Raw genomic sequence first — 57671 nt, forward strand, 5'->3', positions numbered from 1 at the left:
ATAAATCTGATTAATCGTAAAAGACCTGGAAACACCAATAGGTAAGGCGATTAATTTAACACTTGCCTCTTTGGTGCTAATATCATCAGGAATTTTTGTGGCAGAAACATATAATATTCCTGATTATATGCGGTTTGAGTTGAATGTCACTGATACTGCGATCGTCATCATCTTCGCAGTGGAATATTCACTCCGTCTGTGGAGTGCAGAAAACAAAATTAAGTATATTTTTAGTTTTTATTCGATTATTGACTTAATGGCGATTTTGCCATTTTTTCTAGGAATGGTGGATATTAGCTTTATTCGCCTACTGCGATGGTTTCGGATTTTACGATTAATCAGATTTATCGATCGGAAATTTTTATTCGCCAGTATCAGCACTGAAGATGGGATGATTTTTGCGCGAATATTATTTACATTATTTGCAATTGTTTTTATTTATTCTGGCTTAATTTATCAAGTCGAGCATCCGGTTAATCCTCAAAATTACGGTACATTTTTGGATGCATTTTATTTCTCTGTTGTCACAATGACAACTGTCGGATTTGGCGATGTTATTCCCATTTCTGAATTAGGGCGTTTGCTAACAGTATTGATGATTTTTACAGGAATTGCGCTAATTCCTTGGCAAGTGGGAGATTTAATTAAGCGAGTAGTGAAAACTGCTAATCAGGTAGAAACAGTTTGTTCAGATTGTGGTTTAGCTTTCCATGATGTAGATGCTGGGTTTTGTAAAAGGTGCGGGACTAAGTTACCTAGTCGTAGAGTTGATTGACAGAGTAAGTGGTGGCGGCTACGGAATTTAGAGAGCGTTTCTTTGCTAATCCCGAAACCGTTGGTGCAGAGTTAGGGTTGAGTTGCGATGAAGCACAAAAGTTAGCTCAACTTGATTACCCTTAGGTGTTGAGAATAATAGACATCTGGTAGAAATTAAATATGCGTTACCCAGAACCCTTGTAGAGACGTAGCACTGCTACGTCAAAACAATTCTTTTTCACCAGATGTCTAATATATAGGACTTAGGTAAGTGTCACAAAAAATAAAAGCTTTTAGTTTGTAGTCAGGGCTTCAGCCCTGATTTTGAGGACTAAAGTCCTCACTACAAACTCCAAATAATATGCAGGGCTATTTCATTCTCATCTAGCCCGCCTCAGAATGAATTCTGAGTCTAATAGCGAAAGTCGTCTAAAGACGACTGAAAAAAGGTTATAGTCCGTTTTAACGGACTTTAGCTATGAGCCAGGAACTTCAGTTCCGGGTGGTTTATGTCTAGAATGAAATACCCCTGAGTTGTCCTCACTGTTCAGCTATTATTTATTTGTGATTTTTCACGGTTTCCCCCTTCCCGCGTCGGGAAGCTTGCTCTGGGGGTTAATCGTTAGCTTTCCCACATGACCTGAATTGTCAGATATTTATTTTAGTATGGGTCAAAGGGCGATACATGACACATATATAATTGGTTTAACTTTGATTTAAAGCAAAGAAATATGAGTAATTTTAACCATTCTCAGCATCGAAAAGACTATATCATCCTATTAACAATTTGGCTGATAGCATTAGCTATAGATAGAACTTGGTTTTTCTTAGATGAATCGATTCCATCCTACGATCAAAGCGCACATTTAACGACAGCATTACACCACTATAGAATTTTTCAAAACTTCAATATCTTCTCAGGAAATTGGTGGTTATCTCTGTGGCAATTAACTCCAAGTTATCGCGCTCCTTTTGTATATATTTGCACTGTACCATTTTTGATATTGTTTGGACGTGGATCAGACCAAGCAAGTTGGGTAAATTTATTGTATACTGCGATGATTATACTTTCAGTGTATCATTTAGGTAATTTTTTATTTAAAAATCGAAAAACTAGCATAACTGCCAGCATGTTTTGCCTGTTATTTCCTGTTTTGGGAATTATGCGGACAGATTATTTATTAGATTATGGTTTGACAGCAATTGTTACAGTAACTTTCACAATTTTGACGATTTGGAAAGATAGTTATATTGGGTTTGTATCATGGGTGTTAACTATCATATTGGGCGGAGGAATAGGTTTAATCTTGTTGGCTAAACCTACAGGTTTTATTTTTATTTTAGTTCCTAGCATTTGGACATTAATTAGTTTTATTAGAAAACGTAAATTGATCAAGCTAATTCAAACTTGCTCATCTTTGACGATAGCTTGGTTAATTTGTGGTTCTTGGTATCGCTTAAATTGGTTAACGATTATTACATCGGCATTAAATGCTAACCAAGTCGGAAAAGGGGAGGGTGATCCTTCTCCCACAAGTATTGCTGGATGGTTATACTATCCACAGATCATCCCAGAAAGCGTCGGTTTACCAATATTATCTGTGAGTATTGGTATTTTGTTGGTTTATCTAATTAAATCTCGATTTACTATTGATTTAATTCCAGGGAATCTCCATAAATCGGCTCGAATTTGGTTATTAGTTACCTTAGTAAGTAGCTATATAATTTGTTCTTTAGGCACAAATAAAGACGTTAGATTTATTCTGCCATGCTTTCCTATAATTAGTTTAATTTTGGCGGATTTCTTTAACTTAATTGAGAATAGATATTTTGATAAACTGAGATTAGCCACTCTACTATTAAGTAGCGTAATTATACTCAATAATTTGTTTCCATTACCCCTAATTCAAGCATGGGGTGGTAAACATTTACCTAATAATGATGGTAAGAAATATCCTCTGGATAAACTCATAAATAAAATCATCGAAACCAATCCATATTTAAGGTCAACTTTAGGTGTAATTCCCGTTTCTACACCTCAGATAAATGAGTTTACTTTAGATTATTTTGGCACATTAGCAGATTTTCGGGTATATGGCAGAAAATTAACAACGAACTTATCTCAGGTAGAGCAAGATTTACAAAATTTTTCTTGGTATGTCACCAGAGATAATGAACCAGAGGAACCAGGAGAAAGGGGAGAGACTAAACGAAAATTAAAATCTTTAGTTGAATCTTCTACTGATTTGAAATTACAAGGCGATTGGATATTGCCTAATGGAGATAAAATCCGATTATATCATCGCAAAAATCCTTATGTAGTTGTTGAAAAGTTAAGTAATAGTCAGTCTGTAATAAGGCTAGAAAAAGTTGCAATTTCTCAGCAAGCAATTTTAGATAAAAATAACCCTGTGACCTATGAAATAACAGGCTCATGGGATGATTTGCAAAACGGTTTATTACTATTAAAATGGCAAAATAGCCAATCATCTTGGTATCATGATCATGCCATTGGCTTGGGTAATTTATACTGTGGGATCAAATGTCATCCTGAAGGAACTTTCCGGGTGAAAGAAGCCTTAGCCACATTTATTCCCAAAACACTACCGCTAGGAAAATATCAACTATCAGCGCTCTATTTAGATAGAATAAACAACAAAATCACATCTTTAAATATCCCCGATATTACTGTCAATGTGACAGATGTAGGAACAGTAGAAAAATTGCCACCTTTAGACTTGGTTACCCGAACTTCACAACTAGCACAAGAATTACAACAGGGCAAATTAAATAATATCTTTGTACAAATAGATAATTTTAATCAATATGATCCTACTCAAGATTATTTAAAACAAATTGATTCTGCGGCTAATTATCGTCTGCAAAGAGAGCCAAATAACTTAAATTGGCGTTACACTCTAGTTTTATCACAACTTTTACAGCGCCAAGTCCCAGAATTAATCCAAAATTTAATAGAATTAACTAAATATGATGCTCAAAATCCTTATACATGGCTTTATTTAGCTTTTGTTTATCTATATAACTTTCAACCTGCACAAGCTGAACCAAAATTAGCGATCGCAGAACAGTTAAAACCAGATATGCCCGAATTAAAAACTTTAAAATCTGTCATAAATATTATGAAACTTTTGCCACTACAATGGTTTGCCACCAAGGAATAGGAGTAACCTCAGTTGGTGAAATACTCCCATTGATCTAGCTAAAATTGCAAGTCTGGTTTGGATTTGGGAGGTTGACACAGCCAAGTAAGCGATCGCCAGACAAGTATTGGAACCATATCTGTCGTCAGGAACATTGCTTATAGGTGTCAACTAAGGTGAAAGTTATGTCCCGCAAGGAACTGAAGTTCCTTGCTGATAGCGAAAGTCATCTAAAAGATGACTAAATAATCGGAAAAATCTTTAGTCTACTTCAGTAGACTTTAGCTATTAGCCTTGAACTTTAGTTCAAGGCGGGTGACGTAGTTCAAGGCGGGTGACGAAGCCAACAGATAGGCATTTCCAGCTTCAGTTGACACTAATGAGCATTGTTCCCTACCCCGTGGTCTATTTACCTGAAATATGATATTGTCCTTAGATTTTCAACCTAATATAAATAATTTTAGTTGCTGATTGTTAACATTTAAATAAATATTAACAATAAAATAAAAAAGTTAAAATAATGTCAACGAATTTGATAGAAAAAAATATTAAACCTGTGCAAAAGTAGAGATAATTTTGAGAAGACGAAAACAATAAAAACCATTTACTTGGATAAGGTTTGATGCCGAGAAACTGCTCTGACTTCAGGGGAGGATTCATAAATGAAGACTCCAGGTCATAAACCTGAAGAGGAATCGGTTGCGAGCAGATGATGAGTGAAATAGAGAAAAAGTTAAGCGCGAGGACATAGATTTAGTATGGCTAATAGCAGTGGAATCACCGCAGCACGACGTTTGAGTGAAAAGTTACCTTCACCGCTCAAGCGTTTGGCAGATTTGGCTTATAACTACTGGTGGAGTTGGAGTGGCGATCGCATCTCCCTATTCCAAACAATTGATCCCCAAGAATGGGAACGTTGTGGGCATAATCCAGTAGCGATTTTAGAGTCTGCAAGTTATGAGCGTTTGACACAATTAGCAGAAGACCCATTTTACTTAAAGCAGATATCGGGTCTAGCACGTGAGTTTGACCAATACATCAACCAGCAAGATACTTGGGTGAGTCGAGTTGCACCGCAAGTATCCAAAGAACGCCCCATTGCCTACTTTTGCGCCGAATTTGGGATCCATGAATCCCTACCCGTCTACTCCGGTGGCTTGGGCATTCTCGCCGGGGATCACCTGAAATCATCATCAGATTTGGGTGTACCGATGGTTGGTGTTGGCTTGTTGTATCGCCAAGGTTATTTTCGGCAACGCTTGAACCGTCAAGGTTGGCAAGAAGATTATTATATTGACAACGCCTTCCAGCAGATGCCCCTGGAGTTAATTAAAAATGAGCAAGGGGAACCGATAATTATCGAGTTACAAGTTCGCCAGAGGTTTGTGAAAGTGCAAATCTGGCGAGTGCAAGTTGGGCGAGTAACATTATATTTATTAGATAGCGATCGCAACGATAATGATCCCATTGACCGATGGCTAACGGGACATCTATACGGCGGTAACTTGGAAACCCGCATCGCCCAAGAAGTCGTTTTGGGAATTGGCGGTGTTCGCGCCCTACACGCTTTGGGAATTGAACCTTCTGTCTATCACCTCAACGAAGGACACGCGGCATTTTGCACCTTAGAAATTGCGCGGTTAGAAATTGAGCGGACTGGTAAATCGTTCTACGACATTGAAGCCAAGGTGCGAAACAGTTGTGTATTTACCACCCATACCCCCGTTCCCGCCGGTCATGATGTCTTCTCTCCCGATTTAATAGATTCTTTCTTTGCCAGCTATTGGCCGCAATTGCGACTGTCCCGCGAACAATTTTTAGCACTGGGTGCAAGGCGACTAGGCGATCCTTGGGAACCCTTTGGCATGACCGTTTTAGCATTACGGATGTCTCGTGCTTGTAATGGCGTGAGTGAATTACACGGTGAAGTTTCCCGTAAAATGTGGACAGTTCTTTATCCGCAGCGATCGGAAGACAAAGTACCAATTGGTTACATTACCAATGGCGTTCATGCACCCACTTGGACTGCACCTTTGTTGGCTGACTTATATAACCAATATTTGGGAGAAGATTGGAAAAGTCGCGCCGTTGATCCTAAGATGTGGGCTAAAGTTGACGAGATTCCCGATAAAGAATTGTGGTCACGGCATCTCATCCTCAAAGAAAGATTGATTGCCTTCACCCGTTCTAAGGTGAAGAAAGCGCGAGAGTTGCGCGGCGAAAATTATGAACTGATTCAAGCAACACAAAACTTACTCGATCCCAATGTATTGACCATTGGATTTGCTCGACGCTTTAGCCCTTACAAGCGTGGGGATCTGATTTTGCGCGATGCTGAACGCGCACTAAATATTTTTGGCCATGCTCAACGTCCAGTACAAATTATCTTTGCAGGTAAAGCCCACCCAGCCGATGAAGAAGGTAAGCGGATTATCCAACGCTTAATGGAGTGGTGCCACAATTCCGGGATTATCAACCGAGTCGCTTTTATTGAAGATTATGACATTTACACCGGTCAAAAATTAGTGCAAGGTGTGGATGTTTGGTTGAATAATCCCCGTCGTCCCTTGGAAGCCTCTGGTACAAGTGGGCAAAAAGTCTGCTTTAACGGCGGTCTTAATTGCAGCGTCTTGGATGGCTGGTGGTGCGAAGGCTACCAAGCAGGGCCAGATGGCAAAGGAATTAACGGTTGGGCAATTGGTGAAGATGCTCATACCAGCGATCAAGAATTGCAAGATCGGATTGATTCGCGATCGCTTTATCAGCTATTAGAAGAAGAAATTGTTCCTCTATACTATGACCAAGATCCTCAAGGTATTCCCCACCGTTGGGTGCAGATGATGAAAACTTCCATTCAGACAAATGCGCCGTTATTCAACACTGACAGAATGATTGCCGACTACGTTTCACAAGTCTATGTCCCTGAGATTTCTAAGAGCGTACAACCGATTTTAGCTAAAGTTCTGCTTTGACATACCCACACCTTTAAGCATTTCTTTCTTCTCTCAGTGTCCTCTGCGCCTCTGTGGTTCGTCAAAAAAATTGACTTTGACAAAGCATTTTAGCCTTAACCCAAGCGTATTGACTTATAGCGGTTCTCAATTGCATGGAATACAGACCTAACCCCGGCCCCTTCCCTTCTAGCGTTAGGGAGTAAGATTCAAAGCCTCTCTCCTTTTAGGAGAGAGGTCAAAACTGTACTGCACCCAAGGGAGAACCGCTATATTATCCAATTACCTCAGCAGTCTTCTTCTTATCCAACTTGAGAATCAACACTCCCAAAGGTGGCAAACACAAATCCAGCGAATAGGGACGACTGTGCAAAGACCAATCATCCGTCCACTTACCGCCTAAGTTGCCCATATTACTGCCACCATACTTACGCGCATCACTATTAAACAACTCGGTATAAAATCCCTTTTGGGGTACACCAATACGGTAATGAGAATGGGGTTGTGGTGTAAAATTGCAAACGACGATCGCAAAATCATCAGAATCGCGATCGCGACGGATAAAGGAAACTACACTATGGCGATTATCGCTACAGTCAATCCACTCAAACCCAGGTTCAGCAAAATCCTGGGTGTACAAAACTGGCTCAGAACGATACAGATGGTTCAAATCCTGGAAAAACGTTTTTAACTGTTGGTGGGGTTCATGCTGTAATAAATGCCACTCCAAATCTGCCCAAGCATTCCACTCACTCCATTGCCCAAACTCCATGCTCATAAACATGGTTTTCTTACCTGGGTGAGCAAACATATAGCTAAACAAACAACGCACATTAGCTAACTTCTGCCATGTATCCCCCGGCATTTTGCCAATCATATTGCTCTTACCATGCACCACTTCATCGTGGGACAGAGCCAGCATGAAGTTCTCGCTGTGGTTGTACCACATACTAAAGGTGATGTTGTTTTGGTGGAACTGACGGAACCAAGGATCCATACTGAAGTAATCCAGCATATCGTGCATCCAGCCCATATTCCACTTCAGATTAAAACCCAGTCCGCCTGTGTAGGTAGGCCAAGATACCATTGGCCAAGAAGTAGATTCTTCAGCAATTGAGAGAATACCGGGGAAATAGCTAAAGATAATATGATTTACCTGACGCAGAAAATCTGCTGCTTCTAGGTTTTCTCTGCCGCCGTACTTGTTGGGTAGCCATTCTCCTGGCTTGCGGCAATAGTCGTTATAGAGCATCGAGGCAACAGCATCGACACGAATCCCGTCAATGTGGTACTTATCAAACCAGAAGAGGGCATTTGCTGCCAGGAAATTACTAACTTCATGGCGACCGTAGTTGAACACCAAAGTACCCCATTCTTTGTGTTCACCTTTGCGGGGGTCAGCGTGTTCGTATAGGTGGCTGCCATCAAAGAAAGCTAAACCATGTCCATCTTTGGGAAAGTGACCAGGAACCCAATCTACAATTACCCCTATATCATTTTGGTGACATTTGTCAACAAAATACATGAAATCTTCGGGGCTGCCAAAACGAGATGTAGGGGCATAGTACCCAGTTACTTGATAACCCCAAGAACCATCAAAGGGATGTTCCGCAATGGGCAGCATTTCTAGATGAGTGTATCCTAGTTCTTTAACATAGGGAATGAGTCGGTCAGCTAGTTCCCGGTAGGTCAGGAAGCGTGCGCCCGGTTTCAGTTCAGAAACCACAACTACAGCTTCCGTTTCACCATTGGGGAGTTTAGCTGGTTGGGCACTCGAAGCGTGTAACCAAGAGCCTAAATGCACTTCATAGACTGAGACAGGCTCTTTGAGGGGGTCAGTGCGACGCCGCTTTGCCATCCAGTCTTCATCACTCCAGCTGTAAGCATTTAAATCAGTGACAATAGATGCCGTTTTCGGGCGGGGTTCCTGCTGGAAACCGTAGGGATCAGATTTTTCGTAGATATGTCCTTCAAAATTTTTGATTTCATATTTGTAATGCTCCCCCACACCAATTTCCGGAATAAACAATTCCCAAACTCCGGTGGGCCCTTTACGCATCTGGTGTTTACGCCCATCCCAGAGATTGAAATCTCCCAATAATGAAACATTACGAGCGTTGGGTGCCCAAACAGCAAAATAAACGCCTTTAACCCCGTCTATTTCCGTGGAGTGCGCTCCCAGTTTTTCATATATCCGGTGATGATTGCCTTCACTAAATAAATGTAAGTCAAAGTCTGTCAAGTGGGGAGAACGGAAAGCGTAAGGGTCATAAGTGACACGCTCATGTTCCCCCTCTTTAATCTTTAACTGGTAGTTTGCCAGTTCTGTGGTTTCAATGGTGCATTCAAAAAAGTGGGGGTGATGCACTGTTTGCATTGGGTATTCCTTCCGTTGTTCAGGAAGAACAACCCATGCTGCACTTGCATTTGGTAGATAGGCTCGCACAGCCCAGACAGTTTTACCATCTTTTTCTATGGGATGAGAACCTAATATTTCAAAGGGATCGTTATGCTGATTCCAAACGATGCTGTTAACCTGTTCAGGGGCGATCGTGGTCATGGACATGAAGCTACCTAAGTAAAATAACGTGATTGACTAAATCTACTTTTTTAATATCTATATATATTCTTTACATTTATTTGCAATTTTGTCGCCACCGTCATCCTACATCAGAATGGGACATTGGGCACTTGTACTGCCCTTAAGAGCGGGACGCACTCGCGTTCGACTACGTTCACCAAGCGCGAACGCGAGTGCGTCTCCAAGAGTTGTCGAACGTGAGTGCCTGGGTTACCCGTAGCTCTGCCATTGGCGCAGCCTAAGAAGAGAAGGGTCGAAGTATTGAGCATTCCACAGAGGACAAATGACAAATGACAAATAACAAATAACTAAGTTTATCAAAAATTTAAAAATGGGAAAAACTGAAGTAACGTTTTACGCAAGCGAAGCAAGAAAATCTGTTCGCGAATTTTGGGGTCTAGTTTTGGTGGCGGGGCTTCTTGCAGCTGGGCTTGCAATTGGGCGTATTCGGCAGCTGTGAGAAATTTTCCATCAATAGGCGATCGCGCTTCTATGATCATCTTTGTCCGTAATATTTCTTCTGGTGTATCCTCCGGTGGCGGTAATGCTATTACCTCTGATTCCCAGTCGCTACTTAATATAAATAAAGTTGCACTAATCACAACTAACATAAGTAATTTTATCGCATTTTTCGCTTTAACTCTCCCCATATGCTGAACTCCGTTCACAACGCCGGATGAAAATCTGTTTTCTCGTGTTCCATAGCCCATACCCAAATTTTCCCAATAAAAATCTGGCAATATCAACGGACATCACCAGGTCTCTCCTGATACGGAATAGACTACAGGGAATGCTCAAGAGCAATTGCCAGCGATCGTGATAAATTGTTTTGCCCTCTCAAAAGTTAGTAGTCTAAGGAATTCCAAATCCAAAACGAGGGAAGAACCTTGTCCACAAAATGGCTTAGATTCACATAACTCAATTACCTTGGGCTGGGAACAAGGTTCGACAAGCGGGAATTTCCGGCGGACACTTGGTTGAGGACGTAGCCCTCTTTACCAGTGTCCTCTATTTCATGCCCTACTTAGCTGATATTTGAGCAAACTCTAGGCTCTGATACACCTACACTAGAATGTAGGTTTTTACCTGAACCTGATTAATTCAAGCTATGTTCTAGTTAAGGAACGCTGTAACTAAGCAGTTCTGGGCGTGATTTCAACTAAAGTTTAAGATGAGTTTAAGATGCCTTATCTAGGAGTAACAGTGGGAGTCGCTGCGGGAGTAGTAGCAGGAGTAGACCCAGCAGGAGGTGCATCAGTTGGTTCACCTGTAGCAGCTGGAGTACTAGTACCAGTACCACCACCACCACCACCTTCACAGGCTCCGAGAATTGCAGCCAGACTTAACATTAGAGCAAAACCAAAGATTTTTGTTTTCATAACTCCTCTTTCACCAATTATGGCTAGAACAATTTTTCGCCTGTTCAATACGATACCCTATTTATTGCTTTTTTTTAAATTCTGCGAGATTACATCCTTAAAAAAACAATTTTTTGGGGTATTCTTTTTAGGATTACCTATCATACAGTCATCTGATTAGTTTCTCTTAACTCAGGAGGAAAACGGAAACTACCAAATTCTCTACTAAACTCAGCCATCATAGCAAAAAATTTTATTTTTTTCAAAGAGTATTGCACCTTGCTACCCGACGTTGCCATACTTTAGGTGCGATGCCTAAAGAGTAAGCTGTCCAGTTGCTAATCGCTGATTGCAAACATTGCAATATCTAGGGGATGCAAACATTGGTACAGCTACCTATCAAAACAGTTAAAAGGGTGTAGTGTGTTATGTGTCCTTTTTGCACAGAAGGTAATTTTAACCTCAGCAAAAACAGACAATCAAGACAATCAATCTAAAGTACAGTATTTCCCATCTAAAAAAAACTTATGGTAGTTGCTCGTAAATCTACTGTTTCTACAAGGGATAATTGGTTCCGGCGAGATTCTATCTTTTCTTTAGGGAGGCGACCCTCTGCGCGTATGCAGTCAGCAGCACGGAGCGCTTTGACCCCACCTACCCAAGCTGCACCACTATCCTCTCAAAGACAACAGCATTCCTCGAAAAATCTAGCGGTTTCTTCCAGGAATGAAGCAATTATGCCCAAATCAGTGAAAGAGTTGGGTAGACAACAAGTGCCAAATCTCAATGAGCAGTTGAATGTGAACCCCAAGAGTGCAAGGGTAGGTTTTCTTCGCCTTCCCACAATGGCTAATTCTGGAGCGACACCTTTGTGGTTGCTGCGCTTATACACTTTTCATCGTTATTCGACAGTTTTGGCGTTCTCGTTAGTAGCATCAACACTTGCTGTTTACGGCTGGACGGTATATTCTCAAGAACTTTGGGGTCAGTCATATAGCAGACTGCAAAAGCTCCAACGTCATGAGCGCCTGCTAACAACAACCAACGCGACGTTGAAAAATAAAATGGCTGATGAAGCAGAACAATCAACAGCAGGGTTGGTATCGCCAACTCCTGAAGGGATGATTTTCTTGCTTCCAGCATCTCAAAGTCCTAAGCCAGGATCATCTAATACAACCCCAAATTCGGAAACACAACAGCAAACACTCTTCCCACTGGGATACTAATCGGATCATAATTTGTAATTCGTAATACCTCGGCTCCCTTAAGAGCGGGACGCACTCGCGTTCGACTGCGCTACTTCGGCTGCGCGGTTCCTGAGCGTCTCGTAGAGAAGACGCCTTCGCGCAGCGTCTCGTTAGAGAAGGACACAGGGAGAGCGTCTGGGGTCTCCCCAAGTGGAGCATCTGGCGTGTGGGGTAAAATGAGTGTGAATGAGCTTTCTGACTTAAGTTGACACCAATGACGTCTGTGTGCGCTAGTGAAGATTGTGGTTCAAATAGACATCTCCCTTGGGCTGACGCTTACGGAACGCCTAATTTTCCTGTTCCCTGTTCCTGGATTTCTCACCACATCTCATTAATTAAATAAGTAAAGAGTAATAAGTAATGAGTAATAAGTAATGAGTAAAGAATCTTACTTATTACTTATTACTTATTACTTCACCCGCGAGGGGAGCAGGGGAGCTTGTGAGAAATGCGGGTGTTCCCTGTTCCCTTTTAAAAAAGACAAATGACAAAGGACGAACCCAATGGAGAAGTCACCAAGCAGAAGAAAATTTAGAAAGTTTCGCAATCGAGCATTCACAAGACAACAAAAGGGTTATAAACGAGGGTTGTTGGGAAAATTAGCCTCTAATATCCAAGACCAAAGATCCAAAACCAAGTCTCGACTGTTCATCGTCTGGGGCGTATTAATGGCATCAGGGTTGGGATTGGGTGTCAATTTGTATAACTTGCAAATTGTCAAGGGGCCAAAGCTAACAGAGCAGGCACGAAGCCAGCAAATGGTGAATTTGCGACCTTTTATGCCACGTCGCCCGGTGGTAGATCGCAATAGCAATTTTTTGGCAATTGATCGTCCTGTATATACTTTGTACGCTCATCCTAAGCTGTTTGATAAGTCTAATGAAGAGATGGCAGGGCAACTTGCCCCAATATTGGCAAAAGATACTGCTGAATTGGTAAAAACTTTTCAAAGCAAAAGAAGCGGAATTATAATTGCTCCAGCCCTACCGGAAGAAATGATCGATCGCGTCATCTCTTTGCGCTTAAATGGCTTGGAGTGGATTCAAAAATACTCCCGATTTTATCCGGCAGATGATTTGATTGCTGATGTGGTGGGTTATGTGAATCTTGACCGCCGTGGTCAAGCAGGTGTGGAATACTCTCAAGAGAAGTTGCTAGAACGTCCTGTGCAAGCTGTGCGGCTCAGTCGGTCGGGTAATGGGGCCCTAATGCCTGATCATGCCCCTGAAGGTTTTTTGCATTTTGATGATTTGCGACTGCAACTGACTATCGATAGCCGTCTGCAACGAATTGCTCGCACTGCGCTCAAACAACAGATGGAGAAGTTTGACGCTAAACGTGGGGCGGTAATTGTGATGGATGCGTTGGATGGTTCCTTACTCGCCCTGGTTTCTGAGCCTACTTATAACCCTAATGAATACTCCAAAGCTAATATTTCACTGTTCAAAAACTGGACGGTGGCAGATCTTTATGAACCGGGATCGACTTTTAAGCCTTTAAATGTGGCGATCGCTCTGGAAAATGGCGTAATTAAACCAGATGATGTATTTAATGACTCCGGTTCTATTGGAGTAGCTAATTACACCATCAAAAATGCGATGAAAAATGCTAATGGGCGAATCAGCATCGCTCAGATTTTGCAATATTCCAGCAACATTGGCATGGTGCAAATGATCCAGCGCTTAAAGCCTTCAATTTACTACAACTGGCTAGAACGTTTGGGGCTAGGACAAAAAGTTGATACAGATTTACCTTTTGAAGTCGGTGGCCGGCTCAAAAGTCAAGAAGAATTTATCGCTTCGCCAATTGAAGCAGCTACTACTTCCTTTGGGCAAGGCTTTTCTATGACACCGTTACAGCTTGTGCAAATGCACGGAGCTTTAGCCAATGGCGGTAAGTTGGTAACACCCCATGTAGTTCGAGGGCTGATTGATAGCAAAGGGCAAACTCATGATTCACCCACTCACACCATCCCCCGCCAAATTTTCTCAGCCGCAACAACCCAAAAGGTTGTGGAAATGATGGAAACTGTTGTTACTGAAGGGAGCGGGAAGGCGGCACAAATTCCGGGATATCGCATTGCTGGTAAAACTGGTACAGCCCAAAAAGCTAGTCCTAATGGTGGTTACATTAAAGGTGCTAGAATGACCAGCTTCGTGGCTATTTTGCCCGTGGAATCTCCTCGCTATGTAGTGTTTGCACTGGTGGATGAGCCAAAAGGAGAAAGTGCCTATGGTTCTACCGTCGCCGCGCCAATTGTGAAGTCGGTAATCGAAGCGCTGATTCCTCTTGAGGAGATTCCGCCAAGTAAGGCGATCGAGCAGCAGAAGGAAGCGCCGTAGGGAAGGGGGAGATATATGGATAAGTAGGTCGGCGCAATTAAAGCTAACTGGCTAAGGCTGTCATTTGTCATTTGTCATTGGTCATTGGTCATTGGTCATTTGTAATTGGTCATTTGTCATTGGTCATTGGTCATTGGTCATTTGTCATTGGTCATTGGTCATTTGTAAGGGTTTTAAGCTTATTTACGTTTCGTAACATACTTAGTTTTTTTGCACCAACGTACTTATAAACCAATACGGTTTATTTAAGTATTTCCTCCTTCTCTTTCTTTCTCTCTTCTCTCTGTGTTCTCTGCGCCTCTGTGGTTCGTAAAAAAAGAGTTTCAGCCCTTTTGTGAACCGTATTGACTTATAGACACAAATCTTTTCATACTAACGCGCAATAACCCAGAACTAAAGTTTTTATTAATACTTCTTACATAGCTGCCTTCTCCCCTCAGCGCTGGAGCCTTTTTTGTAAAAAAAAAGGTGGACAAAGATGCCCGCCCCACAAGAAGTAGTTGGATATTTTTTATTTGAAAGTCATTTTGTAATAAAAACTACTATTGCTTACCGGAAATTACGAGGATTTAGACGAACACCGTTAGGCTGAGACTGACGACGAATTGCAACACCACTCCGCAATTTGTTTCCAGTACCACCATCTTTTGCATCGAGGAAAGGTTTCAGATTAATCCCACCTCTAGATGAACTAACCCGATTATTGCCACTGCCTAGAAGTGTCCGTCCTAAATTATATAATTCGTTGGCTCCACTACTACGATCGCCATAAGTGTTAACGGCGATGGTCTGTTGTCCACTGTCAGCAGTAGTCAAGTTCTGAAAAACACTATTGCGGATCACATAGGGGTCTTTCCCACGCGGAACTGTCAGCACAATTCTACAGGTTGGATTAGCTTCAGTTGTGACGCAGACTATATTCTCGTTATTTTCTACAGCTGTCTGGAGTTCTTGTAAGCCATCTGGACGATAAAGTTCTAAACGACTGGCGATCGCACCACAACGCCTTTGGGCATCCCAACCACCGCCCAAAGCCGCAGGCGCCGCCCAAGGAAAGAATTGTCCTGGTTGACTTTGTGGCTGATACATCACAGTGTACTGATTATTGTAAGTCTGACAGGTAAATCGAGTTGTACCGTCAACTGAGGGTGAAGGTGGTATACCTGTTGATGTGTCTATTGGAACTGGTGCTGATGTACCACGTGATGGGATTGTTGGTACTATTACACCATCGCCAGTGGAATCAGATTGCGCCATTGCTGCAAAATTGCTTAGACACAAAGATAAACCAACACCGGCTAAAGATATCAATCGCAGCAGTTTTGGTGACATAAATCATCCTCCAGTAGAAATCCATCGGAAATTGATAGTTCAAGTGACGAATAATTCTGGTTTTTGATTCATCAAAAATGCTATTTTTTTCCTCTGTTGCTTTTTTCTGGCGCTGTTTCTCAAACAAAGCTCACTGCCTTTGGCCTGTTTCATCCTCTGCCTTTTAAGGTCAGGGCTTTCACACTCCCATTAAGTTTTTTGTAAAAAATCATTCAGAAATTTAAAGTTTTTTTTATTACCTAACTAAAAATTCGGGTATTTACTTAGGAAAGCATCTGTGATACTTTCATCTTGATCATCATAAATTAAGATATCGCACGCTAAATTTCATCAGAGCCTCTCTATGGCTTGATTTGATCATGAATACCCATGCTGCATACTTGCAATCCTAAATATTAATTTTAAGATAGTATAAACTATGTAGGGTGAACTAAGTGGTAACTTGTCCTCGATCTATTTACACTATTTTTCTTTTGAACAACGCATCACAGTAGGAACTCTGTCAGGTGAGTGGAGGTATGCAATTATCCGATTTTTCTCTGTATTTTGACGTATTTATTCACTGGGAATGCTACACAATCTTACCAGTGAGAGTATAAAACCAAACACTTTCATTGTCAAGAAAAGAGATGCTGCCTAATATTTTCCACCTGATTGCTCACTTTTACCTTTGACTTGTTTGATATGACTTATATTAAGAACACTTTTGTCGAATTTGTCACCACCCTAGAAGGGTTTGATCAGTTACCAGATGCGGCGATCGCTAATCTATCAGAACAGCTGCAAGCCTGGCGCTATCGCCTCGGTCAGAAAATCATCGGTAAAGAAAGTCTCCCAGAAAAGATCACGATCATTTATGAGGGACAAGTGCGCCTGTTGGGATACGACCCTCAGACGCAAATGCCAATCACCCTGAAATTACTGCAACCTGGGGAAATTATCGGCGAAATTGGTTTATTGCGCGATGTCGCCTGTGAAACAGCGATCGCCTCTACTGAAGTAGTATGTTTAAGCTTGAATGCATCGGCATATTTTAGTTTTCTGGCTTTATACCCAGCTTTTGCCGAAGCTCGCAAGAACCGCAGTTATTTGATGGAAGTTTTTGATGTTGTCAGTTCCTATTGGCAAAAACAAGCGATCGCTACTTTAAATATCAGAGAACTGGCCCAAAATGCCTTACCACAGGCAAAAATACATTACCTCCCTCAAGGAAGAACTTCATTCAACCAACTAGATAGCCAAAGAGTCTGGTTTGTGAGTGGCGGCGGTACAGTCACGAATTTCTCACCTGGCGATCGCCTAGAATCAGACGATGATAGAGACAAGATTGAGGTCATAAGTCAAAACCCCACACGGTTAATTGGGATACATCCGTCAGATTTGATCTTGGAAAATGGTGATCAGATAGAACTTGTGGTAACTGATACTAAATCAGATAGTGCAGAGGAACTAGATATCCCCTATGCATCAGACGAAGTAGTTCCACAAGCAGCCCCCGATACCTCAAAGAGTTCGGGAAAAAAGAAATACCCGTTTTTTGGTGGTAAGGGAGAACTAAATACAGCCTTCGCCTGTTTCCAAATGATCGCGAAACACTTAGGAATTCCCTTTCGTCGAGAGGTGGTTCGCCGCATCTTAACTGAGCAAGTCAAACGTCAGGGCACTATATCGTTTCAAGTTAGTGCTTATCTGGCAGAGTCAATTGGACTTAAGGCGCAGTTGATAGAGCTACCAATCGCTTCAGTGACGCGCATTCCGACACCGGCGCTGATTCGTTATGGTGATAATTTTGCCGTTTTATATGAAGTAGATGCAAATACCGTGGTTGTGGGTGTCCCATCCCAAGGACTTGTGCGCTGCAAACCGGCTGAATTGGTTGAAAAATTAGATGTTGACCCAACCGACTTTCCGCCCAAAGTTAGGGTATTACTCCTGAATGCTACCAATCAAACGCCGCAAGAACGTTTTAGTTTACGGTGGTTTATACCCTATTTGTCGCGCCACCGTCGAGTCCTGATCGAGGTCTTTATCGCTTCCTTTTTCGTACAGTTAGCAGCCTTGGCAAATCCGCTAGTTGTTCAGCTAATTATCGACAAAGTTATCACTCAAAATAGTATTGGCACACTACATATTTTGGGGATTTTGTTATTAGTAGTCGGACTATTTGAAGCAGTGTTGACTACTTTACGAACCTACTTATTTGTCGATACCACTAACCGGATCGATATGGGTTTAGGGTCGCAAATTATTGACCACTTGTTACGTTTACCACTGCGCTACTTTGAACGCCGACCGGTGGGTGAACTTTCCACTCGGATCAACGAATTAGAAAATATTCGCCAATTCTTGACTGGTACTGCCTTAACAGTCGGGTTAGATGCTCTATTCTCGCTGGTCTATATCGGTGTGATGCTGATTTACAGTTGGCAACTCACCTTAGTCGGCTTAAGCACAATTCCAGTATTTGTGATTATCACCTTAGTTGCTTCTCCGACCATTAGTAGACAGTTACGTGCCAAAGCCGAACGCAACGCCGAAACTCAATCTTATCTAGTGGAGGTGATGTCAGGAATTCAAACCGTCAAAGCGCAAAATATCGAACTGCGATCGCGCTTTTCCTGGCAAGAGCGTTACGCTCGTTTTGTCGCTGCTGGTTTTAAAACAGTTGTCACTTCCACCCTCGCCAATTCTACCAGTAACTTTCTCAACAAACTCAGCAGCTTACTAGTTTTATGGGTGGGAGCTTATCTCGTACTCCAAGGAGAATTAACTTTAGGCGAATTAATTGCCTTTAGAATTATATCGGGTTACGTCACCAGCCCAATATTGCGCTTGGCTCAACTCTGGCAAAGCTTCCAAGAAACTGCCTTGTCTCTAGAGCGTTTGAGCGATATTGTCGATACACCACAAGAAGGAGAAACAGACCGCTACAATATACCCTTACCTACAATCAAGGGAGCAGTGAAATATGAAAATGTTTCCTTCCGTTTTGGGACGAGTGGCCCTCTGCAACTTTCTAATGTCAACCTGGAATTTGAGCCAGGGAAATTTGTCGGCATTGTCGGACAAAGTGGGTCTGGTAAAAGTACGATGATGAAATTACTGCTCAGACTTTACGAAACTGAGTCTGGCAGAATTTTGATTGATGGTTATGATATTGCCAAAGTAGAACTTTATTCGCTAAGACGACAAATTGGTGTAGTTCCCCAAGAGACATTATTATTTGACGGTAGCGTTCAGGAAAATATTGCCCTAACAAATCCTGATGCGACAACCGAAGAAATTATCGAAGCCGCTCAAGTTGCGTGCGCCCACGAATTTGTCATGAACTTACCCAACGGTTACAACACACGGGTGGGAGAACGCGGTTCTGCACTTTCAGGTGGACAACGACAAAGAATTGCGATCGCCCGATCTGTTTTACAACGACCAAAATTATTAGTTTTAGATGAAGCAACTAGCGCATTAGACTATCCCACAGAGCGGCAAATCTGTCTCAATTTAGCCAAAGCATTCAAGGGTGATACAGTATTTTTTATTACCCACCGACTAAACACCGTGAGTAATGCAGACATGATTGTAGTCATGGATAATAGCAGGGTTGTCGAAAAAGGCAGCCATCAAGAATTAATGGCTGTAAAAGGTCATTATTTTTACCTGTATCAGCAACAAGATGTGAACTTGTAATTAGTCATTGCTAGAGGCAAAGATTTTTGCCATTGGGAAACATTGCCTAGGCTACAAAAAATCCAAAATCCTTTGACAGAACGCTCACGACAAATCCAAAATTCAAAATTGTTATGACTCAAATTAATGGGAATCACGTCAACGGCAATCATAAAAACGGAGTCAAGCAAGATTCACGAGTACTTACAAAACAACAAAAAGCTGCTCAAGAGTCTTTAATTAACTCAAGCACTAATGAATTTGAGCAATCAATTGTCCTGCGCCAATCTCCAATTTGGTCGCGGACAATCATGATCACACTAATGGGTCTAGCTTGTTTTGCAATTGCTTGGACTTATTTGGCAAAAATTGAGCAAGTAGTGCCAGCAACAGGGCAATTAAAGCCACAAGGAACAATTAAAGAAATTCAGGCTCCTGTTAGTGGAGTAGTGAAAACAGTCAACGTCAAAGATGGACAACGAGTAAAGCCAGGAGATTTGTTACTGACTTTTGATTCCATCGCTTCTGTTGCGGAATTAAATTCTTTGAATAAAATTCGCCTTGCATTAATTAAAGAAAACGAGGCTTATCGCCGATTGATGGCTGCAACTACGGCCACAGGCTCTGAACTATTATATTTACGCGATAATTTACCACAAGAAACTGCTTTTCTGCTGAAAAGTCGGGCAGCGTTAGTAGGAGAAAATGAATTATTACGGACTCAATTAAAAAATTCCGGACAAGATTCTGGATTGGGAATTGATGAGCAACAACTTCTACGAGTTGCCAAACAGGAATTAGACTCTCGAACTTCAGCAGCCCGCTTGGAGGTACAAAAAACCAAAAAACAACTAACTCAAAATCAAGTCAAGCTGGAAGCTAGTAAATCAAGTTTAGCCATTCAACAGCGCATTTTAGATAAACTGAAGATATTAGCAGAAGAAGGTGGAATTTCTCAACTTCAGTATCTCAACCAGCAAGAAGAAGTACAAAACCGCACAGCAGAAGTAGCGCAACTAGGAGAGGAACAGAAACGCCTCCAGTTTGATGTAGAAAAAGGACAACAAGAGTTAAGTAATACAGTAGCTGTTTCTGATAAAAACATTTTGGATAAGATAGCTGATAACAAACAGCGTATTGCGACAATTGATAGCCAATTCATGAAGGTTATACTGGATAATGAGCAGCGTTTAGCAGATGTAAATAGTAAAATATCTCAATCGCAGTTAAATGTTAAATATCAAGAACTGCGTGCGCCTGTAGCTGGAACAGTTTTCGATTTGCAAGCAAAAAACCCTGGATTTGTCGCAACTCCAACTACAAAACTGCTGCAAATTGTCCCCAATGAAAACTACATAGCTGAAGTTTTCATCACTAACAAAGATATTGGTTTTGTGGAAAAAGGCATGAAGGTAGATGTCAGAATTGACTCCTTTCCTTACAGCGAGTTTGGCGATATTAAGGGAGAAGTGACTGGGATAGGCTCAGACGCATTACCACCAGACCAAACACATCAGTTTTATAGATTTCCGGCAAAAGTCTCACTAGAAAGACAATCCTTAGTGATTAAAGGTAAAAACGTCAACTTGCAATCAGGTATGTCCATCACTGCCAATATAAAAGTACGCGAAGAACGGACTGTGCTTAGTTTATTCACTGAGATGTTTACCAAGCAAGTTGATGCTCTAAAACAGGTACGCTAATTTGTAAAAATGATGTCTAAGTAGGTCGGCGCAATTAAAGATAACTGGTGATGGCTGTCATTTGTCCTTAGTCATTCGTCATTGGTAATTGGAGTTTAGACTAAAATTACCTATGAAACCTCCAAACCTTTATCCGCCAAGGCTTTGATGATTTATAGGTTTGTTCTGATTCCGAAGTTTAAAATCCCTACTACACAAGGGTTGTAGCCTTTAAAAAAGAATTTAGTCTAAACTCCAGTGGTAAGGGTTTCAAGCCTATTTACGTTTGGTCACATAGTTATCAGTTATCAGTTAATTTTTCCGTTGGGAGTTAGAGTCCCCCATATCTCTGGCATGGCGTGTTTGGTGTCGTGGTCAAATCTCCGCACTGTTACTGTGATAACTGATAACTGTTAACTGTTCACTGATTTAATGCATCGGCTACCCTACACTAATTACTTAACACCAGATAATAAGCCAAACCTAACTAACCCGCGCTCATAACCGCGACGCATCAACCCCAGCGATAACGCCCCTTGAATGGTAGTCCAACCGGCATTTAGTAAGCCCCAAAGTGCTTGGGGAGTGAACGCCGAATCAATTACTACATTCCAAAAGGGAGCAACGGCGGTTGACCAATCGGCGGTGCGGATATTATGTAATGGTAGTTGAAGTGCGATCGCTTCATACTCTGGCAAAGAAATCACATAAGGCAAACAATACACCCGATAAATATCCTGTAAGTGCTTTTCCTCATCCGCCGTCAGTGGTAACTTATTAGTTGGTCGATGACACCATGTCACCATAATTAACTTACCACCAGGTTTTAACACTCGGTAGCACTCCTGAAGAAACTTAGTTTTATCTGGCATATGTTCACCACTTTCGAGCGACCAAACTAAGTCAAAAGAATCGTCAGCAAAAGGCATTTCTTGAGCATTAACCACATGAAACTGAGTTCTCAGACTCAAATTCGCTTCCATTGCGCGTTCCGTTGCTCTGGCAGCCTGCACAGGACTCAAAGTAATCCCTGTAGCTTGAGCATTAAACTTTTCTGCCAAGTATAAAGAACTGCCACCAATGCCACAACCCACATCGAGAATATTTTCTGCTGCTTCTACCCCTGCCCAATTGAGCAGTTCTTCGATTAAATCAATTTGAGCCTGACGACGGTCTTTTTTCTGGCTACCATCAGCCCCATAGTAGCCGTGGTGCATATGTTCCCCCCAAATCTGTTCCCACAGACCAGAGGAAGCATCATAAAACTGCTGAATTTGCTGGTAAAGTGTTGCACTCATTAAAAAAGTAGTGTTGAGACGAAGTACAATTCAAAAAAAACTTACTGGTAGGGTACCATATATGTTTTTAATTAAATAAGGGTATTTTTGTTTTAAGGAAAGTAAACCGGGATTTATTCTTCTGATAAAAATTTCTCAGTTTTACTTTAACAAACTGCTCTTCCTCAATTTTATACCAATCCTCTCAAGAAATATACACATACAAGAGATGTAAACCCAGATTAAATCTAACTTTCTTAATTACGAATTACGAATTACGAATTACGAGTTAATTATGACTGTCGCTCGCACAATTTGTTTGGGATTTCTGGCTGTCATCGCTATCGGGGCTATCCTGTTGATGATGCCTTTCTCGACTAGCAATGGTACATGGGATAACCTGATTGTGGCACTCTTTACCTCAACATCCGCAGTTTGTGTCACAGGTTTATCAGTAGTTGATCCTGGGACTTATTTTTCCTTTTGGGGTCAGTTATTTATTGCCCTATTAGCTCAAATTGGCGGGTTGGGCTACATGACGACTACGACATTTCTGATTTTGCTCATTGGTCGTAAGTTTGATATGCGGCAAAAAATAGCTATTCAACAAGCTTTAGACCGACCGGGAATGAGTGGTAGCGCCCAAGTGATCCGTTCAATTATTGCCACAACTTTAATTTTTGAAATTACAGGAGTATTCTTACTTCTACCAGCTTTTGTTCCCGAACATGGATGGAGTAAAGGACTTTGGTTAGCAATTTTTCATAGCATCAATGCTTGGAATAATGCTGGTTTTAGTTTGTTTAAAGATAACTTAATTGGATATCAGTCATCCTTATTAGTAGTATTCACCATCACCATGTTGATTATCTTTGGAGGAATTGGCTATCAGGTAATTTTGGAAATGTACCTTTGGTTGCGCGTAAGTGCAAAGCGACTTGTCGATAGACATCGCATTCTCAAAAAAACTCAACCCCAAGTATTTACCCTAGACTTCAAAGTGGCAACTAGCACCACACTGATATTACTAATAATAGGAACAATAGCCTTTTTTTGTATAGAAATCAGAAACCCTGAAACATTTGGTTCTCTAAGTTTACGTGACCAGATATTAGTAGCTTGGTTTCAATCAGTTACTCCCAGAACAGCTGGTTTTAACACCATCGATGTTGGCAAAATGACCACAGCAGGTCTATTTATTACGATTGCACTGATGTTTATTGGTGCAAGTCCAGGTGGTACGGGAGGAGGAATGAAAACAACAACTCTGAGAGTGTTAACCAGTTGTACTAAAGCGATTCTCCACGGAAAAGAAGAAGTTTTGTTGTATGATCGCAAAATAGCAATAACTTTAATTTTGAAAGCTGTGGGTGTGTTGGTGGGTTCAGTGGCAACCGTGATTTTAGCCACCATTTTAATTAGCCTCACAGATCCAACATTAGATTTTATTCAAATTTTGTTTGAAGTGGTATCAGCCTTCGCCACTGTCGGGCTTTCTACAGGCATAACAGCAACTATATCTACAGCAGCAAAGCTGATCTTAATTGTTACTATGTACGTTGGACGAGTAGGTGTTTTACTGCTGATGTCTGCTGTACTAGGAGACCCCCGCCCTACTAGAATTCACTATCCTGAAGAAAATTTACTCGTGGGATAAGCTAATCGGCATTTAAGTTGCATAAAAGCAGGGCTGAAGCCCTTACTACAAGCGAATCATTCTGGAAAAATAAATGACGATTAGCTTAGTTAGAGCAGAGGGAGTGGGGAAGAAAGAATAACCATGCCTAAACTGATAAAATATACATTCTAAGGCAAAAATAAAATTTTTAATTCAAGCGGTATAACCGTTTTTTGCCCTAAATACAGGGAGCCATCATAAGGATAAAAAGGGTGAATCTGTCATCATTAAGTTTTTTTCGGAGTTTACGTAAAGATAACCACCAATTTGCTGTAATTGGGTTAGGTCGTTTTGGTCGATCTGTCTGTTTGACACTGCACAATTTTGGTTATCAAGTGCTGGCAACAGATATTGATGAAAAACGAGTTTCAGAAGCATTGACTGAGGGAATCGTTGGTCATGCTTTGCAACTAGATTCTACAGAACCAGCTGCACTCAAGGAAGCTGGAATTTTTGAATTTGATACTGTAATTATCGCGATTGGTAACTATGTTCAGGAAAGCATTATAACCACCCTAAATGTGAAAGAGGCTGGTGTACCCCACGTAGTTGCCAAAGCTTCTAGTGAAGTTCACCGCAAACTGTTGCGGCGGGTAGGAGCAGATCATGTTGTTTTCCCTGAGTATGAAGCGGGTTGTGCCCTAGCGCGTACACTGACAAAACCAGCAATTCTAGATCGGTTTGACCTCGACCCAGATAACAGTATTGTAGAGTTGATTGTGCCTGATGAATTTCACGGCAAAACGATCACCGAACTTCAACTTCGTAACCGCTACGGTTTAAATTTACTAGCGGTGAGCCATGATGGTAAATTTCTAATTAATCCTGACCCCACCAAGCGTTTAGAACGTGGTTCAGCAATGGTAGTTATTGGTTGCAATAAAGATATCAATCGTTTGCCGATTTAACAAAGTTAGGAATTGGGCGATAAGTAGCGATCGCAGGCTTTATTTGACCTTGTTCTTGCAAGGCCATCGCTAAGTTAAGTAGAGCGACGCAAATAAAGCTAACTGGCTAAGGCTGTCATTTGTCATTTGTCCTTCGTCCTTCGTCATTTATAAGGGTTTAAAGTGTATTTACGTTTTGTAATATTGTTTGGTTTATTCTTGCCGACTTACTTAAAATAAGCATTGGCATTGCTGCTAAGTAGGTTGGCGCAAATAAAGCTAACTGGCTAAGGCTGTCATTTGTCCTTTGTCATTGGTCATTAGTAAAGGTTTTAAGCTTATTTACGTTTCGTAACATACTTGACTTTTTTCGCACCAACGTACTTATCTAAATTGATTGCTTTTGGGTATGCTGCGATCGCTGTCCCAAGGTTAGAATCTCACTGCAACGCTTGACGAAAAGCATATTCCGCACCCTGTAATTCCAACTCCCAACTCCCAACTCCCAACTCCTAACTCCAAACTCCTAACTCCAAACTCCAAACTCCTAACTCCTAACTCCTAACTCCTAACTCCCACACCTGATGGCAAAATTAGCATGGCATCGCCGAATGAATAAAAGCGATATCCAGAAGCGATCGCTTCCTTATATATATTCAATAATCGCTGTCTGCCAATTAGCGCACTTACCAACATCAGCAAACTGGAACGCGGTAGGTGAAAATTGGTAATTAAACCATCCACCACTTGCCATTGGTAGCCGGGATAAATAAACAAGTCTGTTTTACCGCAAAATGGTTGTAAATTCCCAGATTGAGCCACCCCTTCTAAAGCCCTTACTACCGTTGTCCCCACAGCAATAACCCGACCACCAGCTGCTTTAGTGGCGCGGATTTGCTCTACTGTAGCGGCGGGAACTTCAATCCATTCTTCATGCATCTGATGGGTAGTTACATCTTCCACTTCCACAGGGCGAAATGTGCCGACACCAACGTGCAGTGTTACAAAAGCTTGATTGATTTGGCGATCGCGCAACTTTTGTAATAATTCTGGGGTAAAGTGTAACCCTGCCGTCGGAGCTGCGATCGCTCCTGGCTCTTGAGCATAAACTGTCTGATACTGTTCATCAGCAGCTTCTGAGGCAGTGATGTACGGTGGTAGCGGTACTTCACCGAATACCTCTAACAGTTGCACCAAAGACTTTCCCTCTGGCACATCAAACTGCAACAAACGCCCCCCCGTTGCTGCATCTGTTTCTAAAACCGTAGCCGTGAGGAAATGAGGGGATGAGGGGGATGAGGGGGATGAGGAGGATGAGGAGGATGAGGGGGATGAGGAGGATGAGGGGGATGAGGAGGATGAAGTAAAATTTTCTCCCTCATCTCCCCCATCTCCCCCATCCTCCTCATCTCCCCCATCTCCCCCATCTCCCCCATCTCCCCCATCTCCCCTTCCTTCAAAAATAATCTTCGCTCCCTGTTTAAAGCTTTTTCCTGGCTTCACTAAAGCTAACCAACAGTTATACTGTCGTTCTTCCAACAGCAACACCTGGATTTTCCCACCAGTGGATTTATGACCATAAAGCCGCGCCGGAATAACTCTTGTATTGTTCATAACCAACAAATCACCAGAACGCAGCAGTGCAGGCAAATCATGGAAAATGTGGTGTTGGGGTGCTATTTCGATGCCTGTAGTCGGAGAATCAACCACCAGTAACCGCGAACTATCTCTAGGAACTGCTGGGTTTTGGGCAATGAGTTCTGGAGGTAGTTCGTAGTCATACCCAGCTACCGAGCAATCTAATTCAAAATCTTTTGCTTGTGGGCGAGAGGTGTCTTTCAAATTGGCTTCTAAGTAGGTTGGTGCAATTTAAGCTAACTGGCAAGGGCTGTCATTTGTCCTAAGTCAATTGGTCACTTGTACTGAGCGACTTGTACTGAGCGTAGTCGAAGTATTGGTCATTAGTAAGGACTTTAAGCTTATTTATGTTTCTTAACATAATGAAAGTTTATTTATGCCAGCTTACTTACTAGTTTTTACTTTATTTAGTATTTATACTCTCTTAAAAAAGCTCCTTTGAGCTTTTCCTTCTAAAGGAACTTTAAGGGATCTTTGCTCAGTTTCACCACAAGACTATTAAGATTGGTACTATTAGGTAACACGGAAAAATTAACATAAAAATTGGGTAAACCTCCCCATCTAAAAACGGGGGCTTTTACCCTACCGGGAACAGGCACTGATTGACGAATATAGATATGTAGGATTGGCTTTGATCCCAAGCACCAACAAACATGGAATACTTGTACTATCTGGCAAATGCCAGTCTAACCCTGAGGGTCGTTCAACACCTGCACGCTAGACCCCAGACACCAATTTCGTTCATCACCGTAATTCATCAAATTGATGGCTGGGTGGTTAGGATCAAACTCAAAGGTCAAGTTTCGCCCCAAGAAGATGGCGACTTCCGCGCTTTTCTAAATGAATTAGGAATTAGCTACGAGCCGCCAATGAGGGTGCAAATGGCACTTTGGAGTTTGGAAGCAGGACAGTGCCCTGTGGACGTAATGCGTCGCTATCAGGTAGCCATTGTCTCTCATGGTAGTCCAGAGAGAGACGAAATCGAAGCATTCCGGCAACAGTTTGTTCGGGGCTTAGGCTACTGTCCAGAAACTTTGGCGTGACACTATTTGGTTTAACGCCACTACAAAATTATTGGTCATTAGTAAGCTGATGCGCGTCTAGATTGTACATTGCAATCATTAAGACTGTCCTAAGTCAATTAGTCATCTGTCCTTTGAAATACAAATGACTAATGATAACCTCACGAGTAAATATACAATTTAAATGCGTAACAGCTTAATGAAGATATTTTATAGATCGTGTGTAAAACCTCGTCCCCTTGTGGGCGGGGCCGTTGACCCATTACCGATTAACCATTCTCAATTGAGGAGTCGAAAGCTGCCAGAATATATTCTTGCAGCTTGAACCTATACCCGGCTGCCGATGAAGTAGCAAGAGTTTCCTGGCTTGCTGTAACCCCAGTCAGATTTTTTGATATCCTTTGACAGCAGACAATAGCAACATCAAATCGACAAGAATAATCTGCCTTCTCAGGGTACTGAGCTAAGAATATTCCAGCTGTGCGCCAGATTTTTGCTTGCTTTTGTGGGGTGATTGCGCTTCTTCCCCCTGCATCCCAACTACCTGAACTGCGGGTTTTGACTTCCACAAAAATCAATATTGAGTGGGGAGTGGGGTCTTTTCCCCTGCTCCCCTGCTCTTTCTCAGTTACTCCATGATATTCAGCAATAATATCGATTTCCCCCCAGCGACAAGAAAAGCGACGATGGAGAATTATCCAACCTGTAGATTGCAACCACTGGGCTACTAGGTCTTCTCCTAATTCACCAATATCTGGATAATGAGATGGAGGAAGGTTAGCCATTGACTAAAAATATGATGAATTGTATGAATTCTAGGTTAAGCGATGCCTGCGGCGGGCGTAGATGCAGCACAACGGGTTCTACACTCGATTCATCCCGAACCAAGTTGGGATTGAAGCGTAAAACAAACCATCACATTTGGGCAAGCATACTCAGCTTATTCCTGTGGGGAATAGTTGGCATCAGCGCAACAGTCGGTTTTGCTCCGACAGCTTTGGCACTCGAATATAATAAAGAAATTTTGGTTGAAGCTGATTTCTCAGGGCGTGATTTAACAGACTCCAGCTTTACCAAAGCGAATCTTCGCCAGAGCAACTTCAGCCGAGCTAATTTGAACGGTGTCAGTTTCTTTGCAGCAAATTTAGAGTCTGCGAATTTGGAGGGTTCTGATTTGAGAAATGCCACTTTAGACTCGGCTCGTTTAGTCAGAGCAAATTTGACAAATGCACTGTTGGAGGGTGCCTTTGCTGCTAACGCCAGATTTGATGGTGCAATAATTGACGGGGCAGATTTTACCGATACGCTGCTGCGTCCCGATGAGCAAAAAAAGTTGTGCAAACTTGCCAAAGGAACTAATCCTATTACAGGACGAGATACGCGTGAGACGTTGTTTTGTCCTTAGCTGACAACTAAAGATTCGGGGCATTTGTCATTTGTCCCTCATCTCCCTCATCTCCCTTAGTCTTTTCTTCAATTTTGAATTGATTTCTCCCCACTTAACCTACCAACCACGGGCACCAATTTTTTGACAAACAATTTGCATTCCTTTGCCTGGTGAAGAATTGGCTACAAAAGGTATTTCTCCTTTTTCCTGATCCTCTTCAAGTAGCTGTCCATCTGATCCGTAAATGGCAATGCGATTCCGAAAAAGCCGTGATTCTTTGCAAGATGCATCGAAGGTAGTCTCGAAAATGCCATCACCGTACATCCCGTAAAGCTTATATGTCGTGCCCTTAATAGTTTTTGTATCCAAAGCTACGCTGTTACCTAGTTGATCATGCCCTACAGTGATATATCTTGGTGCATCTTGGGCGATCGCTGCGCCAACACCTCCGGTGAACGCACTACCATTAGTCAATAAAATAGCGATCGCTCCTACTATGCCGCCTATTTTAAAATACATACAGTTTCAAAATATCAGATTTCATATATTTCTACCCGCAATCAAAGCGGTTCTGGCAGGGTAGAAGCACTGAAATCAATACAGAGCAAGGTGTTATACTAGTTAGTAACACCTGATGGGAAGCATAAAGCACTAAATAACGCCATGTGCAACTTTACTCTCAAACCTAACCCCCAACCCCAACCCTTGTAGCGTTGGCGAGCAAGAATCAAAGCCTCTCCCCGTTTCGGGGAGAGGTTGGGAGAGGGGTTTTAAGAATAAGTTGCACATCGCGTTAAATAAATAGCTGCAATACTTTTCAAAGTATGAGTGAAACACTTGCTGATATTGGTATACCGCCTCAGTTTCCCGATCACACTCAACTACCAGAGTCTGATGGTACGTTTGTGAAAAATTTTCAAGAGCATCCCCAAACCGTCATTTTGACAGACTCAATTGCTCAAGTTTTGCAACGCTTACATCCAGATGGACAGTATTGCATTGGTCAAGATTGTGGTATTTATTGGCGAGAGACTGAACCACCAGAAAAAGGAGCAGCAGCACCGGATTGGTTTTATGTCCCTGGTGTACCACCAAAGCTAGATGGCAAAAACCGTCGCTCCTATGTTTTGTGGCGGGAATACATACCGCCATTGATTGCTATAGAACTAGCTAGTGGTAATGGCGATGAAGAACGAGATGTCACTCCTTTACCTGTAGCTGGTAGTCGGGAAGGCGCAAAACCGGGTAAATTCTGGGTATATGAGCGAATAATCCGAATTCCCTATTATGCAATCTATGAAATTAGTAATGACAAACTAGAGGTTTATCACCTGGTAGATTTTTCATACCACAAAATGCAGCCTAATGAGCGAAACCACTACCCAATTACTCCTTTAGAAGTAGAATTAGGGTTATGGCAGGGAAGCTACTTAAATAATCCTGAGCAATTTTGGTTGCGCTGGTGGGATTTAGAGGGAAATCTGTTACTGATTGGTCAAGAAGAAGCCGAGTTGCAAAGACAAAGAGCCGATCAAGCAGAGCGAAAAGCTGCACAATTAGCAGAACGACTCACGGCAATGGGTATCGACCCAGACGTAGAGTAATATTTACTAAGTTTTTCAGTAGTCGGTAAATCAGCGATGTCTACGACGGGCTACGCCAACGCACCTTTCAATAACTTGAGGGCTGTTTTTGCTATCTTCTACATTGCTCTTTTGTAAGTTACTTGCAAAATTTTCCAAGTTCTGAATTAAAATTGTTTACATCCGTGTGATAACTAAAAAAGCGAATTATGAATAGTTTTATTGTCAAAGTAAGCGCTTTTTGGGATTCGGAGGTTGATGTTTGGGTAGCTAGCAGTGATAATCTACCTGGGTTGGTTACAGAAGCTTCTACTATTGAGGTGTTAACAGCAAAACTTAAAGCGATGATTCCAGAACTTATTGAATTAAATAAACTTGAATCTGGCAACAAAGATTACATTGATTTATACTTAACAACCCATCGTCATGAATCAATCAAAGTGGCTGGATAATGAGTGTTTCCTTTACTCCTGAAGTTAAAAAGCTTTTAACAGAAGCCGGATGTTATTTTAAAAGCCAAGGGAAAGGAGATCATGAAATTTGGTATAGCCCAATTACAGATAATAACTTTGTAGTTGATAGTAAAAGAAAATCAGGCCATACTGCAAATGGAGTATTGAAACAAGCCGGTTTAGATAAGCATTTTTGAGTTTATGAGGAGAGCGATCGCGCCAAAATGCCAGAGATTAAGATGCTCATGATTTGATCAGAGGCGATCGCATCTGTGTTCAAATAGGAACCATAAGAAAAGGAGCCAGAATTCAGCTTGGGTATTTTGTGCGACTGGCGGATGAATCAAGGGGTTTAAGACCCCCACTAAATCTTCGATAAGCGTGGTCAACAAGACAGTGGCGGGTCTGAATCCCCCACTGAAAGATTGCTGACTCCTGAATTCTTCTTCAATGAAAAAAGTATATTTTTTAGAAATCATAACAAAACTCTTGTAGAGCAGTAACAGACTGTCTAAGTCCTTGTCTCAACAGTGTTTCCAAGTACTCTTCTTTTGTCTTGGGCGGATTTTTAAGAGTCCTTCTTTGTCTTTTCGCCGCTTGGCAAATGGCTGCTAGGTTAAGGTCAATTAAATGTAAAATAAAATCATCCGGGTGCTGAGGTTCAATTCCATAGGGTGCAAGATATGAGGCAGGAAAATCTTTGAGGTTAAAAGTGACTATGACATTGGCATGGCAACGAATTGCTGCTGCGAGAACGTGGCGATCGCCTGGATCTGGAAGTTGTAAACCTGCCACAAGTCTTTCATAGCCTGTTACCAGACAATCTCTGACATTATTATTCATATTTTCTTTAGTTTTGATCAGCTGTTCAAGTGTAAGGTCTGGACGATTTTGTAAAACATTTCTGATCCACTCCGAATGAATTTCATCTGTCCATCGCGCTTTAAATAGATCGGTAAGCGCCAACCACATCAGAAAATCTCTTAATGGCGCTGGATATAAGACACAGGCATCATAAATAGCTGTAAAATTGGACACTACAAGACTCCGCCACTTTTAGCTATTTAATCTTGACAGTAAGTAGGTTGGCACGAAAAAAGTCAAGTATGTTACGAAACGTAAATAAGCTTAAAGCCTTTACTAATGACCAATGACAAAGGACAGCCTTAGCCAGTTAACTTTAATTGCGCCAACCTACTTAGTAATAAATTTATCTTTAAATTAACTTTTTAGTAAGTAATTTATTGCAATACGCTTGGGTTAAGGATTTTCTGGAGAACCATAGGCCTGTAGAGACGTTGCATTGCAACGTCTCTACACTGTCCACTGGACAAGGGTTTTAGTCTTATCCCAAGGGTATTGTAATTTATTGGAATTTTATTTTAAAGTTTTAGGGTATCTCATCTCAACAATCTTAGGAGCATTAGAGTTAAAACTAAGCCGATTAGTTACTAAAGCTTCTCCATAGCAGAGTATTTAGTTAATTATGTGAAATTGCTATGTATCGAGATTCTTAGTCATATCCCATATTTAATTCTTGAGCTTGAGCCGCAAGCTCCTCAAGAGTTTGCATTCGTAAAGCATCAATGCGATTTTTGTAATCAATTATATCTTGATAACGCACCCGTCGCCGTGTACCTACTTTACGGTATGGCATCTCTCCAGATTCCAATAACCCTACCAAATAAGGACGAGAAACATTTAAGATATCAGCTGCTTCTTGTGTTGTCAGCTCTGCATATACGGGCATAAGAGTAATAGCATTACCTTTAGCCATTTGTGCCAAAATATCAACAAGCAAACGAAAAGCCTCTGCTGGTATAGCAACCGTTTCGCTCGTAGTGTTATCTTGCACAACCTTGATAGTACGGTAAGTATCATTATTCCGTATGTATGATGCCAAAGTTTGACTACTAGTTTTAGCTAGGGTAGCATCCTCTTCTGTAGGTATAGCGGGTTTGCTAGTTTGGTATCTACTGAGTGTCATAGATATTAGCCTTTCTACGCTTAATATCGAATTGCACTCCACTTATCCATAGGAAAATATGGATTGCAATTATCATTCACCTCATAATAGCTCTTATTCAAAATAAACGCAATGAACGAAATGAACGAAAGCAACTTTGACAGTATTCCACTAAATATCCTGCAACTCAGATTGAAGGACTTTTGATGAAAGAAAAATCAATACTTCATTGTAGAGCAGAAGCTACAGAGGTTAGAGAGCAATGCTTGATTCTCTGGGAGTTGGGAGAGCGTAGGCGTTGGCGTAGCCTCTCGTAGAGAAGCCCGCCGCAGGCATCGCGCCAAAATATGACAGACATAAGATGCTTATGATTTTATCAGAGGCGATCGCATCTGTCTTCAAATGGCAACTATAAGAAAAGAAGCTAATACCATGCTTTGGTATGAAGCAAAAAAACGTAATACAGAAAAATTGTTATGTTGCGTCGCTACTTCAGACTTCTTGCTGAAGGTTATAAAATTTCATCCACCAGAACCGTACCACCCTCGCAAAAATCTATACTGAGATGATAATCTTCAAGCAGGGCAGTTCCAATGAGTGGACGACTACCCATTGCTAGCGCTGGAATATTACGCTCCACACCATTCCATACAACTGTTGCCAAATAAACATCGGTTTCCACACTGGAATTGTTAGCGAGATTTGCGTTGATGCTGATGAGGTAGGGCAAGCCAAGAGCAGTAATGACAGAAAGCGGCAAGGTTAAGAACCCTTCAAACCCTGTATCAATAACACATTCGATTTCTACACCTGAACGTTCTCTTGGAAGAATAATCAGACTCATTCTTGCCTGAAGTCCAACTACAGTCCCATGTATCAATGTGCCGTCCTGAGCAATGTACCACCAACTGCATAAACGGCATCAAAACCAATTCTTTCTCCCCAAAGTGCAGCATCGGTTTGCTTGGATCGTAATCGAAGACTCGTTTCGACTAAATCATCACCGATTTCGTAATCTCCTGTTTCAACATTAATCGAGATAATTTTGCCAATGTTCTCTTCTGTCTCAACTTTGGCACGGATACTTTTTTGATAAAGTTCCTTTCCACGTCGGGCGACTTCTTGGCTACTGAGCGTAGGGTGGGACATAAATAAATCCCCTGTTTAAGCTGCTAGATTCTTCACTTCATTGTAGAGCAGAAGCTACAGAGGTTAAAGAGCAATGCTTGATTCTGTAGGAGTTGCGAGAGCGATCGCCTCAAAGCAGCAGAGGAGAAAAATGCTTTGAAAAACCCGAAAGTAAGAAACTCCCGCACAAAATTTCTTACTTTATTTACCATAGGCAAGTAATCACAGGGCTTTTGAGAGCCATAACTAATTTTCATAGCTCACTTTCCTCAAAAATAACCCTTAATCAATCAGGGTATTTAATCCCCGTTTCTTAACTAGGTGCAACAGCTTAAGAGCAGTACCACTGGGACGCTTCTGACCGATTTCCCACTTTTGAACCGTTGATAGACTTGTATTTAAAATCGCGGCAAATACTGCCTGGCTGACATGAGATGATTCGCGTATTTCCTTAATTTGTTTAGGCTCTAGCGGTTCAATTGGAGACAAGCACAGACAGTCGAATTCACGCAATGTAGTCTGATCCATCAGTCCAGCCTTGTGCAACCCCGTAGCCGTTTCGTGAACGGCTTCAAGAATCGCTGATTTCTTCTTCGGCATTGCAAATTACCTCCATCAATTCATCTTCCAGCTTTGCTTTTTCGAGATCCTGTAGCGTGTAAGATAACAGCACTGATGCCAGCTTTTTTAATGCTTTTTCTTCTTTTTTGTTAATGTTACTGCGCTCGTTTTTCGGGAAGCCGAAAACAAAAAACCAGCAATCTCCCTTGTTGGTTGCGACCAGTGTACGAAAGCCACCATGCTTACCTTGTCCAGAGCGGGCAATCCGCTTTTTGAACAGTCCGCCTCCTAAATCGGCTTCGTAAAGTCCTGCCGTCATTTCGTTTACAGCAGCGCAGAGGCTAAGGTCGTTTAAACCCTCTTTGCGTGCCCAACGGTCAAACCATCGGGTTTTGTAGATTATCATGCTATGGTCATTACCTTCGCTTATTATATAGCACTTAGTGCTATGCTTGGCAATACACTATAAAAGTCAAAAGCTTGAACAAAGACCAATCGCAACATTGAGCAGAAGCTAAGTAAGTCGGCAAGAATAAACCAAACTATGTTATGAAACGTAAATACACCTTAAACCCTTACAAATGACGAAGGACAAATGACAAATGACAAATGACAGCCTTAGCCAGTTAGCTTTATTTGCGTCGCTCTATTTAGCTAAAAAAGAGCGATGGGCTACGCCCCGCCCGAGGCGATCGCACTCCAGCAAATACTATCAGGGTAATAAAACTCTAGTTGTAAGCTAAAAAACATCTAAATTGCATAATCCGATTAAATCAAACTCTTGTGGGGTGGGCAACATGAGCGCCTTAGTTATCCAATTTAAATGTGGAACAGCTTACCTGCAAATTTATCTCACGCTCCTAAACCACTCCGTAATTCCTTGAGCGATCGCATTTGCCATTTTTTTCTGTTCTTCTAGGTTCATAACCTGCTCAAATTCATCGGGATTGCTCATAAAACCCAATTCCAGCAACACAGATGGCGCAGCAGATGGACGCGTCAGCGCTAGGTTGTTCCAAAACACGCCGTATGAAGGTTTGCCGAGTTTTTTAACTACATAGTTTTGTAAGAATATTGCTAGGTTATGGGCTTGGGGTTGATACCAAAAAGTGCCGAATCCCTTAGTTTTTTCGGCATCACCATCATCGGGTAAAGAATTGTGGTGTATGGAAAGTGCGATCGCAGGCTCTTCTTGACTGATAATTGCCTGACGTTCTCCTAGGGAAACTTCGCGATCGTCCTCCCGCGTCATCACCACAGTTGCGCCTCGCTTTACCAACTCGTCACGCAGCAACTTAGATACCACCAAATTCACATCTTTTTCTAAATATCCAGTTGGGCCACTGGCACCAGATTCTTTACCGCCATGCCCTGGATCTAGTACAATCTTGAAATTAGCTAAAGGCTTTCGTCTTGTGTTCCCAATTTTAGGCGGATGACGCAAAGCTAAAACCAGGGTTGTACCGTCGTATCTCAGCTTATATCCCCACTGTTGGGCTTTTTTGAGGTTAAAGGTGTATTTTACTTGTCCTGGAGCTTCCTGTTGCCAGTCTAGACGATCAATTAGGGGGTCATCATCCAGGCGAATTATGTCTGTTTGGGCAGTGGTGTTGTAAAGAGTGAGAGCGATCGCTTGCTCACCTTGTTGTACCCTCACAGGTACGGGAACTTGCAAGGGGAAAACGATCTCTGTCGCACTAGGGAGTTGACGGTATCCGATACTGCGAATTATTGTCTGTGGCAAAACTGCACCAGGTAAAATGCGGGTTTCTTTACTATTAATCCAAGCGCCATAGTCTAGGCGCAACCATTCACCTTCCCTACCTGTAACCGTTGTGCGTGTGCCTTTGGGCAGTGGTGTAAGTCGAGAATAATCGGTGCTTGGCCCAGTGCGAGCAATGCCTGAATCTAGTATTACCTCATAAACTGGCAACTGTGTTTTTGAGAGGATTTCAACCTTACCAGATCCTGGTTGAGTTATCGTCTTACCATTAAGGGTCAGATGGAATTCCGGTTTACCCAAATCTAGCTCTTTAGTTAAAGAAGGCACAACAGCACCAGAGATAATGTTGTTACCGTAAATTAGGCTTAAGAAATTAGAATCAGGTTGTTCGACTGTAGTGCAACCCTCGTACTTTCCTACACTAGATTGGGCTTGAGGCTGATTTTGCCCTGTTAGAGCTGCCAAGTTACTTGGTAGTTGTGCCTGTTGGGGTTGAGGTGAAAGCACAACCCTTTGATTAGCTAGATTGACAGATACCTTGGCATTGGGGGGGGCGATCGCGCTAAAACAAATTAGTTCTCCCGGTAGTCTGGCAATGTCAACTGCGGGAGTCAGGGAATCTTTAGCAAAGGCTAACCCCTGTGGTAACTCAGGGTCAGTGGTAAGCCTTGTCACTTTAATCTGGAGTTCTTGATTGCGGTGACGCACAGTAAAAAGATTCTCCCCCAACTGCAAGGGGAAACTAGGGGAAAAATGACCAGCTTTGCTGCGAGTAATTGGCTTACTATTGATTAAAACCTGACCATCTGGTGGTGCAGTGCCCAGAAAAAAGATTTTTTGGGCACTTGTCTGGTAGTTTGTCTGGGGAAAAACGACTATAAGAGATGGCTCTGCCAATGCTACCGCGGAGGTGAGAATACAGCCTAATATTACTAATCCTAAGAGGTTTTTCACAAGCAAAATCACAGAAGATTAGACCACAACAACTGTGGCACAATGACGAGATGTATTTTTAGAAGTTGTGAGAAATTAAAACTACTATGACTAAGTTTATCTTTGTAACTGGAGGCGTAGTTTCCAGTATTGGTAAGGGCATTGTAGCAGCAAGTCTAGGGCGTTTGCTCAAGTCGCGCGAATATTCGGTGTCGATTCTTAAACTTGACCCTTATATCAATATCGATCCTGGTACTATGAGTCCCTTTCAGCATGGGGAAGTATTCGTTACCCAAGATGGTGCGGAGACAGATTTGGACTTGGGGCATTACGAACGCTTTACCGATACCTCAATGTCGCGCTTAAACTGTGTTACTACTGGCTCGATTTACCAGGCGGTCATCAATAAAGAGCGGCGCGGAGACTACAATGGCGGTACTGTACAGGTAATTCCTCATATTACCAATGAAATTAAAGAGCGGATTCTGCGAGTTGCTAAAAGTACAAATCCTTCTGTAGTGATTACCGAAATCGGCGGGACGGTGGGAGATATTGAATCACTGCCGTTTTTGGAAGCAATTCGCCAGTTCCGCAAAGAAGTGGGACGGCAGAATGTGCTGTATATGCACGTAACACTGGTACCGTGGATTGCCTCGGCGGGTGAGATGAAAACTAAGCCAACGCAGCATTCAGTTAAGGAACTGAGATCCATTGGTATTCAACCAGATATTTTAGTTTGTCGGAGCGATCGCCCCTTACCCAAGGGATTAAAGCAGAAATTGTCGGGATTTTGCGATGTACCAGAAGAATGCGTCATCACTTCCCAAGATGCCAAAAGTATCTATGAAGTACCTTTGAATCTGGAACGGGAAGGAATGGCAGAACAAGTGCTGAACTTGCTGCAAATGGAACAACGTAAACCAGATTTGATCCAGTGGCAAACTCTGGTACAACGGTTACATAGTCCTAAGAACAGGGTGGAAATTGCCATCGTTGGTAAATATATACAGTTAAGTGATGCCTATCTATCTGTAGTGGAAGCGCTGAACCATGCAGCAATTTCCACTTATGGGGAACTGCGGCTGCGTTGGGTGAATTCAGAAAATTTGGAAACTGAACCAGCCGAAAATTATCTGGAGGGGGTCGATGGCATAGTTGTGCCAGGAGGTTTTGGTGTTCGGGGGGTGGATGGCAAAATTGCTGCCATCAAATACGCCCGCGATCGCCAAATTCCTTTTTTGGGTTTATGTCTGGGAATGCAATGTTCTGTGATTGAATGGGCCAGAAATATAGGGGGATTAACAGATGCCAACAGTGCTGAATTTGACGCTCATACAACGGATCCGGTAATTAATTTATTGCCAGGACAGCAGGAAGTAGTTGATTTAGGGGGTACAATGCGCTTGGGATTATATCCTTGTCGTGTTATAACTGATACTTTAGCTTTCAAGCTTTATCAAGAAGATGTAATTTATGAACGACATCGACATCGATATGAGTTCAACAACGATTACCGCGATCTATTGTTAAAGTCTGGCTATGTGATCAGTGGTACTTCTCCCGATGGACGTTTAGTTGAAATTGTGGAATTACCCAAGCACCCATTCTTTCTTGCTTGCCAATTTCATCCAGAATTTCAATCACGCCCCAGTACCCCGCATCCCTTATTTAAAGGGTTCATTCAAACAGCGATCGCTCTTTCTCTTTCCACATCTGATACACCAACACCATTGGAGGTGTCATAACAATTCGTAATTCGTAATGACGCTCCTGCGGACGCTCGCGGACTCGCTACCGCTACGCTAACGTAATTCGTAATTCAAAATTAATTTTTTAGATTTTGAATTGGTGCATAACAACATTAACTTAAGGCTTGAGTAAATTTGGACATTCAGGGTGCATCATTCGTAAATTTCGGACTTGAGGAGATGTTGTGGCGTACTGGGTGAAAATCCTTTACGAGAGGAAAGAATATGTAGTGAATTTTGAGCGTGTCCATGCTTTTTGTTATGAGATGAATGGCAGGGTTACTTTTTGGTTGCCCGATAGTGCCATTCCCATAGTGATTAACCCGCACAGTAACTTAGAAGATTATCAAAAGATTCTTGATTATTTAGAATGTGTGACAAGATTAGAATTAAATCACGCCCACTGGGTGAGAATAATTTACGAAAAAAATGAATATGTAATTAATCTCAACTGCATCAGTTGCTTTTGTCATGAACCGAATGGCAGGATAACTTTTTGGTTGCCAGATGGCACTATCCCCATCATCATCAACCCTGTGAGTAATCCTGAATCTTATGAAAAAGTTGTGAAATACGTTAAGAAAGCAACAGGATATTCTTTGTCTTAGTATTAAATAATTCATAATTCGTAGTCAATAGGCTTGGGTTAAGGATAATTGTAGGTTGGGTTGAATTTTAGTGAAACCCAACAAACGCTCGAAAATGTTGGGTTTCGTTCCTCAACCCAACCTACGCAAATTTATTTATGGATAGATAAATTTTAAACTTTGCGGTTCTTTCGTACTTGTCGTGCTAAATCTTTAATTAAAATTGATAAATTTGCTTTTAAATCAAGGCTTGCAGGCACTTACAGCCTAAATTTTAGCAATGCGACTAAAAGGCAGCGAATAATGACTGTTATGACTGCCCAGCAAGGGTTTTAAGGTATTTTTATAACTAATTTAGCACGCTAATTACGCAAGAGCCGTTCTTTTTAGCGATCGCTCGTTTGGGTGGTTTTCTCGGTTGCAAATCCGATGGTCTGCCAACCGGGCAGACCTTATGGCGAGGCTGGTTGCGATTACAGGATATGTGTTGGGCTGCCGATTTTATCACCCAGTCACTTTAAAAGATGTTGGTAACGACAAGACCTTCAGGTCGGGGAATGGTTACAATCGCCACATTAGAGTTCAATTAACTGAAAGCCCCAAGGTTTGAGAGCCGCGAGGGCTAGTTCTGGATCTACACCTTCATAAGCCTCCCATTCCAAGGGGTGTTCTTTTGGATGTCCGTCGCCGACATTACCTGCAACTTTGATTATCGGACAGTTGGCGATGCGATCGCGCTCCAACCCTTTTGGCAGTGCTAGTTGGATTTTGTGACCGACAAACTTCGCTGTACTTTCATTAGCTATAGATTCACGGATTAAACAAATATCACCAGCAGTCCCCCAAGTAGTTTGGTAAATGTGGAGGAAGGATATATAGGTTACTGGTTTGATGGATCTTTTTAGAACGTGCATTATCTGTAATCCTGACGCTATCAGTGAAAATTCATATGAGTATTTTCTATCACCTTCGTAGGGAAGAATGTTTTTAACTCACATTTTGCACCTAGTTGAGGCGATTAGAAACCGCCTGGTGGAATATATTGGCTTAAAACACGATAATTGCCCACATACTAACTCCCAACCCAATAGCTGCTAGGTGTTGCCAAAGAAGTGATAGCTTCGCTAACCCCTTCGGTGTCCGCACCGCTTGCTTTGCAATCTTTTGTGTTAATAATATAGTCATAAACACGGAAAAAATTATCGTTGTGCCTTGCAGAAAGGCAATCACCGCCGGGTGAGCAACCAATATTGGCAATTGTTCACCACTCAAACCAAGAGTAGCAAAGGTCACGGGTAAAATCCGCCCGCCTTCACCTAAGCCCAAACGCAGATAGTGAGCCAAGTTTCCCCCCAACACTAATGGTAGATAGCCGTAGGCAAGTTCTACAAATTTTCGAGGCTTACAGTTAAGGCTGAACAGTTGGAGCAAGCCATAAGCCGCAAAGGTAAAAATCGCTGGGATAATTAACACTAACAGCGATAATCCCAAATGCTGCCAAAACTGGGTTAAATCCAGTTGTAACCCCAACCAAGATTGCAATTCTGGCAAGCGATGCAGATATATACCACCCAACAGCAAAAACAATAATGCTACTTCATAGCTACGGGGTACATGAGTTGTCCACAGTTCAATACCAGGGGGACGCAAGTTGAATTCAACGGAACGATGGGGACAGGCTTTGAGGCAAGTCATGCACAACACACAATCTCTGTTATCTTCTAACTGCGCTGGGTGAGAATACAAGGGACATCCATTAGTTTCCATGCCTTCGCCCTTTTGCGGCCCACCTTTATAGCACTGATAAGTGGTGCAACTGGCAGAACAAATACCTTGCTGTGCCCGGAGTTCTGTCATTGAGAGTTTGGCAAATAAACCATTCATTCCGCCGATGGGACAGAGATAACGACACCAAAATCGCCGCTCAAAAAGAGCGGAGAAAATCATCGCCCCTGCGGTAATTAACAGCAACAAACAAGCGCTGAGGTAAGCTGTATTTTCTAAATGCCAGAGTTCTTCCCATAAGAAAATTAGGGTGAACAAACCAAACATAAACCATCCGCCCCATTTCTGGGCTTGCTCTCTCGGCCAGCGCTTGAGTTTTCGAGGCCACAGCCATAAAGATAACTTTTGGGTAATTTCCCCGTAAATCATGAAGGGACAAACAGAACACCAGATACGTCCCAAAAAGGGAAAGAGAAATAAGAAGAAAGGCCACCACCAAGCCCAAAATAGATTTAATACGAAATTGCGATCGCGGGTTTGCGGCCCAATAAATAATACTGCAACAATAATTGCATAGGCCGTTGCAGTCAAACCATAATTAATGCGATCGGGCCACCAAGGACTACGTAAAAATTGCCGCAAACTAGGATAGGCATTTAACAGATTCAGCCGAAATCGTTTTTTCTTAGTTTCGGCTGGCCAGAAAATTTCTTCTGTTAATTCATTGGCACCCTCAGCTTGCACGATCGCCCTTTCTACCAGATTTTTCAATTCTTTGAGGTTGCCAGGAAAATCGTATGATTGTAGGCGACGTAGAGCTTCGGGGGTGATGCGCAGTTTAGAAATGCCTCTAGCCCGAATGTAGAGACTAATATAATATTCCACCTGTGCCTGAATATCAGCTTTTCGCACCCGTAGCGGTGGTACTTTAATAACGTGACCGATACAGCGTTCAATTGTCGGCTGAGTTTTTTCTGAAACGATCAGAATTCTAGCTTTACTAGAGCGAGGTTCAGATACTGGCTCTCCAGAACGAGTCACAGGGGTGTATGTGCCAGTTTTGAGCAACTGCGTCACGGGAGGTAATAATTCTTGGGGCAATTCTTGGATATTGTTGAGAACTAGAGTCCCTTCCCCTAACCATTCCAACAATCCTGGTTTACCGCCAGCGCGACCGAATAAATCTGCACCGCTAGTTTGGAGAATACCACAATTTACTTTAATAATTGGTTCTCGCCGTTTTGGAGAACCAAAGTGGATGAGGGCTGCTATATTATCTTTTTCTAACCCTGGTTCTCCGAAAATATCCACTGATTTGCGGTCAGCCGCCGCTTCTCGAATTTGCTCCCGCAGCCGCACAGCATAGCGACTTGTACCGACAATTCCCCGTTGCGCTTTGGTGACTAAATAGGGTCGCAAAGCTACGGAACGTTCTTGTTCATAGCCAAGTGCAGATGTCACCTGAGCTAATTCTTGAACTAATTGGCGGGAAAAAGCCTGAGTGATTTCGGGGTATTGGGTGACTAAGGAATGTAATTTAGTCGCAGGTAGAACCCACAAATGACATTCTGTTACCGTAGTAATTGTGAATGGAGTTAACTCTCCCAATAGCAATTCTTTGAGGTGAATCACTGCTCCGGGAAGGAAGCCGCAAGCTAAAGCTGAATTCGTTTCATTGGTGCTATTGCTTTCGAGTTGACCTTGCACGAGAATATAAAGGGCTTCTGGAGTAGTGCTTTCGCTAACTAAGTCAGTTTCGGCACTCACTACTTGTTCTTCAATTGCTTGGGCGATCGCATTTAATACTTCAGGTGAGAGAATTCCTAAAGTCGTGCGTTCTTGTAGCCATATAACCGTTTCTGGAGATGTCATCTTAAGTTCTCCGTGTAGGCTGCTGTATAACAAGGATTATCCCTGAAAGGGTATGTCAAAATATCTGTGTTCAGATGTTGTGCATTAATAGACATCTGGTGAAAATGAATGTAGAGACCTAGCAGTGCAATGTAGAGACCTAGCAGTGCTACGTCTCTACAAAGGTTTCAGGCAACGCATAATTAATTTCACCAGATGTCTAATACATCATGTGAAATGTTTATTCTTGCTTAAGCTAAAAACCCTTACATTACACTCGTATTGAGCGGAAACTAAATTTGATGCAAATTTAGTGATATTTACTAAATTTTGTGCATAGGAGGTTTGATGTTGAATATCAGTAAGGGTATTAATTCCCTCTCAAACTTTAAGATGGTATTCAAGCCAGAGGCAAAAAAGGAAACCATAGTACACAACGTGTTAAATTTAACTCCAATGGCTCTGATTAACTTTTCGTTACATACTGATAAATTTTCCCGCCGACTTACTTGCTTTAAAAAAATTGACTTTAACAAAGAGTTTTAGCCTTAACCCAAGCGTATTGACTCCTGCCTCCTAAATAAGATTTTAAAGATTTGCTAAAGAAGTTGATGTAACCTTATACTTCATGGTAATTAAATAATTACAATGTGGGTTCAAAAAAATTTGGAAGAAGAACCAAAATAGTTGATCCAGTTACTTCCTATTTGAGTAATCAATTAAAGAATTTTCAAGAAATAATTTATCTAATTTTGGAGAGTGGGCATCTGGCTCGTCTCTAACCAAAAGCGGGCTTTTAGGGTCAGCCCACAATCAGTTGTTAGATATTTTTTCTTGAGAATTTCTTAACCAAATCATAAATATTTTCTAACTTAGATTACCCAAATAGCAAGTAATTTACATCTGAGGGGGTGGCAACTTCGTCTCAAAGCCTTATCAAATAAGGATTATCAAAGGGTTAGCCTTGAAACGCTCAAAACAAATTGGGAACCTATCCCAACAGAAAAATCAGGCTTTTGGGCTGTGATTATTGAGAATGGAATCAATAAATCCGAAAAATGATGTTTATCTTTTCATGGCACAAGCGTTCAAAACGCTTGCTGCGTCTTTGGTTCAAAGGGTTTTGTCACCCCCTCAGAATTTACATTGAACCAATGAATATAGTGATTCTCAATTGCATGGAATACAGACCTAACCCCCAGCCCCTTCTCTACTAGCGTTGGGGAGTAATATTCAAAGCCTCTCTCTTTAAAGGAAGTGAGGAATAGAAGTGAGATCAAACTGTATTGGATCCAAACGAAAAGCGCTATAGTTCGTTGACTGAGACTGAACTTACGTATTAGTGAGAAATTCAGGAGAGATCATATGGCATTTATTTTCGGCACTATAGGCCCTGACACGATCAATGGGACTTCGGGAAATGACACTATAGTTGGTTGGACTAGTGATGGTGATGCCGATAGTACCTCCGGTAAAGATACCTTGAATGGTTTGGCTGGTAACGATTCCCTCGCAGGTGGGTCGTTAGACGACAGTCTAAGTGGTGGAAATGGCAATGATACACTTGATGGAGGCACAGAAAACGACATTCTCAAAGGTGGTGCAGGCACTGACACCTTTAAAGGTAATCAGGGTAACGACAGCATTGATGGCGGAGATAGCATTGATACCGCAGACTACAGCCAACGAGGTAAAATAACCTTGTCAAGTGTCGGAACCATTCAAAAAGCTGGGGGACTGGGGCAAGACGAACTCTTTCAAGTAGAAAACATTATTGCTAATGCTAATGTTGCCAGCAACACCATAGATGCATCTCAAGCTTTATCTGGGGTATCTATCACCGTTAACCTGGAAACTCAAAGTTTTGCTGCCAATAACGTTCCTGTTTTGGGAACACTGCGATTTACTGTAGTCAACTTTGATGATGTTATCGGCGCCAATGGAAATGACAGCATTGTTGGCGATAACCAAAATAACCGATTATCGGGCAACAATGGCAATGACACACTTAATGGCAACTTGGGTACTGACACTCTAAATGGGGGACTAGGCGACGACACGTACATAGTTGACAGTGCAGTTGATACCATTACGGAAGCTGCGAATTCAGGCACAGATACTGTCCGGTCTTCTGTCACTTACACACTTAGTGCCAATGTGGAGAATCTGACGCTGACGGGAACTAGCGCCATCAATGGGACAGGTAACAATCTTAATAACACCATCTTCGGTACTAATTTGAGCAGTAACACTCTCAATGGAAGAGCAGGTGATGACTCACTAATCGGTGGTAGCGGCAATGATATCCTCAACGGGGAAGACGGCGATGATCTACTACGAGGCGGACTCGACAATGACAGACTCAATGGCGGCTCTGGAAATGACGTTTTCATCAGTGTTTTTTCTGGTGGTTTTCCTGGTGGTAATGTGCTTCCACCTGGATTAGGGGAAATTGATACCTTGACTGGTGGGACTGGGGCAGATAGATTTATCCTGGGGGACTTGATAAATGTTTTCTACGACGATAACAACACTGCAAATCCTGGTTTTGGCGACTTCGCTACTATTACTGACTTCGACTCTAGTCAAGATCAAATTCAACTCAAAGGACTTTTACAGGACTACCGTCTGGAAGTTGTTGGAAACGACACACGAATATTCTTAGACAAACCAGGAGCAGAGCCAGATGAGATTATAGGTGTTGTCCAGGCGAGAAACAATCTCACACTTAATAGTGATGACTTCCTTTTCAATAACGAGCTGGAAATTGTTGGAAGAGGTACAAACAACTCACTATCAACAGCTGAAGTGTTCGGTACTTTGTCGTCAGGCTCAAAGGTTAATGCTTCAGCCCAGTTGGCAACAATTCAACCGGGGAATAATCCCGATTTCGACTTTTTTAATTTTTCTTTAGCAAATTCCGGAACTGTCACTATTAAAACAGTGACATCGGGAGATACAGTTCTCGGACTGTTTAACGATACTGGAAATTTAGTGGACAGTAATGATGATACTGCCGGTGTCCGTTCGTCATTAATCAGCCGTTCCCTGGGTGCAGGTACGTACTCCATTTCAGTGAGTAAATTTCCCTTCCGCCCTGAAAATGGCGGAACTTTCTTTGGTAGCGCCTCCAACCCTGATTTTGCTTATACGCTAGAAGTGAGTTTTGTATAAGAACATTGTCCTGACAATTGAGGTCATGTGGAAAAGCTAACACGAAACCTAACCCCCCCAGCCCCCTTCCCTATAAGGGTTGGGGGAGAACTCAAAGCCTCTCCCCTTCCAGGGGAGAGGAATGGAAGTGAGGTTTTTGATATGATCTGAATTGTCAGGAACATTGTCAACTTCAGAAAGTAGCGACATCAGAGGCCAGATTCAAAGATACTTTTCCCGTATCGGCTAGAAGAACACGGCGACGTGGCAAGTAAGTAATTTACATTCAACTTCATGAATAGTTCTTTAACTAAGACTGAACTTACGTAGTTAGGAATAAACTCAGGAGAGATAATATGGCATCCATTTTCGGCACTACAAGTCCTGACAAGATAAATGGGACTTCAGAAAATGACAGCATAGTTGGTTGGGCTAGTGGTGGTAATGCCAATAGTCCCTCCGGTGACGATATTTTGAATGGTTTGGCTGGTAACGATACCCTCGCAGGTGGGACGGGGAATGACAGTCTAATCGGTGAAGATGGCAATGACAGACTTGATGGGGGCACAGGTACTGATACCTTGAATGGTGGAGCAGGGGACGACATTTATATTGTTGACACTGCTGCTGACATCATTAGAGAGGCTCTTAATTCAGGTACAGATATTGTCCGATCTCCCGTCAACTACACACTCAGTCTCAATGTGGAGAACCTGACGCTGACGGGAATTAGCGCCATCAACGGTACGGGCAACGGTATTAACAACTTCCTTTTTGGTAATGCTGATAACAACATTCTCAATGACGGAGGAGGCAATGACACCATAGACGGTAATTTCGGTAATGACCAACTCAATAGTGGCGACGGCAATGATAGTTTACAGGGTGGGCCAGGCAATGACCAACTCAATGCCGGGCCTGGAGACGATATCCTGATCGGTGCTTGGCCTGGTAGTCCGCTTCCACCTGGATTAGGGGAAACTGATAACTTGACTGGCGGGGCTGGGGCAGATAAATTTATCCTGGGGAACGCTGTAAATGTTTTCTACGACGATAACAATAGTACGAATCCTGGTTTTGTGGACTTGGCTACTATCACTGACTTCAACTCTACCCAAGATCGGATTGAACTCAAAGGGCCTCCACAGGACTACCGGTTAGAAGTTCTTGCAAACAACACACGAATATTCTTAGACAAACCCGGAGCAGAGCAAGATGAGATCATAGGTGTTGTGCAAGGGAGAAATAATCTCAGACTTGATAGTGATGACTTCCTTTTCTATGAGCGGGAAAATGCTGGAGAAGCTAAAAATAACACATTAGGGAGCGCTGAAGGGTTAGGTTCCTTATCATTGGACTCAGCCGTTAATGTTTCAGCCCAGTTGACAACAGTTCAACCGGGAGGTAAGGCCGATTTCGACTTTTTTAATTTTTCTTTAGCAAATTCCGGAACTGTCACTATTAGGACAGTGACATCGGGAGATACAGTTCTCGGATTGTTTAATGATACTGGGAATTTAGTGGACAGTAATGATGATGCTGGCAATAGCCGTTCGTCATTAATCAGCCGTTCCCTGGGTGCAGGTACGTACTCCATTTCAGTGAGTAAATTTCCTTTCTCCCCTCAAAATGGCGGAACTTTCTCTGGTAGCGGCTCTAACGCTGATTTTGCTTATACGCTAGAAGTGAGTGTTGTATAAGAGGATGTTTGAAAAGTCCTCTTCTCGGTAACAAAACGTTTTAGATCCCCCTAAATCCACGCCACTTGCTTCACTTGGGGAGACCCCATCGCCCTTGGCGTCTCCCCTTGGGAGAAGACCGCAGTGGCTCCCCTTAAAAAAGGGGGACTTTGATTCTTCCTCCAATTTATCAGGGGGGTAGGGGGCAATACGCTTGGGTTAAGCCGTAAAAATAAATTTGCGTAGGTTGGGTTGAGGAACGAAACCCAACCTACAATTATCTTAAAAAAGGGGGACTTTGATTCTTCCCCAAATTTATCGGGGGGTAGGGGGGATCAATAAGTGCAAAGATACAGCCAAATACTAGGTAAAAACCCCAACGCCACTTGCTTGCTGCTGGGTAACCCGTTCACCTCTGTGGCGATCGCTCGTAATTGTTTGTAGCGTTCGATGTCATCAAGACCCTGAGAATAGGTTAGACCATTTTGAGCGATCGCTTGTAATTTTTGTGCCCATTCCAGCCATTTTGTTTCCACAGTTTTTCCAAGTTTGTGTAAGTTGTTATAAGTACAATACCTTCGCCAAAATTAGAGGATCAGAGCTAGACAACAAAGCTAAATTCCATAGACAGCAACGGTTTCAGGCTTTGAAAATGAGGTTTCAACCCATAGCCCAAAACCTGCATTCTGCGGGCGTTCTCAAAAATTGGCTAAGGTATTGAAATATAGTAAGGGTACGGTATACCGCACCCTTAGCACAATTATCAAAAACTACCAGATTTTTTCAATCGCTTAAGGGCTAATTTGCTTAAGCATCATCTAAAGCTGCAATTCCAGGCAATACCTTACCTTCAAGTAACTCCAAGCTAGCGCCGCCGCCGGTGGAGATGTGGCTCATTTGGTCGGCTAAACCAACCTTTTCCACAGCCGCTACTGAGTCGCCGCCGCCAATGATGGTAGTTGTGCCAGTTTTGCTAATTTCAGCGAGAGTATGAGCGATCGCCTCTGTACCTACGGCAAACTTGTCAAACTCAAACACACCCATTGGCCCGTTCCAAATTACCGTTTTGGTATCTGCAAGGGCATCTTGGAAAACTTTTACTGAGTCTGGGCCAATATCCAAACCCATACCATCATCGGGGATATTCTCAATGCTAACAGTTGTCGCATTAGCATCAGGAGCAAACTTATCTGCTGATACTATATCCGTGGGTAACAAGAAGGTAACGCCCCGTTCTTTAGCCTTAGCTTCCAAAGATTTCGCTAGTTCTAGCTTGTCTTCTTCTACTAACGACTTACCGACATTTAAACCACGGGCTTTGTAGAATGTGAAAATCATGCCACCGCCGATGATCAGCTTGTCGCACTTCTCCAGTAGCGTTTCAATCACGCCAATTTTACTGGAAACTTTGGAACCGCCAATAATTGCCGCCAAAGGACGTTGGGGATTTTCAATGGCGTTTTGCAGATATTCCAATTCCTTCTCAACCAAATATCCAGCCACAGAAGGACTGAGGAATTTAGTCACACCTTCAGTAGAAGCATGGGCGCGGTGTGCAGTACCAAAAGCATCATTTACATAAAAGTCAGCATTAGCTGCCAATTTTTTCGCAAATTCTGGATCGTTTTTCTCCTCTTCTGGGTAAAAACGGACATTTTCCAGTAACAGCACTTGGCCATTTTGCAACGTGCCAACTTTAGCTGCAACTTCATCACCAATCGAGTCATCAGTTTTAACGACTTCTTGCCCCAGTAACTCCGAGAGACGCTTGGCAACGGGAGTTAGGCGTAATTTGTCATCCACACCCTTGGGACGCCCAAAATGGCTGGCGAGAATGACCTTAGCACCCTTCTGCGTCAAATCTCTGATGGTTGGTAGAGCGGCGCGAATGCGAGTATCATCGGTAATGTTGCCTTGATCATCCACGGGCACATTAAAGTCAACCCGCACTAGGGCACGTTTCCCAGATATATCAGCCGAAGATAAACTTGCTAAACTTTTTTTGGACACACCAAACTCTCCTGATTGCCTTTTTGTTATTGTTTTGAAAGTAGAACCATCCAGATTTTACCGGAGTCAGGGGTGTCCAGGTGACAGAAATGTTTAAGACAGTACTATTTCCTATTGATCAAAGCCGGGAAACGCGGGAAGCTGCTGACGTAGTTACCAACGTAGTCAAAAAGTATGGCAGTCGCTTGGTGCTGCTGTCTGTGGTAGAAGAACCGCCAAAAGACGCGCTTAGTGCAGATCCGATGGTGTCACCAGAGGTAGTTGCCAAACTGCTGGAAAATGCCCAATCTTTATTTTCTGGGCAAGGAATTCAATCCGAAATCCTGGAAAGGCAAGGCAAACCAGCTTTTACTATTTGCGATGTCGCTGATGATATCGGGGCTGATTTAATCATCATGGGCTGTCGGGGGTTAGGCTTGACTGAAGAGGGAGCAGATGATAGTGTCACTACTCGCGTGATTAATCTTTCCCCTTGCCCAGTGCTGATTGTGCCTTAGACGTTGTTTGAAAAGTGGTTAGCTGTGATTTTAGGCACTTATTGATCCCCACAACCCCCCTTTTGAAGCTACGGTTTATACACAAGTTGGCAGACCTCTCCCCAAACCCCTCTCCGACGCGGAGAGGGGCTTTAAATCAGTGAACAGTGAACAAGTATCCGCATTATCACAGTTAGGACGGGAGCAACGTCACAAAAATCAAAGCTTTTAGTTTGTAGTCAGGGCTACCCTACGGGAACCCTCCGCGAACAGCCCTGATGAAAGAAGACTTTAGTCCTCTCTTCTCTTCTTAAGCTGCACTTCTCTTCTTAGGCTGCGCCAAGGACTACGCTCAGTGACCACGCCAACGAGACGTACTCGCGTTCACTACAAACTCCAAATAATATGCCAGTTGCGTAAGTCCTATGTAGGAGATGCAAAGGCGAGTGCGTCCCAATACTGCTCGGTTAAGCCCAAAAACCTTAACCCGTGTAGGTTGGGTTTCGTTCCTCAACCCAACCTACGATTTTCCAAAACCTACGCAGTATTGGAGTGCGTCCAACTCTTAAAAGACGCACTGGCCTTTGCGGTGCGTTGAAAAAATTCATTTTGACAAAGAGTTAAGCCTTAAGCCGAAGCGTATTGGTTGATAGCGGGGCGAGTATAAATTCGGGCACACTTTAGGTAATGCATTTACAAAATACTGGGGTAAACTTGCAAGCAAGTTAATGCAGAATATTACTTAGCGGCTCGTCGGTCTGGGCATCACTTACAATGGAACACTGGCAATTTCTGATACAGAAACAAGGCGCTCGCTCATGGCATATCCTAGAATCGCCAAATTCGGAAATTTTGGAAGGGGAGTATCGAGTTTTGGCTCGTTCTAACCATCCTAATACAGACGTGGATGTGTGGGTAACTCACTCTTCAACGAAAGAAGTTCAACCAACGCGGCGAATCTTCAAGCGATCGCGTCGCACTAACTCAGAAGGCTTAATGGCGGTAGTTCCCTTTACCTACTTCGCGTCAGGAGTTTGGGAATTACGGTGTTCCGGGGATTTGATGTCGGATCTGCTCGGTAAATCTTGGCAATATACTGTCAAACTGCAAGTATTGTCTCAGGAAGGAAAGGGGGAGAATCTAGAATCAAATTCACCTGATCACTCAGATACTGTTTCTGAAAACTTGGAATACACTGCCCCAGCAGAACCCGAAATTAGATTAGATCAAGCGATCGCTGTTTCTACACAACTGGGAATTACTAGACACAGCAACCCCGCTACCATTTTGGTGCCAGATGAAACAGAAGAAGATCTAGTTATCGACGAGCCTGTGAGTCCTGTGTGGCTCAAAGGGGAGACGGCAGAGCAGATTTTACAAAATTTAATAGATTTAGCTTTACCCAGCTCTGAAACCCTACCTAAAGATGAAAAGGTTACAGATTTTCTAGCAACACAAACACCACCACCATTACTGCTAACTTTGGGTCACGATAGTTACATTGCTTGTTGGGGACAAGCTTTGACAATCAGTGGGCAGATACAACTCCAAGAAAAGACCAATCTAGATCAGCCTGAAACATTATCCCCAAAAAGCTTGTGGGCGCTTGAACTAGAAATTGAACTGCGATCGCCCAACAACTCGAAAATCTTGACTCAGGTACGACAACCCTTACCAGACCAGGAGTTGCCCTTTACCATCAATACCTCAATTGATATTCCTGCTGACTGTGAATCTAAGTTAATTTTGGCAGATATCAGTTTATATGGTAGATTCGCCGATGTTGGCGCAGTCATCCGGTTAGCCAGCCAGTGCTTCACCATTACAGCAGATATAAGGGAATTACTGGCGATCGCAGCCGCAGCAAAGCCTAGTACATCCTTAAATGACACCATACCACCATCGGACTCATCTGCTGCTTTCACAGAACCAGAGGCATCTGTGAAGCTAGATTTGAAACTATTCAATCTGGTCAAAATTCCCAAAACAGACCAGCCTCAGATACTTAATCCATCCCCAAACACACCCCTACCACCGCAAATTAACCTGCAAGTTCTGCGAGAAGTTACCCTGCGGACACCTAAGCTCAAGAATTCAGTCACTTCGCCTCAATTGCCGAAACTGCCTCCTATTCAAATCGATGCCAATACTCTCACAGATATTGTTGCAGAACCCCCCATACAGGAGGAGCTTCTAGAAAAAAAGGCTACCATAGCTGCCATCAACTTGGAGCAGTTGGTGATCAAGCAACGTCGTCGAATGCCAATACTCGCCACTACTTTCCCATACTTGAAACGGCTACAAACTTTGCCAGGTGATGGAGAAGAAGAAGTAAAAAACAATGTCCCCCCAGATGCATTGGAAGTTCAAGCGGCTGAAGACTTCCCGCAGTTGAACACAATTGTTGCTGAAGAACATGAAACAACACCAGAATTAGTCTTAAGTGATGCGCGATCTCAAGAAGAATCTTTTGCTGACATACAAGTCCAGCCAAATATACAATTCCAGGAAGAATTAGTTGCTGAAATAGAAGCCCAGCAAAATGCACAATTGATTACAACAGGCAATCTTTACTCATCCCCTCTACTCAGGAAGTGGATGCAGAGCCAAGGATACTCTTTACCTGAATCTGTCAACGATCTGCAACCTCAAGACTACGATAACTATGTTCCAGCCCAGCAGAGTCCCGTTTCTCTAAGTGCAGACACTGCGAATGTTGATGTCAACTTGCCGCTAAATCTAAATGCCAGCACGGAGATATTGCGTCAACAGTATACATCGCAAGAAGTCCAAGGGTTGGATTCCGATGTGAGGAATTTTGAGGAAGATGTAGACACAGCCAAGGAAGCAAAGCTGTGGATAGGAGAAAATACGGAAATAGAAAAAGTCTTACAAGAACCAACACTCTCATCGGCTCTGTTAACACAAATACCGCCCCCCCCTCCTCCGATCAAAATAAATATAGCGTCAGCTTGGTTAGCGCAAGAAATTGTTTTAGATGATACATATAGTGAATTGGAAGCCGATGCAACCAGGAGTTACCCCTTTGAACAACAGGAGCAACCACTGTTAGATTTACCTTCTTTAATTGCGGCAGCTAGTGAGCCTTTACCTATTCCACAACTCCATGTGCCAGAAGGCGAGCTAATCGCTGGCAAGTCTGTCATAGTGAGGGTAGTACTGCCGGAAGTACCTCCCCAAGTTGTTGTCAAGTTATGGCTTCAAGATTATCAAACTCGCTGCTTAGTGGATGGGCCGTATCTATTGACAAATTTACTACCTAATGCATTGGGAGGGTTGAAAGTGATGACCCAATTAAACATTCCCTTTGGCTGTTTGGAAATTCGCTTGGAAGCGATCGCACTTGATCCGACAACCCAACAGGAGAGTCACAAAGTCACAATAGTACGGACTGTAATTCCTCCAGACTTGCCAAGGTTGCAGCTAGATGAACTCCTCGGTATTTGACATCCACCCCAAGGGTTAAACTACAGAGCATTGGTGTCAAATTAAGCTCAAACGCTCATCCCACAGGCATTTTACCCCACCCCTCAATCCCCTCCCCCCTTACGGGGAGGGGAAACAAAGCGTAGCTTTGGCTCTTTGGGTTTCACGTTACAGCGATTTTAAGGTAAATGAACCACAAATAGACCTCTCTCCAAACCTCTCTCCTAAAAGGAGAGAGGCTTTGATTTTCTCCCCTTCCCTACAAGGGAAGGGGTTGGGGGTTAGGTCTCATAATTGTGGTCTAAATACATGAAAACTGCTGTAAGTTGACACCTATGACTACAGAGTCCCTACTCCCAATATTGCCTGTGTTAAAAATATGAAAGAATTTCAAAAATTTGGCAGAATTTGCAGTAAGCTCATTTTGAATTGTAGTGTTATTTAACAGGAGCTTTTACTATGGCAGCTTCCTTTTTGCCTTCTATCTTCGTTCCGATCATTGGTTGGGTTTTACCAGCTATAACCTTCGCCTTTCTATTTTTATACATTGAAAGCGACGATATCAGCTGATGTAGTCATGGATCATTAGTCGTTAGTCATTAGTCATTAGTTATTTGCAAATGACAAAGGACAAATGACTAATGACCAAAATTAATACCGCCCATCTCATAGAGACAGGCGGTTTTTTACGTTGATTTCTCAACAAATGCTAGAAAATTCTGACTTATAGTGTTCGTTTCAAACAGATGTTAAATCGAAGAACCAAGTCCGGCGTAGGCACCATAAAAGAAGATGCCCAGGACTGTAATTATACCTAAACCTGCGATCGTAGCGACGACCCACAGGGGAATTCTCCCACTTCCAGACACAGTTTTTCTCCTCCCTTAACAACAAATCAACACAGGTTCATTGACACTCTCCGGGCTAAGACCACGGAGATGATTAAGACATCAGTGTCTTAACATCCTGATTTATCAGGTTCTTGGGCTGCACCACATTTGCCCATAGGGCGTAGTGATATCTCCTCAAAGTTTTTCCGGGCGTAGACTTACCCCCAGTCCGGGGGTAGGTTTTTAAATCTTGTACTGATGAGGTGATTTGGTCACCGCAGGCTAAACCCTGCAATTAGCTTTCATCCCTGGTCTAAAACACAAAAAACGGAACTACATTCCTGTTATTCCAGGGTTTTCAGCATTTTTCTTATAAACAAAGATTAACAGCACTAGTTCCAGTTAGTTAAAGAAATAACTGGAAAACAGAATACCCAGAACGAAAACTAGTAGTAGTCCCAGGTATAGCGAAGTCCGGTTTAGTTCAACCGGTTGATTATTGGGATTGGGCGATCTTTCTACCATAATTGCTCCTAACGGTGAATAAATTGCATTGCGGCGATCGCGCCCAAAAAGAATACAGTCGGTACACCCAAGGTGTGAACTGCCAGCCATCTAACGGTAAAAATTGGATAGGTAACTGGTTGATTGATGTTATTGCCGCTAGTCATGATCTCAAACTACTTTCCAATAAATTGTTCAACTTGTTTTTTAGCTTCAAAACGGTTCTTCACAATGGGCACTTCTTGCCGCGCTGGTGTGAAATACTCGTTAGGGCGGGGTGTGCCAAAAGCATCATAAGCCAGCCCCGTGCTGACAAATAGCCAACCGGCAATAAACAATGCCGGGATGGTGATGCTGTGAATCACCCAGTAACGAACGCTGGTAATGATGTCCGAAAACGGACGTTCTCCAGTGGTACCTGACATCTAGATTCCTGCCTTCTACATAGAGTGTTATTGAGTTTATTATCCTACAAAGTTAAGAAAGAGTTACAAGTTGCAACCTTCTTCTCAGAAATTGGGAATTGGGAATTAGGCATGAGGCACTTATACTGCCCTTAAGAGCGGGACGCACTCGCGTTCGACTACACAGTTCGACTGCGGTTCCATCTCTTCTTAGGCTACGCCAACGAGCAAAGTCGAGATGCCCACCGTAAACTCACCAACCGCGAAGTCAAAGTATTGGGCATTGAGCAGAGGGAAAAAAACTTACTGCAACTTCTACCCTGCTCCCTCATCCCCCTCATCCCCCTCATCCCCCTCATCAAGCCTCTCCTGGCGAACTTCTTTCCGGGTTTGGTAGATATTTGAGCAAAACGCCGCGATCGCCAATTATAAATCCCCGTTCTGGTTCCAAAAACACAATCTTGTACAAATTAGCCGCAACTTCTTCCACTGCACGGTCTTTTTCCCAAGTTTTGCCACCATCGCCACTCCGGAGCAAATTACCGCTACCGCCACCGATCCAAATTTCATTGGGTGTGCGATATGCCAAATCCAGCAAACCCCAACTGGTGGATAGCTCTGGATATTGTGCCTTTTGCCACTCATCAGCTTTAGTTTCGTCGCTAAACTGAATTTGACCGCCTCTAGCTAGCAACCACAATTGTCCATTTTCACCAAAGCCCATGTTTTCTACCCGCCGAGAACTGTTGCGGTTATGTGGTACCCAAGCATCTTGTCCTGGTTCCCAAGTTGAGTAGAAACTACCCTTAGCGGAAACCGCAACATATTTACCATCAGCAGAACGTTCTATGTTACGCACTACACCTACTGCTGATTCCACCTGCGCTTTCCAATTTTTGCCGCCATCTGTGGTCTTATATATGGCTCCAACATCAGTAGCCATCTCAGCTGTATTATCTGCCAATGCCTTAATTGCGATCGGGCTACCTGGTAGCTTTTCGCTCAGAGGAATACGCGACCAAGAACCACCTTCATCGGTAGTATGAAGTAACAATCCAGGCTCTCCGGCAATCCAGCCTTCTTTGCCTGCAAAACTTACTGAGTCAAAGCGATACTTTTGATCATCCAGTTGCAGCGTTATTGGTTTCCAGGTATCACCACCGTCATTAGTTTCCAATAGGGTGGCATTGCTACCTACTAAGTAGCCATGCTCGGAGTTATTAGTAAAAGCAATATCCAATAAATTCGAGTCTGTTGGCACAGAAATGATTTTCCAAGGGTTGTAGCTAACAGATGGTATTTTGCTACAACCTATGCACATGACGACTACTATTAACAAGGCAGCTATTCGTTGCCAACTTTTCACAATTGAATGCATCAGGATTTCTTAATTATTTCTAAATTTCTGTAGGAGTTGGCAGTTAGGATCCTGGGCAATCCTGGGTTTTTCATTTGGAATTTTGAATTACTTAACGGGTATCACTGTAAGCCGTAGAGACTGATAAAAAACAAAAAGCCAAGAGCCAATGCGCCAAAAATTAGGATATTTTTTTGGGTTGGCGTCAGGTTGTTGACACCAAAACCGTAACCGAGATTTTCTTTGAAGCCGGATGCAGTACCCGCAGGGCCGATATTGGCAAAAGCGGTTTTCTTCGCACTACAAACTGGACAGCGCCAATTTATGGGCAGTTCTGCAAAGAGTGTCCCGGAAGGGATATCATGAGTGTCGTCTCCTTTTTCAGGTTCGTAAACGTAACCGCAGGCGCGACACTCGTAGCGGTCTAACACCGGAGTTTCAACAGCTGGTTCGCTCATTGCTAAGGCCTCGCAGAGGAGAATTCTTAAATATACGTTAAAAATTATGACATAATTGTTAGACTTTTCTATCACTACCAAAAACGAATCAAATACCTAAAGTGCATCTGTTTCGCAGATTTCAGAAAAAC

General features: G+C 42.6%; 48 protein-coding genes and 1 pseudogene. 24 read left to right on the forward strand and 25 right to left on the reverse strand.

Annotated elements, in window-relative coordinates:
- Window positions 1-13 precede the first annotated feature (13 nt).
- The 3 genes from LC605_RS06815 to glgP all read left to right on the forward strand — a co-directional run bounded on the left by LC605_RS06815 (window position 14) and on the right by glgP (window position 6889).
- Window positions 14-775, forward strand: coding sequence for an ion transporter (locus LC605_RS06815; RefSeq protein WP_229546848.1), 762 nt, complete (start codon window positions 14-16; stop codon window positions 773-775).
- Window positions 776-1487: 712 nt separating this feature from the next.
- On the forward strand, window positions 1488-3938 hold the full coding sequence (locus LC605_RS06820; protein ID WP_229546803.1) for a hypothetical protein: 2451 nt from the start codon (window positions 1488-1490) through the stop codon (window positions 3936-3938).
- A gap of 737 nt (window positions 3939-4675) precedes the next feature.
- A complete protein-coding gene (glgP, locus tag LC605_RS06825) occupies window positions 4676-6889 on the forward strand; it encodes an alpha-glucan family phosphorylase (protein ID WP_229546804.1) in 2214 nt (737 codons plus the stop codon).
- Window positions 6890-7142: 253 nt separating this feature from the next.
- Here the strand turns inward: glgP and glgB are convergent, their stop codons facing one another.
- From glgB to LC605_RS06840, 3 genes are all read right to left on the reverse strand, one after another.
- On the reverse strand, window positions 7143-9434 hold the full coding sequence (gene glgB / locus LC605_RS06830) for a 1,4-alpha-glucan branching enzyme (RefSeq protein WP_229546805.1): 2292 nt from the start codon (window positions 9432-9434) through the stop codon (window positions 7143-7145).
- 332 nt (window positions 9435-9766) lie between these two features.
- Window positions 9767-10060 carry a hypothetical protein gene (locus LC605_RS06835; protein WP_229546849.1) on the reverse strand — a complete coding sequence of 98 codons (294 nt, stop codon included), beginning with the start codon at window positions 10058-10060 and terminating at the stop codon, window positions 9767-9769.
- Between the two features lie 576 nt (window positions 10061-10636).
- Complete coding sequence (locus tag LC605_RS06840) at window positions 10637-10828, reverse strand: hypothetical protein (RefSeq protein WP_229546806.1); 192 nt, start codon at window positions 10826-10828, stop codon at window positions 10637-10639.
- A gap of 506 nt (window positions 10829-11334) precedes the next feature.
- On the opposite strand from LC605_RS06840, the gene LC605_RS06845 reads away from it, so the two are divergent.
- The 3 genes from LC605_RS06845 (at window position 11335) to LC605_RS32830 (ending at window position 14592) form a co-directional block, all read left to right on the forward strand.
- The gene (locus LC605_RS06845) at window positions 11335-12033 is read left to right on the forward strand and encodes a hypothetical protein (protein WP_229546807.1); all 699 of its coding nucleotides are present in this window, start codon (window positions 11335-11337) and stop codon (window positions 12031-12033) included.
- A 524-nt stretch (window positions 12034-12557) separates the two neighbouring features.
- Complete coding sequence (locus LC605_RS06850) at window positions 12558-14396, forward strand: penicillin-binding protein 2 (protein WP_229546808.1); 1839 nt, start codon at window positions 12558-12560, stop codon at window positions 14394-14396.
- Between the two features lie 64 nt (window positions 14397-14460).
- Window positions 14461-14592, forward strand: a complete 132-nt coding sequence (locus LC605_RS32830) for a hypothetical protein (RefSeq protein ID WP_267868441.1) — start codon at window positions 14461-14463, stop codon at window positions 14590-14592.
- Window positions 14593-14945: 353 nt separating this feature from the next.
- Here LC605_RS32830 and LC605_RS06855 read toward each other — a convergent pair whose 3' ends face one another.
- Entirely contained in the window at window positions 14946-15728 is a 783-nt protein-coding gene (locus LC605_RS06855; protein WP_229546809.1) for a COP23 domain-containing protein, read from the reverse strand.
- 684 nt (window positions 15729-16412) lie between these two features.
- On the opposite strand from LC605_RS06855, the gene LC605_RS06860 reads away from it, so the two are divergent.
- Window positions 16413-19415, forward strand: coding sequence for a peptidase domain-containing ABC transporter (locus LC605_RS06860; RefSeq protein WP_229546810.1), 3003 nt, complete (start codon window positions 16413-16415; stop codon window positions 19413-19415).
- Window positions 19416-19528: 113 nt separating this feature from the next.
- Entirely contained in the window at window positions 19529-21097 is a 1569-nt protein-coding gene (locus LC605_RS06865; RefSeq protein WP_229546811.1) for an HlyD family efflux transporter periplasmic adaptor subunit, read from the forward strand.
- Window positions 21098-21531: 434 nt separating this feature from the next.
- Here the strand turns inward: LC605_RS06865 and LC605_RS06870 are convergent, their stop codons facing one another.
- Window positions 21532-22374, reverse strand: coding sequence for a methyltransferase domain-containing protein (locus LC605_RS06870; protein ID WP_229546812.1), 843 nt, complete (start codon window positions 22372-22374; stop codon window positions 21532-21534).
- A gap of 274 nt (window positions 22375-22648) precedes the next feature.
- On the opposite strand from LC605_RS06870, the gene LC605_RS06875 reads away from it, so the two are divergent.
- Window positions 22649-24010 carry a TrkH family potassium uptake protein gene (locus tag LC605_RS06875; RefSeq protein ID WP_229546813.1) on the forward strand — a complete coding sequence of 454 codons (1362 nt, stop codon included), beginning with the start codon at window positions 22649-22651 and terminating at the stop codon, window positions 24008-24010.
- Between the two features lie 233 nt (window positions 24011-24243).
- Window positions 24244-24939 carry a TrkA family potassium uptake protein gene (locus tag LC605_RS06880; protein WP_229546814.1) on the forward strand — a complete coding sequence of 232 codons (696 nt, stop codon included), beginning with the start codon at window positions 24244-24246 and terminating at the stop codon, window positions 24937-24939.
- A gap of 540 nt (window positions 24940-25479) precedes the next feature.
- Here the strand turns inward: LC605_RS06880 and queA are convergent.
- Entirely contained in the window at window positions 25480-26760 is a 1281-nt protein-coding gene (queA, locus tag LC605_RS06885; RefSeq protein WP_229546815.1) for a tRNA preQ1(34) S-adenosylmethionine ribosyltransferase-isomerase QueA, read from the reverse strand.
- Between the two features lie 449 nt (window positions 26761-27209).
- On the opposite strand from queA, the gene LC605_RS06890 reads away from it, so the two are divergent.
- Complete coding sequence (locus tag LC605_RS06890; RefSeq protein WP_229546816.1) at window positions 27210-27599, forward strand: hypothetical protein; 390 nt, start codon at window positions 27210-27212, stop codon at window positions 27597-27599.
- 248 nt (window positions 27600-27847) lie between these two features.
- Here the strand turns inward: LC605_RS06890 and LC605_RS06895 are convergent, their stop codons facing one another.
- Window positions 27848-28363 (reverse strand): YraN family protein, encoded by a 516-nt coding sequence (locus tag LC605_RS06895; RefSeq protein ID WP_229546817.1) that lies wholly within the window; start codon window positions 28361-28363, stop codon window positions 27848-27850.
- Between the two features lie 23 nt (window positions 28364-28386).
- On the opposite strand from LC605_RS06895, the gene LC605_RS06900 reads away from it, so the two are divergent.
- Window positions 28387-28983, forward strand: a complete 597-nt coding sequence (locus LC605_RS06900) for a pentapeptide repeat-containing protein (protein ID WP_229546818.1) — start codon at window positions 28387-28389, stop codon at window positions 28981-28983.
- 99 nt (window positions 28984-29082) lie between these two features.
- Here the strand turns inward: LC605_RS06900 and LC605_RS06905 are convergent, their stop codons facing one another.
- Complete coding sequence (locus tag LC605_RS06905; RefSeq protein ID WP_229546819.1) at window positions 29083-29484, reverse strand: hypothetical protein; 402 nt, start codon at window positions 29482-29484, stop codon at window positions 29083-29085.
- Between the two features lie 305 nt (window positions 29485-29789).
- Between LC605_RS06905 and LC605_RS06910 the strand changes: the two genes are divergently transcribed.
- The 3 genes from LC605_RS06910 to LC605_RS06920 all read left to right on the forward strand — a co-directional run bounded on the left by LC605_RS06910 (window position 29790) and on the right by LC605_RS06920 (window position 31197).
- Entirely contained in the window at window positions 29790-30569 is a 780-nt protein-coding gene (locus LC605_RS06910; RefSeq protein ID WP_229546820.1) for a Uma2 family endonuclease, read from the forward strand.
- A gap of 188 nt (window positions 30570-30757) precedes the next feature.
- A complete protein-coding gene (locus tag LC605_RS06915; protein WP_229546821.1) occupies window positions 30758-31000 on the forward strand; it encodes a DUF1902 domain-containing protein in 243 nt (80 codons plus the stop codon).
- Window positions 31000-31197, forward strand: coding sequence for a type II toxin-antitoxin system HicA family toxin (locus LC605_RS06920; RefSeq protein ID WP_229546822.1), 198 nt, complete (start codon window positions 31000-31002; stop codon window positions 31195-31197). The genes LC605_RS06915 and LC605_RS06920 overlap by 1 nt, the downstream gene beginning before the upstream one ends.
- Before the next feature lie 271 nt (window positions 31198-31468).
- Here LC605_RS06920 and LC605_RS06925 read toward each other — a convergent pair whose 3' ends face one another.
- The 6 genes from LC605_RS06925 to LC605_RS06950 form a co-directional block, all read right to left on the reverse strand.
- Complete coding sequence (locus LC605_RS06925; RefSeq protein WP_229546823.1) at window positions 31469-32038, reverse strand: PIN domain-containing protein; 570 nt, start codon at window positions 32036-32038, stop codon at window positions 31469-31471.
- Window positions 32039-32513: 475 nt separating this feature from the next.
- Window positions 32514-32987, reverse strand: a complete 474-nt coding sequence (locus LC605_RS06930; protein WP_229546824.1) for a helix-turn-helix domain-containing protein — start codon at window positions 32985-32987, stop codon at window positions 32514-32516.
- A 490-nt stretch (window positions 32988-33477) separates the two neighbouring features.
- Window positions 33478-33810: a clan AA aspartic protease gene (locus tag LC605_RS06935; RefSeq protein WP_229546825.1), complete on the reverse strand. Its 333-nt coding sequence runs from the start codon at window positions 33808-33810 to the stop codon at window positions 33478-33480.
- A 32-nt stretch (window positions 33811-33842) separates the two neighbouring features.
- A complete protein-coding gene (locus LC605_RS06940) occupies window positions 33843-34115 on the reverse strand; it encodes a hypothetical protein (RefSeq protein WP_229546826.1) in 273 nt (90 codons plus the stop codon).
- Between the two features lie 261 nt (window positions 34116-34376).
- Window positions 34377-34694: a DNA-binding transcriptional regulator gene (locus LC605_RS06945; RefSeq protein WP_229546827.1), complete on the reverse strand. Its 318-nt coding sequence runs from the start codon at window positions 34692-34694 to the stop codon at window positions 34377-34379.
- A complete protein-coding gene (locus tag LC605_RS06950) occupies window positions 34666-35061 on the reverse strand; it encodes a type II toxin-antitoxin system RelE/ParE family toxin (RefSeq protein WP_229546828.1) in 396 nt (131 codons plus the stop codon). Before LC605_RS06950 ends, LC605_RS06945 begins: the two co-directional genes overlap by 29 nt.
- A 196-nt stretch (window positions 35062-35257) precedes the next feature.
- Between LC605_RS06950 and LC605_RS06955 the strand changes: the two genes are divergently transcribed.
- Entirely contained in the window at window positions 35258-35398 is a 141-nt protein-coding gene (locus LC605_RS06955; protein ID WP_229546829.1) for a hypothetical protein, read from the forward strand.
- Between the two features lie 104 nt (window positions 35399-35502).
- On the opposite strand, the gene LC605_RS06960 is transcribed toward LC605_RS06955, so the two are convergent.
- Window positions 35503-37332 carry an N-acetylmuramoyl-L-alanine amidase gene (locus LC605_RS06960; RefSeq protein WP_229546830.1) on the reverse strand — a complete coding sequence of 610 codons (1830 nt, stop codon included), beginning with the start codon at window positions 37330-37332 and terminating at the stop codon, window positions 35503-35505.
- Window positions 37333-37418: 86 nt separating this feature from the next.
- Between LC605_RS06960 and LC605_RS06965 the strand changes: the two genes are divergently transcribed.
- Window positions 37419-39056: a CTP synthase gene (locus LC605_RS06965; RefSeq protein WP_229546831.1), complete on the forward strand. Its 1638-nt coding sequence runs from the start codon at window positions 37419-37421 to the stop codon at window positions 39054-39056.
- Between the two features lie 188 nt (window positions 39057-39244).
- Window positions 39245-39667 (forward strand): hypothetical protein, encoded by a 423-nt coding sequence (locus tag LC605_RS06970; RefSeq protein ID WP_229546832.1) that lies wholly within the window; start codon window positions 39245-39247, stop codon window positions 39665-39667.
- 554 nt (window positions 39668-40221) lie between these two features.
- Here LC605_RS06970 and LC605_RS06975 read toward each other — a convergent pair.
- A complete protein-coding gene (locus LC605_RS06975; protein WP_229546833.1) occupies window positions 40222-40560 on the reverse strand; it encodes a hypothetical protein in 339 nt (112 codons plus the stop codon).
- Between the two features lie 133 nt (window positions 40561-40693).
- Window positions 40694-43243, reverse strand: a complete 2550-nt coding sequence (locus LC605_RS06980; protein ID WP_229546834.1) for a sigma 54-interacting transcriptional regulator — start codon at window positions 43241-43243, stop codon at window positions 40694-40696.
- A 1344-nt stretch (window positions 43244-44587) separates the two neighbouring features.
- Here LC605_RS06980 and LC605_RS06985 point away from each other — a divergent pair.
- The gene (locus tag LC605_RS06985) at window positions 44588-46396 is read left to right on the forward strand and encodes a calcium-binding protein (RefSeq protein ID WP_229546835.1); all 1809 of its coding nucleotides are present in this window, start codon (window positions 44588-44590) and stop codon (window positions 46394-46396) included.
- A 335-nt stretch (window positions 46397-46731) separates the two neighbouring features.
- On the forward strand, window positions 46732-48075 hold the full coding sequence (locus tag LC605_RS06990; protein WP_229546836.1) for a calcium-binding protein: 1344 nt from the start codon (window positions 46732-46734) through the stop codon (window positions 48073-48075).
- 389 nt (window positions 48076-48464) lie between these two features.
- Here the strand turns inward: LC605_RS06990 and LC605_RS06995 are convergent.
- Both LC605_RS06995 and pgk read right to left on the reverse strand, forming a co-directional pair.
- A pseudogene (locus tag LC605_RS06995) lies at window positions 48465-48590 on the reverse strand (NUDIX hydrolase N-terminal domain-containing protein); the annotation flags it as partial.
- 271 nt (window positions 48591-48861) lie between these two features.
- A complete protein-coding gene (gene pgk / locus LC605_RS07000; RefSeq protein WP_229546837.1) occupies window positions 48862-50064 on the reverse strand; it encodes a phosphoglycerate kinase in 1203 nt (400 codons plus the stop codon).
- Window positions 50065-50153: 89 nt separating this feature from the next.
- Here pgk and LC605_RS07005 point away from each other — a divergent pair, with 89 nt between their 5' ends.
- From LC605_RS07005 to LC605_RS07015, 3 genes are all read left to right on the forward strand, one after another.
- Window positions 50154-50561 (forward strand): universal stress protein, encoded by a 408-nt coding sequence (locus tag LC605_RS07005; RefSeq protein ID WP_229546850.1) that lies wholly within the window; start codon window positions 50154-50156, stop codon window positions 50559-50561.
- Between the two features lie 753 nt (window positions 50562-51314).
- Window positions 51315-54008, forward strand: a complete 2694-nt coding sequence (locus LC605_RS07010; RefSeq protein WP_229546838.1) for a hypothetical protein — start codon at window positions 51315-51317, stop codon at window positions 54006-54008.
- 438 nt (window positions 54009-54446) lie between these two features.
- Window positions 54447-54557 (forward strand): photosystem I reaction center subunit VIII, encoded by a 111-nt coding sequence (locus tag LC605_RS07015; protein ID WP_084227157.1) that lies wholly within the window; start codon window positions 54447-54449, stop codon window positions 54555-54557.
- Window positions 54558-54736: 179 nt separating this feature from the next.
- On the opposite strand, the gene LC605_RS07020 is transcribed toward LC605_RS07015, so the two are convergent.
- The 4 genes from LC605_RS07020 to psbE all read right to left on the reverse strand — a co-directional run bounded on the left by LC605_RS07020 (window position 54737) and on the right by psbE (window position 55746).
- Window positions 54737-54856, reverse strand: coding sequence for a photosystem II reaction center protein J (locus LC605_RS07020; protein WP_012411803.1), 120 nt, complete (start codon window positions 54854-54856; stop codon window positions 54737-54739).
- A 363-nt stretch (window positions 54857-55219) separates the two neighbouring features.
- A complete protein-coding gene (locus tag LC605_RS07025; protein ID WP_012411802.1) occupies window positions 55220-55342 on the reverse strand; it encodes a photosystem II reaction center protein L in 123 nt (40 codons plus the stop codon).
- A gap of 8 nt (window positions 55343-55350) precedes the next feature.
- Complete coding sequence (gene psbF, locus LC605_RS07030; RefSeq protein WP_012411801.1) at window positions 55351-55488, reverse strand: cytochrome b559 subunit beta; 138 nt, start codon at window positions 55486-55488, stop codon at window positions 55351-55353.
- A gap of 9 nt (window positions 55489-55497) precedes the next feature.
- Window positions 55498-55746, reverse strand: coding sequence for a cytochrome b559 subunit alpha (gene psbE, locus LC605_RS07035; protein WP_012411800.1), 249 nt, complete (start codon window positions 55744-55746; stop codon window positions 55498-55500).
- Between the two features lie 217 nt (window positions 55747-55963).
- Between psbE and LC605_RS07040 the strand changes: the two genes are divergently transcribed.
- Window positions 55964-56122, forward strand: a complete 159-nt coding sequence (locus LC605_RS07040; protein WP_229546839.1) for a hypothetical protein — start codon at window positions 55964-55966, stop codon at window positions 56120-56122.
- On the opposite strand, the gene LC605_RS07045 is transcribed toward LC605_RS07040, so the two are convergent.
- Together LC605_RS07045 and LC605_RS07050 are read right to left on the reverse strand one after the other, a co-directional pair.
- Window positions 56084-57103 (reverse strand): photosynthesis system II assembly factor Ycf48, encoded by a 1020-nt coding sequence (locus LC605_RS07045; RefSeq protein ID WP_229546840.1) that lies wholly within the window; start codon window positions 57101-57103, stop codon window positions 56084-56086. The two genes, LC605_RS07040 and LC605_RS07045, sit on opposite strands and share 39 nt — an antisense overlap.
- A gap of 101 nt (window positions 57104-57204) precedes the next feature.
- Window positions 57205-57540: a rubredoxin gene (locus LC605_RS07050; RefSeq protein ID WP_229546841.1), complete on the reverse strand. Its 336-nt coding sequence runs from the start codon at window positions 57538-57540 to the stop codon at window positions 57205-57207.
- Window positions 57541-57671: the final 131 nt, after the last annotated feature.

The organism is Nostoc sp. CHAB 5836 (assembly GCF_020829445.1).
Lineage (GTDB): Bacteria > Cyanobacteriota > Cyanobacteriia > Cyanobacteriales > Nostocaceae > Nostoc.

Coding starts and splice junctions, on each gene's coding strand:
- LC605_RS06820 (WP_229546803.1), top strand. CDS start 1,488: ATGAGTAATTTTAACCATTCTCAGCATCGAAAAGACTATATCATCCTA.
- glgP (WP_229546804.1), top strand. CDS start 4,676: ATGGCTAATAGCAGTGGAATCACCGCAGCACGACGTTTGAGTGAAAAG.
- glgB (WP_229546805.1), bottom strand. CDS start 9,434: ATGTCCATGACCACGATCGCCCCTGAACAGGTTAACAGCATCGTTTGG.
- LC605_RS06835 (WP_229546849.1), bottom strand. CDS start 10,060: ATGTTAGTTGTGATTAGTGCAACTTTATTTATATTAAGTAGCGACTGG.
- LC605_RS06840 (WP_229546806.1), bottom strand. CDS start 10,828: ATGAAAACAAAAATCTTTGGTTTTGCTCTAATGTTAAGTCTGGCTGCA.
- LC605_RS06845 (WP_229546807.1), top strand. CDS start 11,335: ATGGTAGTTGCTCGTAAATCTACTGTTTCTACAAGGGATAATTGGTTC.
- LC605_RS06850 (WP_229546808.1), top strand. CDS start 12,558: ATGGAGAAGTCACCAAGCAGAAGAAAATTTAGAAAGTTTCGCAATCGA.
- LC605_RS06855 (WP_229546809.1), bottom strand. CDS start 15,728: ATGTCACCAAAACTGCTGCGATTGATATCTTTAGCCGGTGTTGGTTTA.
- LC605_RS06860 (WP_229546810.1), top strand. CDS start 16,413: ATGACTTATATTAAGAACACTTTTGTCGAATTTGTCACCACCCTAGAA.
- LC605_RS06865 (WP_229546811.1), top strand. CDS start 19,529: ATGACTCAAATTAATGGGAATCACGTCAACGGCAATCATAAAAACGGA.
- LC605_RS06870 (WP_229546812.1), bottom strand. CDS start 22,374: ATGAGTGCAACACTTTACCAGCAAATTCAGCAGTTTTATGATGCTTCC.
- LC605_RS06875 (WP_229546813.1), top strand. CDS start 22,649: ATGACTGTCGCTCGCACAATTTGTTTGGGATTTCTGGCTGTCATCGCT.
- LC605_RS06890 (WP_229546816.1), top strand. CDS start 27,210: ATGGAATACTTGTACTATCTGGCAAATGCCAGTCTAACCCTGAGGGTC.
- LC605_RS06895 (WP_229546817.1), bottom strand. CDS start 28,363: ATGGCTAACCTTCCTCCATCTCATTATCCAGATATTGGTGAATTAGGA.
- LC605_RS06900 (WP_229546818.1), top strand. CDS start 28,387: ATGAATTCTAGGTTAAGCGATGCCTGCGGCGGGCGTAGATGCAGCACA.
- LC605_RS06905 (WP_229546819.1), bottom strand. CDS start 29,484: ATGTATTTTAAAATAGGCGGCATAGTAGGAGCGATCGCTATTTTATTG.
- LC605_RS06910 (WP_229546820.1), top strand. CDS start 29,790: ATGAGTGAAACACTTGCTGATATTGGTATACCGCCTCAGTTTCCCGAT.
- LC605_RS06915 (WP_229546821.1), top strand. CDS start 30,758: ATGAATAGTTTTATTGTCAAAGTAAGCGCTTTTTGGGATTCGGAGGTT.
- LC605_RS06920 (WP_229546822.1), top strand. CDS start 31,000: ATGAGTGTTTCCTTTACTCCTGAAGTTAAAAAGCTTTTAACAGAAGCC.
- LC605_RS06930 (WP_229546824.1), bottom strand. CDS start 32,987: ATGACACTCAGTAGATACCAAACTAGCAAACCCGCTATACCTACAGAA.
- LC605_RS06935 (WP_229546825.1), bottom strand. CDS start 33,810: ATGAGTCTGATTATTCTTCCAAGAGAACGTTCAGGTGTAGAAATCGAA.
- LC605_RS06940 (WP_229546826.1), bottom strand. CDS start 34,115: ATGTCCCACCCTACGCTCAGTAGCCAAGAAGTCGCCCGACGTGGAAAG.
- LC605_RS06945 (WP_229546827.1), bottom strand. CDS start 34,694: ATGCCGAAGAAGAAATCAGCGATTCTTGAAGCCGTTCACGAAACGGCT.
- LC605_RS06950 (WP_229546828.1), bottom strand. CDS start 35,061: ATGATAATCTACAAAACCCGATGGTTTGACCGTTGGGCACGCAAAGAG.
- LC605_RS06955 (WP_229546829.1), top strand. CDS start 35,258: ATGACAAATGACAGCCTTAGCCAGTTAGCTTTATTTGCGTCGCTCTAT.
- LC605_RS06965 (WP_229546831.1), top strand. CDS start 37,419: ATGACTAAGTTTATCTTTGTAACTGGAGGCGTAGTTTCCAGTATTGGT.
- LC605_RS06975 (WP_229546833.1), bottom strand. CDS start 40,560: ATGCACGTTCTAAAAAGATCCATCAAACCAGTAACCTATATATCCTTC.
- LC605_RS06980 (WP_229546834.1), bottom strand. CDS start 43,243: ATGACATCTCCAGAAACGGTTATATGGCTACAAGAACGCACGACTTTA.
- LC605_RS06985 (WP_229546835.1), top strand. CDS start 44,588: ATGGCATTTATTTTCGGCACTATAGGCCCTGACACGATCAATGGGACT.
- LC605_RS06990 (WP_229546836.1), top strand. CDS start 46,732: ATGGCATCCATTTTCGGCACTACAAGTCCTGACAAGATAAATGGGACT.
- LC605_RS07005 (WP_229546850.1), top strand. CDS start 50,154: ATGTTTAAGACAGTACTATTTCCTATTGATCAAAGCCGGGAAACGCGG.
- LC605_RS07010 (WP_229546838.1), top strand. CDS start 51,315: ATGGAACACTGGCAATTTCTGATACAGAAACAAGGCGCTCGCTCATGG.
- LC605_RS07015 (WP_084227157.1), top strand. CDS start 54,447: ATGGCAGCTTCCTTTTTGCCTTCTATCTTCGTTCCGATCATTGGTTGG.
- LC605_RS07025 (WP_012411802.1), bottom strand. CDS start 55,342: ATGGTAGAAAGATCGCCCAATCCCAATAATCAACCGGTTGAACTAAAC.
- psbF (WP_012411801.1), bottom strand. CDS start 55,488: ATGACTAGCGGCAATAACATCAATCAACCAGTTACCTATCCAATTTTT.
- psbE (WP_012411800.1), bottom strand. CDS start 55,746: ATGTCAGGTACCACTGGAGAACGTCCGTTTTCGGACATCATTACCAGC.
- LC605_RS07040 (WP_229546839.1), top strand. CDS start 55,964: ATGCCCACCGTAAACTCACCAACCGCGAAGTCAAAGTATTGGGCATTG.
- LC605_RS07045 (WP_229546840.1), bottom strand. CDS start 57,103: ATGCATTCAATTGTGAAAAGTTGGCAACGAATAGCTGCCTTGTTAATA.
- LC605_RS07050 (WP_229546841.1), bottom strand. CDS start 57,540: ATGAGCGAACCAGCTGTTGAAACTCCGGTGTTAGACCGCTACGAGTGT.